At 51.9% G+C, this 44944-nt stretch carries 43 protein-coding genes and 4 pseudogenes; 27 read left to right on the forward strand and 20 right to left on the reverse strand.

From position 1 onward, the window contains the following. Window positions 1-185: 185 nt before the first annotated feature. Window positions 186-536, reverse strand: a pseudogene (locus ETC02_RS11315) (amino acid permease); the annotation flags it as partial. 145 nt (window positions 537-681) lie between these two features. Here ETC02_RS11315 and ETC02_RS11320 point away from each other — a divergent pair. From ETC02_RS11320 to ETC02_RS11345, 6 genes and pseudogenes are all read left to right on the forward strand, one after another. Next, complete coding sequence (locus ETC02_RS11320) at window positions 682-1392, forward strand: TrmH family RNA methyltransferase (RefSeq protein ID WP_033008879.1); 711 nt, start codon at window positions 682-684, stop codon at window positions 1390-1392. A gap of 530 nt (window positions 1393-1922) precedes the next feature. Continuing rightward, on the forward strand, window positions 1923-2828 hold the full coding sequence (qoxA, locus tag ETC02_RS11325; RefSeq protein WP_050368737.1) for a cytochrome aa3 quinol oxidase subunit II: 906 nt from the start codon (window positions 1923-1925) through the stop codon (window positions 2826-2828). A gap of 17 nt (window positions 2829-2845) precedes the next feature. Beyond that, entirely contained in the window at window positions 2846-4792 is a 1947-nt protein-coding gene (gene qoxB / locus ETC02_RS11330) for a cytochrome aa3 quinol oxidase subunit I (RefSeq protein WP_050368008.1), read from the forward strand. Window positions 4793-4795: 3 nt separating this feature from the next. Continuing rightward, window positions 4796-5410, forward strand: coding sequence for a cytochrome aa3 quinol oxidase subunit III (gene qoxC / locus ETC02_RS11335; protein ID WP_050368007.1), 615 nt, complete (start codon window positions 4796-4798; stop codon window positions 5408-5410). Window position 5411: 1 nt separating this feature from the next. Beyond that, on the forward strand, window positions 5412-5711 hold the full coding sequence (gene qoxD, locus ETC02_RS11340) for a cytochrome aa3 quinol oxidase subunit IV (protein ID WP_033024479.1): 300 nt from the start codon (window positions 5412-5414) through the stop codon (window positions 5709-5711). 281 nt (window positions 5712-5992) lie between these two features. Next, window positions 5993-6403, forward strand: a pseudogene (locus ETC02_RS11345) (zinc ribbon domain-containing protein); the annotation flags it as partial. A gap of 221 nt (window positions 6404-6624) precedes the next feature. On the opposite strand, the gene ETC02_RS11350 reads toward ETC02_RS11345, so the two are convergent. The 3 genes from ETC02_RS11350 to ETC02_RS11360 all read right to left on the reverse strand — a co-directional run bounded on the left by ETC02_RS11350 (window position 6625) and on the right by ETC02_RS11360 (window position 8891). Next, entirely contained in the window at window positions 6625-7347 is a 723-nt protein-coding gene (locus tag ETC02_RS11350) for an amino acid ABC transporter ATP-binding protein (RefSeq protein WP_011232919.1), read from the reverse strand. Next, window positions 7344-8000: an amino acid ABC transporter permease gene (locus ETC02_RS11355; protein ID WP_047819165.1), complete on the reverse strand. Its 657-nt coding sequence runs from the start codon at window positions 7998-8000 to the stop codon at window positions 7344-7346. Before ETC02_RS11355 ends, ETC02_RS11350 begins: the two co-directional genes overlap by 4 nt. A gap of 69 nt (window positions 8001-8069) precedes the next feature. Then, window positions 8070-8891: a basic amino acid ABC transporter substrate-binding protein gene (locus ETC02_RS11360; protein WP_011232917.1), complete on the reverse strand. Its 822-nt coding sequence runs from the start codon at window positions 8889-8891 to the stop codon at window positions 8070-8072. 407 nt (window positions 8892-9298) lie between these two features. Here ETC02_RS11360 and putP point away from each other — a divergent pair, with 407 nt between their 5' ends. Continuing rightward, window positions 9299-10756, forward strand: coding sequence for a sodium/proline symporter PutP (gene putP, locus ETC02_RS11365; protein WP_063210642.1), 1458 nt, complete (start codon window positions 9299-9301; stop codon window positions 10754-10756). Between the two features lie 318 nt (window positions 10757-11074). Here putP and ETC02_RS11370 read toward each other — a convergent pair whose 3' ends face one another. The 5 genes from ETC02_RS11370 to ETC02_RS11390 form a co-directional block, all read right to left on the reverse strand. Further along, on the reverse strand, window positions 11075-11935 hold the full coding sequence (locus ETC02_RS11370; RefSeq protein WP_011232915.1) for a carbon-nitrogen hydrolase family protein: 861 nt from the start codon (window positions 11933-11935) through the stop codon (window positions 11075-11077). A gap of 154 nt (window positions 11936-12089) precedes the next feature. Further along, window positions 12090-12905 carry a pyridoxine/pyridoxal/pyridoxamine kinase gene (gene pdxK, locus ETC02_RS11375; protein WP_050368006.1) on the reverse strand — a complete coding sequence of 272 codons (816 nt, stop codon included), beginning with the start codon at window positions 12903-12905 and terminating at the stop codon, window positions 12090-12092. Between the two features lie 45 nt (window positions 12906-12950). Next, window positions 12951-13550 (reverse strand): Uma2 family endonuclease, encoded by a 600-nt coding sequence (locus tag ETC02_RS11380; RefSeq protein ID WP_050368005.1) that lies wholly within the window; start codon window positions 13548-13550, stop codon window positions 12951-12953. Between the two features lie 208 nt (window positions 13551-13758). Continuing rightward, window positions 13759-14892 (reverse strand): alanine dehydrogenase, encoded by a 1134-nt coding sequence (gene ald, locus ETC02_RS11385; RefSeq protein WP_033009768.1) that lies wholly within the window; start codon window positions 14890-14892, stop codon window positions 13759-13761. 117 nt (window positions 14893-15009) lie between these two features. Then, window positions 15010-16245, reverse strand: a complete 1236-nt coding sequence (locus tag ETC02_RS11390) for a PucR family transcriptional regulator (RefSeq protein ID WP_050368004.1) — start codon at window positions 16243-16245, stop codon at window positions 15010-15012. Between the two features lie 494 nt (window positions 16246-16739). On the opposite strand from ETC02_RS11390, the gene ETC02_RS11395 reads away from it, so the two are divergent. From ETC02_RS11395 to ETC02_RS11425, 7 genes and pseudogenes are all read left to right on the forward strand, one after another. Next, the gene (locus ETC02_RS11395) at window positions 16740-17372 is read left to right on the forward strand and encodes a GntR family transcriptional regulator (RefSeq protein ID WP_171698281.1); all 633 of its coding nucleotides are present in this window, start codon (window positions 16740-16742) and stop codon (window positions 17370-17372) included. Then, a complete protein-coding gene (locus ETC02_RS11400) occupies window positions 17369-18430 on the forward strand; it encodes a tartrate dehydrogenase (RefSeq protein ID WP_050368002.1) in 1062 nt (353 codons plus the stop codon). Before ETC02_RS11395 ends, ETC02_RS11400 begins: the two co-directional genes overlap by 4 nt. A 91-nt stretch (window positions 18431-18521) precedes the next feature. Next, entirely contained in the window at window positions 18522-19016 is a 495-nt protein-coding gene (locus ETC02_RS11405) for a PTS sugar transporter subunit IIA (protein ID WP_015376101.1), read from the forward strand. An 18-nt stretch (window positions 19017-19034) separates the two neighbouring features. Next, window positions 19035-19865 carry a PRD domain-containing protein gene (locus ETC02_RS11410; protein WP_033015391.1) on the forward strand — a complete coding sequence of 277 codons (831 nt, stop codon included), beginning with the start codon at window positions 19035-19037 and terminating at the stop codon, window positions 19863-19865. Between the two features lie 193 nt (window positions 19866-20058). Then, the gene (locus tag ETC02_RS11415) at window positions 20059-21435 is read left to right on the forward strand and encodes a sucrose-specific PTS transporter subunit IIBC (protein WP_050368001.1); all 1377 of its coding nucleotides are present in this window, start codon (window positions 20059-20061) and stop codon (window positions 21433-21435) included. A gap of 12 nt (window positions 21436-21447) precedes the next feature. Further along, window positions 21448-22893 (forward strand): glycoside hydrolase family 32 protein, encoded by a 1446-nt coding sequence (locus tag ETC02_RS11420; RefSeq protein WP_050368000.1) that lies wholly within the window; start codon window positions 21448-21450, stop codon window positions 22891-22893. 174 nt (window positions 22894-23067) lie between these two features. Next, a pseudogene (locus ETC02_RS11425) lies at window positions 23068-23619 on the forward strand (MFS transporter); the annotation flags it as partial. A 377-nt stretch (window positions 23620-23996) separates the two neighbouring features. On the opposite strand, the gene ETC02_RS18590 reads toward ETC02_RS11425, so the two are convergent. From ETC02_RS18590 to ETC02_RS11440, 4 genes are all read right to left on the reverse strand, one after another. After that, window positions 23997-24212, reverse strand: a complete 216-nt coding sequence (locus ETC02_RS18590; protein WP_230456207.1) for a DUF7667 family protein — start codon at window positions 24210-24212, stop codon at window positions 23997-23999. Continuing rightward, window positions 24191-24508 (reverse strand): hypothetical protein, encoded by a 318-nt coding sequence (locus ETC02_RS11430; protein ID WP_013146668.1) that lies wholly within the window; start codon window positions 24506-24508, stop codon window positions 24191-24193. The genes ETC02_RS18590 and ETC02_RS11430 overlap by 22 nt, the downstream gene beginning before the upstream one ends. Before the next feature lie 15 nt (window positions 24509-24523). Beyond that, window positions 24524-25000, reverse strand: coding sequence for a hypothetical protein (locus tag ETC02_RS11435; RefSeq protein WP_013146667.1), 477 nt, complete (start codon window positions 24998-25000; stop codon window positions 24524-24526). 245 nt (window positions 25001-25245) lie between these two features. After that, window positions 25246-25800, reverse strand: coding sequence for a DUF4277 domain-containing protein (locus tag ETC02_RS11440; protein WP_080985723.1), 555 nt, complete (start codon window positions 25798-25800; stop codon window positions 25246-25248). A 379-nt stretch (window positions 25801-26179) separates the two neighbouring features. On the opposite strand from ETC02_RS11440, the gene ETC02_RS11445 reads away from it, so the two are divergent. The 5 genes and pseudogenes from ETC02_RS11445 (at window position 26180) to ETC02_RS11465 (ending at window position 33186) form a co-directional block, all read left to right on the forward strand. Beyond that, a complete protein-coding gene (locus ETC02_RS11445) occupies window positions 26180-27376 on the forward strand; it encodes an MFS transporter (protein ID WP_050367999.1) in 1197 nt (398 codons plus the stop codon). 228 nt (window positions 27377-27604) lie between these two features. After that, entirely contained in the window at window positions 27605-28435 is an 831-nt protein-coding gene (locus ETC02_RS11450) for a glycosyltransferase family 2 protein (RefSeq protein WP_050367998.1), read from the forward strand. Window positions 28436-28722: 287 nt separating this feature from the next. Further along, entirely contained in the window at window positions 28723-30105 is a 1383-nt protein-coding gene (locus tag ETC02_RS11455) for a glycine--tRNA ligase (protein WP_033004942.1), read from the forward strand. Window positions 30106-30466: 361 nt separating this feature from the next. Further along, window positions 30467-30910 (forward strand): annotated as a pseudogene (locus tag ETC02_RS11460) (RNA-guided endonuclease TnpB family protein); the annotation flags it as partial. A 365-nt stretch (window positions 30911-31275) separates the two neighbouring features. Beyond that, the gene (locus ETC02_RS11465; RefSeq protein ID WP_171698283.1) at window positions 31276-33186 is read left to right on the forward strand and encodes a SpoIIE family protein phosphatase; all 1911 of its coding nucleotides are present in this window, start codon (window positions 31276-31278) and stop codon (window positions 33184-33186) included. A 37-nt stretch (window positions 33187-33223) separates the two neighbouring features. On the opposite strand, the gene ETC02_RS11470 is transcribed toward ETC02_RS11465, so the two are convergent. Genes ETC02_RS11470 through ETC02_RS11480 form a run of 3 tightly spaced genes read right to left on the reverse strand, consistent with a single transcriptional unit; the run spans window position 33224 to window position 34792 of the window. Next, complete coding sequence (locus ETC02_RS11470) at window positions 33224-33997, reverse strand: sigma-70 family RNA polymerase sigma factor (RefSeq protein WP_033011024.1); 774 nt, start codon at window positions 33995-33997, stop codon at window positions 33224-33226. Further along, window positions 33957-34445 (reverse strand): anti-sigma B factor RsbW, encoded by a 489-nt coding sequence (gene rsbW / locus ETC02_RS11475; RefSeq protein WP_050367997.1) that lies wholly within the window; start codon window positions 34443-34445, stop codon window positions 33957-33959. Before rsbW ends, ETC02_RS11470 begins: the two co-directional genes overlap by 41 nt. Continuing rightward, window positions 34442-34792: an STAS domain-containing protein gene (locus tag ETC02_RS11480; RefSeq protein ID WP_050367996.1), complete on the reverse strand. Its 351-nt coding sequence runs from the start codon at window positions 34790-34792 to the stop codon at window positions 34442-34444. The genes rsbW and ETC02_RS11480 overlap by 4 nt, the downstream gene beginning before the upstream one ends. Window positions 34793-35180: 388 nt before the next feature. On the opposite strand from ETC02_RS11480, the gene ETC02_RS11485 reads away from it, so the two are divergent. The 3 genes from ETC02_RS11485 (at window position 35181) to ETC02_RS11495 (ending at window position 36829) form a co-directional block, all read left to right on the forward strand. Then, complete coding sequence (locus ETC02_RS11485; protein WP_011232888.1) at window positions 35181-35870, forward strand: uracil-DNA glycosylase; 690 nt, start codon at window positions 35181-35183, stop codon at window positions 35868-35870. An 18-nt stretch (window positions 35871-35888) separates the two neighbouring features. Next, the gene (locus ETC02_RS11490) at window positions 35889-36188 is read left to right on the forward strand and encodes a YwdI family protein (RefSeq protein WP_011232887.1); all 300 of its coding nucleotides are present in this window, start codon (window positions 35889-35891) and stop codon (window positions 36186-36188) included. Window positions 36189-36457: 269 nt separating this feature from the next. Beyond that, window positions 36458-36829 (forward strand): DUF423 domain-containing protein, encoded by a 372-nt coding sequence (locus ETC02_RS11495; protein ID WP_015376087.1) that lies wholly within the window; start codon window positions 36458-36460, stop codon window positions 36827-36829. Window positions 36830-37024: 195 nt separating this feature from the next. On the opposite strand, the gene gerQ is transcribed toward ETC02_RS11495, so the two are convergent. From gerQ to hemQ, 3 genes are all read right to left on the reverse strand, one after another. Next, complete coding sequence (gene gerQ / locus ETC02_RS11500) at window positions 37025-37609, reverse strand: spore coat protein GerQ (RefSeq protein ID WP_171698282.1); 585 nt, start codon at window positions 37607-37609, stop codon at window positions 37025-37027. 18 nt (window positions 37610-37627) lie between these two features. Beyond that, the gene (locus ETC02_RS11505) at window positions 37628-38074 is read right to left on the reverse strand and encodes a cell wall hydrolase (protein ID WP_011232884.1); all 447 of its coding nucleotides are present in this window, start codon (window positions 38072-38074) and stop codon (window positions 37628-37630) included. Between the two features lie 321 nt (window positions 38075-38395). Continuing rightward, window positions 38396-39142: a hydrogen peroxide-dependent heme synthase gene (gene hemQ, locus ETC02_RS11510; RefSeq protein WP_011232883.1), complete on the reverse strand. Its 747-nt coding sequence runs from the start codon at window positions 39140-39142 to the stop codon at window positions 38396-38398. Window positions 39143-39370: 228 nt separating this feature from the next. Between hemQ and pta the strand changes: the two genes are divergently transcribed. Beyond that, entirely contained in the window at window positions 39371-40351 is a 981-nt protein-coding gene (gene pta / locus ETC02_RS11515; protein ID WP_050367995.1) for a phosphate acetyltransferase, read from the forward strand. Window positions 40352-40790: 439 nt separating this feature from the next. Then, window positions 40791-41642, forward strand: a complete 852-nt coding sequence (gene lipL / locus ETC02_RS11520; RefSeq protein WP_050367994.1) for an octanoyl-[GcvH]:protein N-octanoyltransferase — start codon at window positions 40791-40793, stop codon at window positions 41640-41642. Window positions 41643-41780: 138 nt separating this feature from the next. Here the strand turns inward: lipL and ETC02_RS11525 are convergent, their stop codons facing one another. Continuing rightward, the gene (locus tag ETC02_RS11525; RefSeq protein ID WP_015376083.1) at window positions 41781-42434 is read right to left on the reverse strand and encodes an RsfA family transcriptional regulator; all 654 of its coding nucleotides are present in this window, start codon (window positions 42432-42434) and stop codon (window positions 41781-41783) included. 175 nt (window positions 42435-42609) lie between these two features. Here ETC02_RS11525 and ETC02_RS11530 point away from each other — a divergent pair, with 175 nt between their 5' ends. The 3 genes from ETC02_RS11530 to ETC02_RS11540 all read left to right on the forward strand — a co-directional run bounded on the left by ETC02_RS11530 (window position 42610) and on the right by ETC02_RS11540 (window position 44812). Then, a complete protein-coding gene (locus ETC02_RS11530) occupies window positions 42610-42837 on the forward strand; it encodes a YuzB family protein (RefSeq protein ID WP_025948348.1) in 228 nt (75 codons plus the stop codon). Between the two features lie 144 nt (window positions 42838-42981). Then, complete coding sequence (locus ETC02_RS11535; protein ID WP_050368735.1) at window positions 42982-44280, forward strand: HD domain-containing protein; 1299 nt, start codon at window positions 42982-42984, stop codon at window positions 44278-44280. Between the two features lie 13 nt (window positions 44281-44293). Further along, on the forward strand, window positions 44294-44812 hold the full coding sequence (locus ETC02_RS11540) for a YwgA family protein (protein ID WP_050367993.1): 519 nt from the start codon (window positions 44294-44296) through the stop codon (window positions 44810-44812). Window positions 44813-44944: the final 132 nt, after the last annotated feature.

A 44944-nucleotide genomic window follows, 5' to 3' on the forward strand; every position in this document is an offset into this window, starting at 1 on the left:
TAGTTTTGTGTACAATTCATCTGAAGTCCTCCTTGGTATGGTGAGTGATGTGGTTGACACCCCTGCATCATACCAAGAGGGCTTTTTTTGATCAAGTCCCCGGAAAAGCTCCTAACGGGAATGCTCCTTTCCCATGCTTTTCCTTAGGAGCAGTATAACCAGAGTGGGCACCGCTTATGCGAAGGTTAACTTTTCAATGAGCATGTATATAGGCTTAATTGCTTGCGAAACTTCAATTGTGAAAGCAAAATAATGAGCCATGTCCAAATGGCGCCAAATATCGCGATGCTCGTCACCCATTGGAACACTTTTTCCGATACGTAGTTCAAGTAAACGCCGACAAGCATGACAAGCGCGGTGGCGATCAAGGAGACACCCGGGACGCCGCGGCTGTTTAACCGTCCGAATGCGGTTGGCGCTTCTTGCTGTTCAGCGAGGTTGAACAGCATCCGGCTCGTGCTGAAAATGCCGCTGTTGCATGACGATAAAGCCGCAGTCAAGACGACGAAGTTAATGATTCCGGCAGCCGCATGAATGATAGTTTGTAAATGAACAATGTTTCCAAAACATTATTTATAGAATAGTTTGAATAGTTCAGGGAATGATCGAGATTGCCCAGCGGCATCCTATTTTGTACAATAGGAAGCACAGGCGAAGAGGAACGGAGCGAAGGTGATCGACATGGAAGAACGGGACATGAAGACGTTTCTTGCCCAGCTGCAGCAAGAAGGGCTGCTGACCGAGCAGACGCGTCCGGTTTGGGAAATGATTTTGCCGAAACGATTAAAACGAATGTATGACGTTCTTAACGAGCGCACCCGTTATATTACGGTTTTGATTGAAGCGGTCGACGACCCGCACAATCAGGCAGCGGTGCTGCGGACAGCCGAGGCGTTCGGCGTTCAAGACATCCATATCGTCACGGGAAAAGCGCCATTTTCGCCAAACCGGCTCGTGACGCGCCATGCTGACCAATGGCTGACGCTTCACCGGCAGCCTGATATCGAAACCGCCATCAACGACTTAAAACAGCAAGGGTATCAAGTGTATGCCAGCTATCTTGGCGAGGGGACGATTCCTCTTTCCGACATCGATGTATCCAAACCGACGGCGCTTTTATTTGGCAACGAACATAGCGGCGTATCCGATGAGGCGCTGAAACTCGCAGACGGGACGTTCGTCATCCCGATGTACGGCTTCGTCCAAAGCTTTAACATTTCCGTTGCCGCGGCGCTGGCGCTGTACGATGTGACTGAGCGCGCCCGCCGCCAAGCCGGAACGCGCTATTATTTATCGTCGAATGAGAAAAAAGCGCTCTACCAACAATGGATGTGGCAAACGTTGAATCCGCGCATCCGCAAACAGCTTGAGCTGCAAGGGTATACCATTTAACTTCCCTCCGAAAGAAGTCTTCTACTTCTAAACGTGAAGGTGCGCCAGCACCAGTGAAAGTGGGAGATGAATGTCGGTTGGCGTTAGCCAACGAATAGGATAGAATATGGCTAGAACGGACACCTTCGGAACGAAGGGAAGCGTAAAGGGTTCTTGTGTGTGGCTTACCGTTCAGCGAACACACACAAGTCGCTTGAAGCCCCCACCTCTAAGCGAAGCGTAGGTGGTGGGTAGTTCACATACAAGAAACGGCCGGATTTTTTGGAACGTAGGGATCCGGCCGTTTTTTTTTGATGGCCTTTCCTTCCTTCAATCCCTTTTCCCATCAATATTTCCCTGAACGAGGAAAACAAGTGGCGATTTCTTGAACAATGATTGAACAGTTTGTGACAAATGTTTTGCTGATTTATGAACTTTTGCGTGTGTTGGTTTCAAATATTTTCAATTTTGATATGGTAGAAAACAAACAAAGAAATATTGGATGGAAGACGCCCTGGATATCGGGGACGGATAAAGGGGGATACAGAGCGATGAAACAGGCGATATGGCGCGTCATGTTAGCCTTGCCGTTTTTGCTTTTGCTTGGTGGTTGCGTCGAGCGCACGGCCGTGCTCAATCCGCAAGGGCCGGTGGCGCGCATGCAGTATGATTTGATCATGTGGTCTGTCGGCTTTATGTTGTTCATTATTGTTGTTGTATTTACGTTGTTTGCCGTTTTTCTCATTCGTTATCGCGAGAAGCCGGAAAATGCCGGCTATGAGCCGCCGGATGAGGAAGGAAACACGTTGCTTGAAGTCGTCTGGACGGCCATTCCGATTTTGATTGTCGCTGCGCTCGCTGTTCCAACAGTGAAGGCGACGTTTGCGTTGGAAAAGCCGCCGACCGAGAACGTGAAACCGATTACGATTCATGTGACGGCGGCGAACTGGAAATGGATTTTCAGCTATCCGGAAGAAAACATTGAAACGGTCAACTACGTCCATATTCCGGCCGGTGTGCCGGTCAAATTCAAGCTCACGTCCGTCGGACCGATGAATTCGTTTTGGGTGCCGGAATTAGGTGGGCAAAAATATGCGATGGACGGCATGGAGACAGAGCTGATTTTACAAGCTGATAAACCAGGATCGTATATGGGGCGGAGCGCCAACTTTTCCGGGGAAAAGTTCGCACATATGGAATTTGAGGTTGTCGCCCAAACGGGAACGGACTTCCGCAAATGGGTGAATGAAGTGAAACAAACCGCCCCGAAGCTCGATGAGGAAAAATACACACAAATTTTAAAACCGGGGCTTGTTGGGCGAATGACGTTTTCGAACACCCACTTGCAATGGATTGACCATGCGAAACAGAACAGCCATCATGGAGATGGAAAGCCAATGAAAAATGACGATCAACATGATGAAACGATGACAAACGGTCACCATCATGGGGAGTAGGAAAGGAGGAACGAAGGATGAAATGGAGCGAGTTTTTCGTAACCGGAGAGCCGCTCATTTACGCGGCTGATGTCGCGATCGTTTTAACGATAATCGGCATTGTGTTCGTCTTGACGTATTTTAAAAAATGGAAATGGCTGTGGAACGAATGGCTCACTACCGTCGACCATAAAAAAATCGGCGTCATGTACATTATTTGCGCAGTTTTGATGCTCTTCCGCGGCGGCGTCGATGCGCTTTTGATGCGGGCGCAGCTGACGGCTCCGAATATGAAATTTCTTGATGCCCAGCACTACAATGAAATTTTTACGACGCACGGGACGATTATGATTTTGTTTATGGCGATGCCGTTCATCATCGGCTTGATGAACATCGTCGTTCCGCTGCAAATTGGGGCGCGCGACGTCGCGTTTCCGTATTTGAATGCGTTAAGCTTTTGGCTCTTTTTCTTCGGTGCGTTGCTGTTTAACATTTCATTCGTCATCGGCGGATCGCCGGATGCCGGTTGGACGGCGTACTTCCCGCTTGCCGGCAACGAATTCAGCCCTGGCGTCGGCAACAACTATTACGCTGTCGCTTTACAAATTTCCGGGATCGGAACATTGATGACCGGGATCAACTTCCTTGTCACGATTTTAAAAATGCGCGCGCCGGGCATGACATTGATGCGCATGCCGATGTTTACGTGGACGATTCTCATTACGTGCGTGCTCATTATTTTTGCGTTCCCGGTATTGACGGTCGCCTTGGCGCTCATGACGTTTGACCGGCTGTTTGATACGCAGTTTTTCACGATGGCCAACGGCGGCATGTCGATGCTCTGGGCGAACTTGTTCTGGATTTGGGGCCATCCGGAAGTGTATATCGTCATTTTGCCGGCGTTCGGCATTTTCTCGGAAGTGGTCAGCACGTTTGCGCAGAAACGGCTGTTCGGTTATAAGGCGATGGTCGGTTCGATCGTGGGCATTGCGTTTTTAAGCTTTATCGTCTGGGTGCACCACTTCTTTACGATGGGCGCAGGGCCGGCCGTGAACTCTGCCTTCTCGATCACGACGATGGCGATCGCGATCCCGACCGGGGTGAAAATTTTCAACTGGCTGTTTACGCTCCGAAAAGGGAAGATCCGCTTTACGACGGCGATGCTTTGGTCGCTGGCGTTCATTCCGAACTTCGTCATCGGCGGCGTGACAGGTGTGATGCTGGCAATGGCCGCGGCCGATTATCAATACCATAACAGCTATTTTCTCATCGCCCACTTCCATTACGTGTTGATCGCGGGTACGGTGTTCGCCTGCTTTGCCGGTTTGCATTACTGGTATCCGAAAATGTTCGGCCATATCTTGAATGAACGGCTTGGCAAGTGGACGTTTTGGCTGTTTATGATCGGGTTTAACGTCTGCTTCTTCCCGATGTATTTCCTCGGGTTGATGGGGATGACGCGCCGCATGTACACGTACTCGGCTGGTCTCGGCTGGACGCCGCTCAACGTCGTCGCGACGGTCGGGGCGGTGTTGATGGGCATCGGGTTTATCGTGCTTTGTTACAACATTTATTACAGCGCCCGCTACGGCGAGCGCGACATGACCGGCGACCCGTGGAACGGACGGACGCTTGAGTGGGCGACCGCGTCGCCGCCGGTGCATTACAACTTCCCGGTGACGCCGGTTGTCGAAGATGTGGACGCGTATTGGGTGATGAAGAAAAAGTATGGCGGCTTCCACGTGAAAGAAGAAGACTTGAAGCCGATCCATATGCCAAGCAACTCAGGACGCCCGTTTTGGATGTCGGTGGCGTTTTTCGTCGCCGGGTTCGGCCTTGTGTTCAAGTGGTTTGCGTTGGCTATCGTTGGTGCGTTGTTCATTGTGCTTGGATTGATTCTCCGCTCATTTGAAGACGATGATGGCTACCATATTCCGGTTGACGAAATCAAACGGATGGAACGAGCGGCGCGGAAGGGGGCGTGACGAATGGGAGACGCTGCACATCGCTATGAGGAAACGGTGCCGCTGGAGTATCGGACGCAAGAAAGTCGGTTGAACATATTGGGTTTCTGGATTTTCCTCGGGGCGGAAGTCGCGCTGTTTGCGACGCTGTTTGCGACGTATCTCGTCTTGTTCCAACGGACCGGCTCGGGGCCGACGGCAGCGGAGCTGTTTGAGGTAAAAGACGTTTTGATCGAAACGTTGTTGCTGTTGACGAGCAGTTTCACATGTGGGTTGGCCATTTTTGAAATGCGCCGCGGCCGCATGAGCGGGCTGATTGCCTGGCTGCTCGTGACGCTTCTGCTTGGGGTGGGGTTTATTACGGTTGAAATTCGCGAGTTCATCCATTACGTCCATGAAGGAGCGACGATGCAGACGAGCGCATTTTTATCAAGCTTTTTCGTGCTCGTCGGCACGCACGGCGCCCACGTCGGCTTAGGGATCGGCTGGATGATTCTCATCATCATCCAGCTTCTCCAACGCGGGTTGACGGCGAAAACGGCCCGGAAAGTGTTTATCGTCAGTTTGTACTGGCACTTTTTAGACGTTGTTTGGATTTTCATTTTTACGCTTGTCTATTTGCTAGGGATGGTGGTATAAAATGGGGGCTAACGGCCATCATGAATCATTTCCGTGGAAACATATCATTGGGTTTTTGTTGTCGCTCGTCTTGACGTTTGCGGCTCTTTGGGTGGCGCTCTCGTCTGGGCTGCCGCTTAAAGCCGTGATCGTCATCATCGTCTTGTTCGCGATCATCCAAGCGAGCTTGCAGCTGTTTCTATTCATGCACGTCAACGAAAGCGACAGCGGCAAAGTGCAAACGTTCAACATGGTATACAGCTTCTTTATTGCTGTTGTCGTTGTCGCCGGTTCGATTTGGGTGATGCAGTTTGTGTTGTAAAGCGAGGCTGGCCGGGGTTCGGCCGGCTTTTTATCTTAATTAGGCGAGAAGACTCCCACTTCAACAAAGCGAAGCGGAGTAAGTGGGAGATGAATCGCCTTAACTATATTTTGCTGAAAATAGGATAGATTCAGTAAAATATAGTATAATATAGTTAGATGGGAGGTGAAAACATGTATTTTTGTATCAAACAACAGCTAAATGGTTTGACCAAAGAAGAATACTTGACTCTTCGAGAACTGTGCCATATTGCCAAGAACATGTACAACGTCGGATTGTAAATTGGCAAACTTGTCATTGGCTATGCGGAAACATGGCAACGCAATATGAATCTAGGAAAAAAGACAAATCAAAACTTTGTCAATATTCCTCTCGGTAACATAAAAGAAAAACTAGAATATCTTTGTAAATTTTACGGCATTGAATTCTTGAAACAGGAAGAATCATATACGTCTCAAGCCAGCTTTTTTGACGGCGATGAGATTCCTGAATATAATGCCGACAATCCAAAAGAATATAAGTTCAGCGGCAAACGTATTAAGCGCGGTTTGTATCGAACAAAGTCTGGCAAACTAATTAATGCTGATGTCAATGGCGCATTAAACATCTTAAAGAAAAGTAAAGCTGTAGACCTGAGTGTCTTATGCTCTAGCGGCGAAGTGGACACGCCTCAAAGAATAAGGATTGCTTGAAGCAGTCAAACTTCTTTGGAAGCCTCCACTTCAAATTTTCGCTAGAAAATTAAGTGGGGGTAGTTCACGTTCAGAAGGGCTTTTGTGGTGTCATAGATGCCTGAAATGGGGGAGCCGTTGACGGAACATTGAAGAGATGGAGAGGCAACGTGGTTGCATTATAGGGGGCATGATATGTGCCTAAAAAAAGTCGTCTTGCCTCAAACAGGCAAGACGACGTTTTACAGCACTTTTGATAAAAACGCTTTCGTCCGCTCATGCTGCGGGTGGTCGAACAAGTCTTCCGGCTTCCCTTCCTCGACAATGTAGCCGCCGTCCATAAACAGGACGCGGTCGCCGACTTCACGGGCAAAGCCCATCTCGTGGGTGACGACGACCATCGTCATCCCTTCATTGGCCAGCTGCTTCATGACCGAGAGCACTTCCCCGACCATTTCCGGGTCAAGCGCTGACGTCGGCTCGTCAAACAGCATGATTTTCGGTTCCATGGCCAATGCCCGGGCGATGGCGACGCGCTGCGCCTGCCCACCGGAGAGGGAGTCCGGGTAGACGTGCGCTTTGTCTTGCAGCCCGACTTTGGCGAGCAGCTCCATCGCCTTCGCTTCCGCTTTTTCACGCGGCCATTTCCGCACTTTCATCGGTGCCAGCGTGATATTGTTCAGCACCGTCATATGCGGAAACAAGTTAAAGCGCTGGAACACCATTCCGACTTCTTCCCGCACTTTATTTAAGTTCGTGTCTTTCGCCTTTAAATTAATGCCGTCAATAATAATTTCACCTTCATCGAAATCCTCAAGCAAGTTTAAACAGCGTAAAAACGTCGATTTTCCCGACCCCGATGGGCCGATGACGACCACGACTTCTCCTTCGCGAATATGGACATCGATTCCTTTTAAAACTTGGAGCGAACCGAACGATTTTTTCAGCTGGCGTACGTCAATCATTGGGTCGAATACTTCCTTTCAAGATAGTGTGACAGTTTGCTTAACGAAAGCGTTAAGAGCAAATAGATGAACGCCACTGTTAAATACGGCTCCCAAACGCGGTAATACTCACCCGCGGCCGCTTTCCCCCAATACATGATTTCCGGGGCGGCGATGACCATCCCAAGCGACGAATCTTTAATTAAGACGATAAACTCGTTCGCAAACGGCGGAATCATTCGCTTTAACGCCTGCGGCAAAATAATGTAGCGCATCGCCTGCGCATGCGTCATCCCAAGCGAGCGGGCCGCTTCCATTTGCCCTTTGTCGATCGACTGGATGCCGGCGCGGAAAATCTCGGCCACATATGCGGCCGAGTTGAGCGACAGCGAGACGGCCAGGGAAGCGACGGCATTTGGCTGGGCGAAAAAGAGCGGCATGGCGCCGAAATGGACGAGCAAAATTTGCACGACAAGCGGCGTACCGCGGAAAAAGTGAATGTACCACGAAAACGGCAAACGAATAATCGGGTTGGACGACATTTTGCCAAGGCCGATGAACAGGCCGAGAATGAGGCCGAACACGATGCCGGCTAATGATACGCCGATCGTTACGAGCAGCCCTTGCCAAAAGTAAGGGGCGTATTCAACAATAATATCAAAACGAAAATCCATCGATCTCACCTTTCTCTAAGAAAAATGCGTAACTTGCTAGCAGTTACGCATTTTTCTATGTTCGTGCGCTTATTGTTGTTGTTTTAAGCCTTCCATATTCGGTTCTTTACCAAACCATTTTTTGTAAATCTCTGCATATTTGCCGCTGTCGATCACTTTTTGCAATGCTTCGTCCACTTTGGCTTTCAATTCGCTGTCTTTCGGGAAGATCATGCCGTAGTATTCCGAAGCGAAGTTTTGTGGATCTTCAATGACTTGCAATTTTTTGTCCGGATTGTTTTTCACGTATTCGTTTGCCACCGCGTTGTCCGTGATGACAGCATCAACACCGCCGTTTAGCAGTTCCATAATGGCAACAACACTCGTTTCGAATTTTTTAATATGATCGCCTTTGCCAAATAGCTTCTCCGCAGCTTCTTGACCGGTTGTCGCGTTTTGAACGCCGATCGTTTTCCCTTTTAAGTCAAGGGCGTTTTTCACCGGGCTGCCTTGTTTGACTAAGATGACTTGTGTTGCTTCAAAGTACGGAGCTGAGAAATCATAAGATTGTTTCCGCTCGTCCGTAATCGTAATGCCGGAAATGCCCATGTCGATTTCTTTGCTTTGCAGCGAAGCGAACAGCGGATCCCAGCCGATGTTTTTTAATTCATAATCCAAGCCGGCTTCTTTCATCACCGCATCCAAAAGGTCGGCGTCAAACCCAACAATTTTTCCTTTTTGCATATATTCAAATGGCGCAAACGCCGCGTCCGTCCCGACGGTGATTTTTTGCTTCCCTTCTTTTTCAGCGCCTGACGGAGAGCTTGTTTCTGTCGACTTGCCACAAGCGGCGAGCGCCATAAACAACGCAGCAACGACCGCTACGATCAAACCTTTCTTCATTTTTAACATCCTATAAAATCCCCCTTTGGAATCATTGTCGATGAACGATTATCATACTATCAATATTTTTGTTATTATGCAATAGGTTTTATAAAAATAATTGTTTGAACATTTTGGTACTGCCGTATAAATGGGGAAAAGGCGCATTTTTCAATGTTTTTCGCCACATTAACTGAAGGGCATATGGCTAATATCATTTCGTGTGCATTTTTATAAAATAATTTTTTATGTATAAAAAGACATAAACGATTGATTTTGAATTTACAGAATATTATACCAGAAAGAGGGTAGAGTTGGCAAAGGTTTTGTCAATTTGTTTATTATAGAGGTATGGAAAAATAAATACTATTGTGTAAATACTATCAATTTCGTTATGATGAAAGTGGTGACAAGACAGTAGAGGAAGGAGAGTCCATATGGTTTTATTTTCCGTCATTGTGTATTTAGTCGGCATGCTTTGGATTGGCTATTGGGCGTATAAACGGACGTCCAATTTGTCTGATTATATGCTTGGCGGCCGGACGCTCGGACCGGCGGTGACGGCGCTCAGCGCCGGGGCTTCCGACATGAGCGGCTGGCTGCTCATGGGGCTGCCGGGGGCGATGTATGTCGATGGGGTGAGCGCCGCCTGGATCGTCATCGGCTTGACGCTTGGCGCTTATGCAAACTGGTTGTTTGTCGCGCCGCGCTTGCGCGTCTATACGGAAGTAGCGAACGACTCGATTACGATTCCGGAGTTTTTGGAAAACCGTTTCGGCGATGCGTCGAAATTGTTGCGGATGGCATCTGGGATTGTCATTATGGTCTTTTTTACGTTTTATGTCTCGTCCGGCCTCGTTTCGGGGGGCGTTCTGTTTGAAAACTCATTTGGTGTTAGCTACCATACGGGATTGTGGATCGTCGGCGGTGTTGTTGTCGCCTACACGCTGTTTGGCGGCTTTTTGGCCGTCAGCTGGACGGACTTTGTCCAAGGGACGATTATGTTCATCGCGTTGATTTTAGTGCCGGTCGTGACGCTGTTCCATACAGGCGGGCCGGTGGATACGATGGAGACGATTCGCGACATCGATCCCAACTTGTTGAATATATGGAAAGGAACGAGTGTTCTTGGCATCATTTCATTATTCGCCTGGGGGCTTGGGTATTTCGGCCAGCCGCACATTATCGTCCGCTTTATGGCCATTAAGTCGGTGAAAGAAATGAAAAGCGCCCGCCGCATCGGCATGGGCTGGATGATTTTCTCCGTTGTCGGGGCGATGTTGACCGGTCTTTTTGGAATCGCTTACTTTTCGCAGCGCGGCATGAAGCTTGATGATCCGGAAACGGTGTTTATTCAACTCGGTCAAATTTTGTTCCATCCGATTATTACTGGGTTTTTGCTGGCGGCGATTTTAGCGGCGATTATGAGCACGATCTCGTCACAGTTGCTCGTCACGTCGAGCTCGCTGACCGAAGACTTGTATAAAGTCGTGTTCCGCCGCGCGGCTTCGGATAAGGAGCTTGTCTTCGTCGGGCGTTTGTCGGTGCTCCTTGTCGCCATTGTCGCGACAGCGCTGGCGTATACGAAAAACGACACCATTTTAAACTTGGTCGGCTATGCGTGGGCTGGGTTTGGCGCATCGTTTGGCCCCGTCATTTTGCTTAGCTTATGCTGGCGGCGGATGACGAAATGGGGGGCGCTCGCCGGCATGGTCGCCGGGGCGGCAACGGTCATTTTGTGGACGCAGTCGGAGTATTTGAAAGGGCTGTTGTATGAGATGATTCCGGGCTTCGCCGCGAGCCTCGCCGCTATTGTCGTCGTGAGCCTGTTGACAAAAGCGCCGGAAGGGAAAGTGGCGGAACAGTTTGATCAGTTTAAGAAGTCGCTGTCATAAGCGAAATGAACAGGGTGTTCCTCGGTGGGGACACCCTGTTGTCATGATCGGCATGTTGTCCTTCATCATATAGGCGTTGTTGCGGCCTCGCAATTCGCCCGACCGCCTTACCGTGTCGCTGCGTCGCTATGCTGTTTCGGCTGGGCGATGGCAGTGTTGAGGCGGCGTCGCCATGATCAGCTTTAAGACGAGGCAAAGGGGTGCCGCACCCTGCTTTGGTTCGGATGCCAACACATGTCGCGGCGCCGCACCCTTTTAGTCCGGCCGCAGCCCCCCCTTGGCACCTCCGCCCGGAGGCGGGGCGAAGGGCCGCCGCTGTTACGCCATCGTGTTCCAGTCTGGATACAGATCAGTGCGCCGGTCGCGCCATGTCGCGACCGATCCTTTTTCCCGCACTTTGCGAAGGAGCGACAAGTCAAGGTCAGCGGTAATGACCATGTCGCTGTTGATCTCGCCCGCCGCAAGGACGCCGCCTTGCGGGAACGGGATGTCGTTTGGCGTGATGACGGCCGCCTGGCCGAAATTGGCGCGCATAAAGTCGACCGTCGGAAGCGACCCGACCGTGCCGGTCGTGACGACATACACTTCGTTTTCGACCGCCCGCGCGTGGCAGCAATACCGTACGCGGTAAAACCCGTGCCGATCGTCGGTGCACGACGGACAGAAGATGACGTCCGCCCCTTTCGCGCGCGCCAGGCGAACGATTTCCGGAAACTCGATGTCATAGCACGTCAAAATGGCGATCGTCGCTTTGTCCGTTTCAAAGACGTGCAGTCCGTCACCCGGGGCGATGTTCCATTCGTTGGCCTCGGTCGGGGTGATGTGCAGCTTCGCTTGGCGATGGATCGTTCCGTCCGGCGCAAACAAGTGGGCGACATTGTACAGCTTGCCGTTTTCGCGGATGACATGCGTACCGCCGATCAAATACATGCCGGTGTCTTTGGCGAGCGACGTAAACAGCCCGCAATACGGCTCCGTGTAGTCCGGCAAGTCGTCGATCGCTGCTTGACGTCCGTCATCAAGTGGAATGGAAAGCAATTGGGTCGTGAAAAATTCTGGGAACAAGACAAACTCGGCGTCAAACTCTTGCGCTGTTTTGACGTAATGCGTCACTTGCGCGGCAAATTCGTCAAACGAACGGATCGTATGCAAATGATATTGGACAGCGGATACGCGCAATGGCAGCACCTTCCTTTCTATTTCCATATGGCATCTATTTTAGCACCATGCAAACCGTTTGGAGGCATTTGATTTTTCGATATGCGCAGGCCCCGCTCCCTTCCTATTTCAAGGAGGGGAGTTGCGGAAAAAGACAAGGACGAGGTCTTGTCTATTATTGTTCGCCGTAGCGTCGGTACGCACCGTGATGTGTGGGCCCGACGTATTCGTTGAGCGGGAACGAGTGGCGGATGGCGGTGGTGATGAACGCTTTTGCCGTCGCAATGGCGTCTTTCACCGGCCGGCCTTTCGCCAGTTCGGCGGCGATGGCCGCCGAGAACGTGCAGCCTGCTCCGTGCGTATACGTCGTGTCAATCCGCTCCGATTCGAGGAGTTCAAACGTTTTGCCGTCGTAAAGGACGTCAACCGCATAGTCGTGCGGAATTTTCCGTCCGCCTTTGACGATCACATATTGAGCGCCGAGCTCATGAATGCGCCCGGCCGCCTCTTTCATGTCCTCAACCGTTTCAATGCGCGGCAGGCCGGCTAGCTGCGCCGCCTCAAACAAGTTCGGCGTCACGACCGTTGCTTTTGGTACAAGCGTTTCCCGGTAGCAAACCGTATTTTCCGGGTGGAGCGGCTCATCCGCCCCTTTGCACACCATAACTGGATCGACGACCGCATTTTTCAAACCATGTTTTTCAATCGTCCGCGCGGTCAGTTCAATGATGTCCGTCGTCGGCAGCATCCCCGTTTTGAGAGCATCAACGCCAACGCCGACGATGATCGTCTCAAGCTGGGCTTCGATCGTCGCGAGGTCGACGGGAAACACTTGATGTGCCCAACGGTTGTGCGGGTCCATGGCGACGATTGTCGTGATTGCCGTCATCCCGTAGACACCGAGTTCTTGGAATGTTTTCAAATCCGCCTGCAGCCCGGCGCCGCCGCTGCTGTCCGAGCCGGCGATCGTTAACGCTTTTGGCATCGTCATCGTCATCACTCCTTTGCTTCATAACATTATATCATGAAGCCGCCCTCAAGGACGAAATAGTTGTTCCACATCAACAGAAAAGCCATCCAGCACACGTGAACAGGCCATGCCGGTTTCTTTCCAGACGCCGGCTTGTTCATATTGTCCATCGTCATTGAGCGAGTAGATTTGCACAACACGATGCATGGGGTTCACGATCCAATATTCACCGACTCCGTATTGCATATACAAATTCAATTTGAACACGAGATCGTACGCCTGGTTGGAAGGGCTTAAAATCTCGATGATCAGCGTTGGGACGCCGACAAATTTTGTATCCGTTAATCCACTTCGATCACAGATCACGGTTAAATCAGGGACGACAATTTTCTTGCCTTCGATTCGTTCGTTCTTTAGTTCGATATCAAACGGGGCATGAAACACTTCACACGGCTTTCCTTCTAAAAAATGGAACAGTTGGACGTGCAGCCGTCCCGATATGCGTTGGTGCTGGGTCGAAGGGGAGGGAGACATCAACACAGCGCCATCAATGTATTCTAAAACGCGGTCGGTTGTTTCCCGCATGCGATAAAATTCTTCAAGCGATACCGCCTGTTTTCCCGGAACGTTCACGAAATCACCTTCTTTCCAGCTTTCTATTTTCATTATACACTGGCCGCTTTGTCGAACGAAAATGATTTGGCATAACGCAACGGGTGACATACTCCCGCCGCCTACGCTCACTTGCAGAAATGGCGGCCTTGTCGGTTTAGGACGATAAAAAAAAGCCGCCCGCTATGAGCGGGCGATCATGGGAATGGACAATGATGAACAGGCGGCCGGCAGCGCGTGTTGCCGGCCGCGTCCATCATGGTTAGTTGGCAGCCAGCGTTTTGCCGAGCGCTTCGCGGGCCGGGACGTAGCGGTAACCGAGGTCGCGGGCGACCGCTTCGTACGTAATTTCGCCGTTGGCGACGTTGACGCCAAGCTCAAGCGCCGGGTTGTCCGTAATGGCTTGGATGACGCCTTTATTGGCGATTTGCAAGGCGTATGGCATGGTGACGTTCGTCAAGGCGATCGTTGAAGTGCGCGGGACGGCGCCAGGCATGTTGGCGACCGCATAATGAACGACGCCGTGTTTGACGTACGTCGGGTTGTCATGTGTTGTGACGTGGTCGCTCGTCTCGACAATGCCCCCTTGGTCGATGGCGACATCGACGATGACCGAACCCGGTTTCATCGCTTTCACCATATCCTCGGTGACGAGCTTCGGCGCCCGCGCCCCTGGGATGAGGACAGCACCGATGACAAGGTCGGCCTCTGCGACCGCCTCGGCAATGTTCATCGGGTTGGACATGAGCGTCGTAATTTGGTTGCCGAAAATGTCGTCAAGCTCGCGCAAGCGGTCAGCATTCAAGTCGATAATCGTGACATCTGCCCCGAGGCCGACGGCGACTTTCGCTGCGTTCGTGCCGACGACTCCGCCGCCGATGATGACTACTTTGCCGCGGGCGACGCCAGGGACGCCGCCAAGCAAAATGCCTTTGCCGCCGTACGGCTTTTCCAAAAATTGCGCCCCGATTTGCGCCGCCATCCGCCCGGCGACTTCGCTCATCGGCGTCAACAGCGGCAGCGTGCGGCCGACTTGCACCGTCTCATAGGCAATGGCGATGACGCCGCTTTCTTTTAAGGCGCGTGTCAACTCCGGGTCGGCGGCCAAATGCAAGTAGGTGAACAGCACAAGCCCCGGACGGAAGAAGCGGTATTCGCTTGGCAGCGGCTCTTTCACTTTCATCACCATATCTGCTTGCGCCCACACATCTTCCGCCCGCTCGATGATTTGTGCTCCGGCACGGGCGTAATCATTGTCGCTGAAACCGCTTCCAACCCCTGCCTCTTTCTCAATCAGAACCGTATGTCCTGCCTGAACGAATGACAAAACGCCAGCCGGCGTAATAGCGACACGGTTTTCGTTATTTTTGATTTCCTTTGGCACTCCAATAATCATGGATATCGTTCCTCCTCGTCAGAAGTGGCCTTACTTATAGTATAAAAGAGACGGAACGGGCCGGGCATTGTTCAAAAAAGAGAAAGAAGCGCCCGGTTTTTGTGGATTTCCACAAATTCAACCGCGCGCTTCGTATTTCGCTAATTTAATATCGATGTATAATTTGATTTTTTGATTCATGTCATTGAGATCAAGCTCGGCGATGTCGGCAATCCGCTTGAGCCGATAAGCAAGCGTGTTCGGGTGAACGTTGAGGACGTCGGCGGTTTCTTGCGCGTTTTCGTTATGGTCAAAAAACGTTTCAAACGTTTTGACCAAGTCGCTGTGATGTTTGCGGTCATAGGCTTGCAATTTCTCAAGCGCCGGGTTGGTCCAGCCTCCTTGCCGTTTTTTTTCAAGCAAAAAGTCAAAAAATTGGTAAATACCGAGTTGGGCGTAGCCGTAGACGCCGTTGATGTCATCCCCAAGCTTCTCCTTCAGCGCTAGCACGGCGAGCGCTTCGCGGTAGCTTTTTTCAATGAGGCGATAGACGCTGTACACGCCGCCAAATCCGCACTGCACATCGTGGATGTGAAATCGTTCTTTCATTTTGGCGGCGAACGATTCGATGAATGCATTCAGCTCTTTGAGCGGCTGGTCGGTTTTGGGCGCCGCCAGCAAAATCACATCGCGGCCGTCGGTCGTATAAAGAAGGAGCGGGAGTTGCTGGGTTGTTTGCAATAAGTAGGAAATTTGCCGCTCCATTTCGGCGGTCAAATCAGCGGCAAAGCGGAAGACGACAACGGCAAACTGCGGTGCGGTCGGGATTTGCATGGCAGCGAGATGGGCGCGAATCTCGTCTTCGGCCGCGATATGGCTCGTCAGCAACTTCCAAAACAGCTCCTGCACCCGCTCTTCTTTTTTGTTTTTGCGCATATACAGCTGCAACACTTTGTTTTTCGCTGCCTTGGCGGCGAGCTTGAGCCATTCCATCTCCTCAGGCGACAGCGTCCGGTTCGTTTCCAGCACCCAGATGAAACCGATCACCTCATCGTTTTTCCAGATCGACACAGCGACGCGGCTGCCGAGGCCGACGTCATGAATCGGCGGCACGCGCACCGGCTCGCGGCTTTTGAGCAGCGCCGGGATGGCGCCTTGTTTCCATAAGCTGTTGATCACTTTTTCCGGGACGCGCCGGCTGATGATCGTCGCCGTCCGCGCCGGATCAGTGTAATCGTCATGGGCGCTGTAGGCGATGAGCCGATGGTTCGCATCTTCGATCGTCACCGGGCATTTCAGCACGTCGCTGACGCGGTCGGCAAACTCTTCAAGGCTGTCAAATTCGCCGCGGAACGGGTCGGTGTACGAGGGCATATCGGTGTTTTCCCCCCAGCATAAAATTATGAGACGAAAAGCATCGCATTTAAGCAGCAGTCATTAGCCGCCTCTGGTTAAACATTTCCTCACAATTCTATGAACGGTTTCATCATAACTTATGCGCCGTCAGCTGTAAATCAACACGTATGGGTATATTTTGAGGTGACTCAATACGGTCCTGTTTAAACGAGGGCACGCGCCTGAGATTTGTATGATCTTCCTGCTTTTGTTCGCTATCCTTGTGAAATGGCGGGGACGGTGTATTATCGTTTATTTTAGGTTAAGGGAATGATCTATCCCCGAAAGACAAGAATTTATTTCCAAATATTTAATAATTTCATAATATAAAAACATTTTATTGACGAAAGAGGATACGTCAAATAAAATGGACTTAGGTTATATCTGTCGACAGTCGACAAAGTAGGTGAAGGTAAATGAGTCAGGATCAACCGGACCGATCCGCTCCTTTTTACGAGCAAATTTATCATTTATTGCGCAAGAAAATTCTTCAAGGAGAATTCAAGCCTGGACAACGTATCTACGAAGCAAAGCTGGCCAGGGAGCTAAATGTAAGCAGAAGCCCTGTTCGCGAGGCGGTAAGGGCGCTTGAGAAAGAAGGATTGCTTCGGATCGATCATAAATCGCGGATCACTGTGTACGAACCGACGATGAGGAATGTGGAGGAGATTTATCAATGCCGCATGTCCCTTGAATCATTGGCTGTTAAACTGGCCTGCGAACGGATGTCTGCCTCTCAATTGGATGAGATTGAGGAAGTGCTTTACCAAACAGAACGAAATATTATAATCGGGGATCTTGAATCCGTGATTGCATTCAACGCCCAGTTCCACGATTGTATTGTTTTGTTCAGCGGTAATAGCGAACTAGGAAAGTTGCTAGGAGGACTTAGGTCGCTAACGTATTACTATCGGACGCTGAACGTGCACGGGCCAGGGAGGGCAAACCAAATTTTAGAAGAGCACAAGCAAATTTTTTTTAAAATGAAAGAACGAAAAGCGGATGAAGCGGCGGAAGAAATGAAAGTGCATATTGAACATGACTTGCTTCACTTAAAAAACTTGTTAGCAAAGGAATGCGAACAAGCAAGGGGGAAGAAATCTTGAAACAATGGGACATCGCCGTCATTCCAGGTGACGGCATCGGCAAGGAGGTCGTGCCTGCGGCGTTGGATGTGCTGCAGGCGGTCGCGGATGTTCATGGAGGGATCTCTTTTTCCTTTACGGAATTTCCATGGAACTGCGATTACTATGTTGAACACGGCCAAATGATGCCAGATGATGGGCTTGAGACGTTGCGGAACTTTGACGCCATTTTCCTTGGAGCGGTCGGCAATCCGAAGCTTGTCCCTGACCATATTTCGTTATGGGGGCTGCTTCTGAAAATCCGCCGCGAATTTGAACAGGTGATCAACATCCGCCCGGCGAAATATTTTCGCGGATTGTCGTCGCCGCTTGCCGAACCGCGCGAGTTTGATTTCATCGTCGTCCGCGAAAACAGCGAAGGGGAATATAGCGAAGTCGGCGGGCGCATCCACCGCGGGGAAGACGAAATCGCCATTCAAAACGCTGTCTTTACCCGCAAAGGGACGGAGCGGGCGATGCGTTATGCGTTCGAGCTGGCGCGGAAGCGGAAACGGCATGTGACGAGCGCGACGAAATCGAACGGCATTTTCCATACGATGCCGTTTTGGGATGAAGTGTTCGCCGACGTCAAGCGCGACTACCCGGATGTCGCGACCGCGTCGTACCATATTGATGCATTGGCCGCCTTTTTCGTGACAAGGCCGCATACGTTTGACGTCGTTGTCGCGAGCAACTTGTTTGGCGACATTTTGACGGACCTTGGCGGCGCTATTATGGGCAGCATCGGCATCGCCCCGGCGGCGAACATCAACGTCAACGGCAAGTACCCGTCCATGTTTGAGCCGGTGCACGGCTCGGCGCCGGACATTTACGGCAAAGGCATCGCCAACCCGATCGGGCAAATTTGGACGGCGAAACTGATGCTTGACCATTTCGGCGAAGAAGAGCTCGGCGCCCTTTTGTTGCAAACGATTGAGGATGTCACCGCTGACGGCATCAAAACGCCCGATCTCGGCGGCACGGCGACGACAAAGGAAGTGACGGAAGAAATTTGCCGGCGGCTGCGCAAACGAGGCTGATGAAGACCGATTGGGGCGGCGCGGTTGGCACTGTCCTTCCGTTTTCGGTATACTGGTTGTCAGACAAACCGAATAGAAAGGATGACGCCCGTTGTTCAAAAAATGGTTTGGCAAGCAGCAGCTGAAAGAGGAGACGATCACCGCGCCGCTTGACGGAACGATTGTGCCGCTTGAAGACGTGCCGGATCCGGTGTTTGCGCAAAACATGATGGGCGATGGCATCGCCATCGACCCGGCGGATGGGGATGTCGTCGCTCCGGTGGACGGGGAAATCGTCCAACTCTTTCCGACGAAGCATGCTATCGGCTTGCGTTCGGAAGCGGGTGTGGAGCTGCTCATCCATGTCGGCATCGACACCGTGTCGATGAACGGGGAAGGGTTTACCGCCTATGTCAAAGCCGGCGACCGAGTGAAACGGGGCGATCGGCTTCTTTCTGTCGACTTGCCGCTTGTGCGCGAGAAAGCGAAAAGCGCGGTGACGCCGATCATCATCACGAATGGTGATGCGCTTGAAAGTTTGGAGAAAAAAGCAGGGACATCGGCAGCAAAAGGTGAGACGGTCTTGTTTCATGTGAAAATGAAATAAGGGCGGCAGGGAGGACATATGGCGTTTCGCATCCATAAGATTTTAAACAACAACGCCGTTGTCGTGCTCGATGAAGGCAAAGAGAAAATTGTCATGGGCCCGGGGATTGCGTTTCAAAAGCGGAAAAACGATCTCATCCCCCCGGGCCGCATTGAGAAAATTTTCGTCATGGAAGAAGAAAATGAGAAGTTCCAGCAATTGCTTCGCACGTTGCCAGAAGAACATATCGATATTGCCGAAGAAATTATCAGCTATGCGGAAGGCAAACTGCAAGCACCGCTCAACGACCATATTCATATTGCGCTGACTGACCATTTGTCGTTTGCCATCGAGCGGTTGAAGCAAGGTTACCGCATTCAAAACAAATTGCTCAATGAAATTAAAGTGCTATATAAGGCGGAGTATGAAATTGGGCTATGGGCGAAACAGTTGATCAAAGAGCGGCTTGGCATCGAGATTCCCGATGACGAGGTGGCCCATATCGCCCTTCATATTCATACGGCGAAACTCGATGCCGCCAGCATGAACAAAACGATGCGCGAGACGACGCTCATTCATGAATTCGTTGACCTTATCCAAACGGAGCTCGGCATATCGATCGATAAGGAAAGCATTTCATACCAGCGGCTGCTCACTCATTTGCGCTTTGCCTTAAGCCGCATCGAAAACGGGGAGCCGATTCATTCGATGGATGAGGAGATGCTTGCGCTCATTCAGACAAAATATGCAAGGGAATGGGCGTGTACACAAAAAGCGGCAAGCTATGCAGAGAAGGAATATGGCATCCGTTTTCCGGAGGAGGAACTCGCCTATATCGTCCTCCATATCCAACGGTTGCGAAAGCGTTGACAAAAACAGCAAGTTGCCGTATAATGCAAAACAGACAACGAAATATTGCGGGATTGTAACTGCTTCGAGCAGGCAAGACCTAAAACGTATGAAGGGAACGGCAAGTGAGTCATGCCGCTAGATCGCCCTTTGTATGTTTTAGGTCTTTTTTGTTTTTCATTTCACCATCATTCAGAAGGAGAGGAGTTCACCGATGAATTATGAACACATTGCTAAACAACTCATCCCGCTCCTTGGCGGGAAAGAAAACATCATTAGTGTAACTCATTGCGCGACACGGCTTCGCCTCGTCTTAAAAGATGACAAAAAGGCCGAGGCGAAAGACATTGAAAACATTGAAGGGGTTAAAGGGGCGTTTTCCAGCTCCGGACAGTTTCAAATTATTTTTGGCACCGGCGTGGTGAATAAAGTGTATGAAGCGTTTGTCCGGGAAGCAGGGATACAGCAAGGTGATGCTGATGCCCATCAAGAAGCCATCAAGCAAAAAATGAATCCGCTCGCCCGCTTTGCGAAGACGTTGTCAAACATTTTTGTCCCAATCATCCCAGCCATTGTCGCGAGCGGTTTGTTAATGGGTTTGCTTGGGATGATGAAGGCGTTCAAATGGGTGGCGGCAGACAGCCCGCTGTATATTTTGCTTGATATGTTTTCGAGTGCGGCGTTTATTATTTTGCCGATTTTAATCGGCTTTAGCGCGGCGAAAGAATTTGGCGGCACGCCGTTTTTAGGGGCGGTCATCGGCGGTATTATGACTCACCCGGCGCTATTAAACCCGTGGGGATTGGCCGAGGCCAAGCCAAACTATATGCATTTTCTTGGCTTTGATATCGCTATGGTCGGGTATCAAGGGACGGTCGTGCCGATTTTGCTGGCGACGTATGTGATGAGCAAAGTGGAGCGTGGATTGCGAAAAGTTGTTCCTCATGCGGTCAGTTTGCTTGTTGTTCCATTTGTGACCGTCATTTTGACGGGATTTATTACGATTTTGGCCATTGGTCCGCTCGGCAATTTGCTTGGCGATGGGATTACGACGGTGTTGAACTTTGTTTACCATTATGGCGGTGCGTTAGCTGGCCTTATCTTTGGTGGATTGTACTCGATGATCGTCATTACTGGTGTGCATCATAGCTTTCATGCCATTGAAGCGAACTTGTTGGCGAAACTTGGGGTCAACTATTTACTGCCAATTTGGTCGATGGCCAACGTCGCCCAAGGCGGCGCCGGTTTGGCTGTATTTGTCAAATCGAAGCGGACAAAAACAAAAGAGATTGCGTTACCGGCGGCCTTGTCAGCTTTTTTAGGCATTACCGAGCCAGTCATTTTCGGGGTGAACTTAAAATACCGGAAGCCGTTTATCGCTGCGGCCATTGGCGGCGCGCTCGGCGGAGCGTACGTCGTATTTACGAATGTAGTAGCTAATGCCTACGGGTTGACCGGCATCCCGATGATCGCCATCGTTGCGCCGGAAGGGCTCACGAACTTAATGCACTACTTAATCGGTTTTGCCATTGCCGTCGTTTCAGCGTTTGTGGCGACATTCCTTCTAAAGTTCCGTGAAGAAGAAGAGTGAGGGGACAAGCGGATGAAATCCGAACGGGAACAGAAACTTATTGAACAAGCATACGCTGAAGTCGAAAAATATGAGACTCTTGTCAATCGTGACCGGTATCGGCTTCGCTACCATCTCATGCCTCCTGTCGGGTTGATGAACGATCCAAACGGGCTGATCGACTGGCACGGAACGTATCACGTCTTCTACCAATGGATGCCGTTTCGCACCGGCCATGGCGCCAAGTTCTGGGGGCATTATACATCCCCAGACTTGGTTCATTGGCAAGCAGCGCCGATTGCGTTAGCGCCAAGCGAATGGTATGACAAAGATGGTTGCTATTCCGGCAGTGCGATTAGTTGCGATGGAAAACTCGTGCTGTTTTACACTGGCAATGTGAAAGATGAACAAGGAAACCGCCAAACGTACCAATGCATGGCCGTATCGGAAGATGGCATTCATTTTACAAAAAAAGGCGTCGTCATTACACTTCCGGACGGATATACGGCCCATTTCCGCGATCCGAAAGTATGGCGGTATCAGGGCCATTGGTATATGATCCTGGGGGCGCAAAGCGAAAGCGGCGATGGAAAAGCGGTGCTGTTTCGTTCCGCTGATCTTTGTCATTGGGAGCATCTTGGTCCAATTGCTGGCGGCAACATGAACGGGCTTGGTCCGTTTGGCTATATGTGGGAATGCCCAGACTTGTTTCCATTAGATGGGCAAGACGTACTCATCGTCTGCCCGCAAGGATTAAAACCGGACGGCATGCGCTACCAAAACGTCTACCAGTCAGGTTATTTTGTCGGCCGCTTCGACTACGAACGGACCGAATTCCTTCACGGGACGTTTGAGGAGCTTGATCGCGGCTTTGAATTTTACGCCCCGCAAACGATGCTTGACCGGAACGGGCGGCGCATCCTCATCGGCTGGATGGGTGTGCCGGATCAGAATGAAGACCGCCAGCCGACAGTGAGCCACCGCTGGGTGCACGCGCTCACCTTGCCGCGCGAACTTCGCCTCACTGGCGGCAAGCTGAGACAGACGCCAGTGGAAGAGCTGAAACAGTTGCGCAAACAAAAAGTAGCATATCCAAGCGCCACTGTGGTGAATGAGCTGAGGTCATGGCCGGGACTCGAGGGAGATGCGATCGAACTTCGCCTCGACAATATCGAACTGTTCGGAAGCATGATGGAAATTTACTTTCGCCATGCGGCCCGCCTTGTTTACAATAGTGACGAAGGGGTATTGACGCTTGAACGAAAAAGTTTTGTGAATGGGCTGACGGAGAAGCGGCAATGTCGATTGCCACGTCTTCGTTCGCTTCATGTTTTCCTTGATACGTCATCGATCGAACTGTTCGTCAATGATGGCGAAGAGACGTTCACTGCGCGGTTTTTTCCGTATCCGGACGACCAAACGATTTTCTTTGGTGCTCATGGGCATCTTCAGATGGACATCGAGAAATGGGAATTATAAGACGGATTGGCACGAGCAAAGCTGCCGAGAGCAATCGCTTTTCGGCGGCTTGTTTATTACTGTTGTAGTTCCTTTTGTGAGACAATGAGCAATACGGGATTGAATTTACTTCCGTCCCCCTCTATAATGAACAGTAGACGATGTCTTTACATCGATAATGACAGGGGGATACACATGAACCAAACCGCGATTTCCCAGCGCAAGCTGTTAGGCATCGCCGGTCTCGGTTGGCTGTTTGACGCCATGGACGTCGGGATGCTGTCGTTTTTGATGGCGGCCTTGCAAAAAGACTGGAATTTGACGGCCAGCCAAGTCGGCTGGATCGGCAGCGTCAACTCGATCGGCATGGCGGTCGGGGCGCTCGTGTTCGGGCTGCTCGCCGACCGGATCGGGCGGAAAAACGTTTTTATTTTCACATTGTTGCTGTTCTCGATCGGCAGCGGGCTGTCGGCGCTGACAACGACGTTGGCGGCGTTTTTGGCGCTCCGCTTTTTGATCGGCATGGGGCTTGGCGGCGAGCTGCCGGTCGCGTCAACGCTCGTTTCGGAGGCGGTGCCGGCTGCCGACCGCGGCCGGGTTGTCGTGCTGCTTGAAAGCTTTTGGGCTGGCGGTTGGCTGTTGGCGGCGCTCATCTCGTATTTCGTCATACCAGCTTACGGATGGCGGACGGCGTTATGGCTGGCGGCGATTCCAGCGCTGTATGCGATCTATTTGCGCCTCCGCCTCAGCTTTCAGTCTTCGATTCTCTTCCTCTAAACTGCACTCTTTTTTTCGGGGTCTTCCCTTGAATGGAGACTTGGATGTCCCGCGCCGTTCTTCGAGCCCTTTTCGACCATGTTCATGATAACGTTTTACCCAAAGTCTGATCGTTTTCGTGCAGGGAATCCCTATAACTCTTGGCATATCCGCTTATATCCCCATCCTTCTTCGATGTACATCTGGACAGCCCTCCATTTAAACTCCACGGAATAGGTGGTCTTCCCTTTCGGTGTTTGCTTGGTCTCGAACATAAACAAATCCCTCCAGTGTTTTTCATGACAGTATGGGCATTTTCCCAACTGTCTACACTAGAGGGATAATATCAAGCGAGAAGGGCTCCTTTTTCATCCCGACAACTTCTCCAGCCTCGCGCACAACTCATGCTGCCACTCAACGTCGCCGGTCATGCTGGCCAGTAGCGACAGGTTTTTGAGTTTCGCGATCTCCATACTCTCTTGACATTGACAGAATCGTTTGGTGAAGATTTGGATGTTTTGAAGAAAAATAAACCCGCCTCGACATGGGCGGGTTTTTTCTGTCAATCCAAATACTTCTCGCATAACGATACGAACTTTCCATCTGACTTTAGCCCTTCCAAAATGCTTCTCAACATTGCACTTCTTTTGGGAAGCTGCTTCTCGAACTCTGCCACAAATGTGTCCTTGTCCCACTGTGATTTGCCAGCGTGATAAAACAGCTTTTCCAGGCGTTCCAACTCGTCGGCAGTAAAGCCAGTGGCTAAGGCCAGAATCGCAAAGCTTTTGTGCTCCTTGTTCACCATATCTAAGAGTAACGTAATTGCGTCGGTGGCTAGACTCAATTTTGCTTCAAGATCCTTGATTCTTTCCTCGTTCATAGCACCCTCCTTGTACTATAGTAATACCCAGTCTACGAATTTTGAAATGACCCAACCAACCTGTCTCGCTGTACTCAGTGGTACTCCCAGATCATATAACGCCCCGCTAACTTGATCTTGAATGATTTGGATAGAAAGGTCTTTCCAAGAAGCTATGGTCCGCAAGGTATCAGCAATATTATCGGCATATTCCCTGATAGTATCTGCTACCTTTTTACTGCCGTAGTCCTCAACAAAGTCGAGCAATTTTTTAATGGCTTGCGATTCCAGCATGTCTGCTAACGTCAATACCGCTTTCTTGAGAGCTGCAGTTTTGATACCCTGTGTTTCTACCTTTGGCGACACTGTGTTGACCTTCGCCACAGAAGGGGTGAGTTGTGACACCGTGTTTGTCTCTGCGGCAAAAACAGAAGTAGGTACTGCTACCGCCAAAACAGACAGAGCTAAAACAGGAGATAAAATTCTTTTGAACAACTTCATAGACAGCTTCATAAATTCCCCCTCCCTTTTATCGGTTTATTTATTTCAATGAATACTATAAAAGGTTAAAAAAGTAAAAGTATGTCGCAATTTGTCGTTCACAAAAAGTTCATATAACCCATATTAGTACTCACATTTCGCACCCTAACAGGGTTGAAAGAAAGGATTTTTTATTTCGTTTTTTAGAATAACTTTCCGACCAACACAACGAGTGATGGAAATCCTTTTTTTACCATATCTGGTCGTTCCGTATCACGTTACACGTAAATGCTCTCATCCATGCCCAATCCCTGCAGAATCCTTCGCTGATCCGGGGTGAGGGAGCGATCCAGTGAGCGTTGGATGCGTCCATCCGGCAGCTTGAACAGGACGACGTTCACGTATGGAAACAGCTGAAAAATCGCCTGTCCCGTCGGACGGGTCAGCTTGCGGCCTCCAGGACCCTTCAACGGGTGTTCGGGAGTCATGAACGGACGCACCCGGCGCTGAAAGACGCGGTAAATGCCGGCCTCATACAGACGATCGAGATGACGGGTCAACGCATCGTCATTCAACTGGGAAGGATGGAGCCCGGAACGGATGAGTTTCTCCAGGTCGATCGTGTGCCCCCATTGTTCCAAGTGAACGAGGGCTTGCCGGCCGTCAAACACATTGTAGAGAATGGCTTGAACGGCATCGTTGACTCGAGTCTGGCACTGCGGATCGACGGGAACGAGATGGTCAATCGATTGGGGGAAACCCAGTTTTTTGAATAGAGCACTTATGATATTCAAATAAGAATTGCGATAGACCGATTCGACTTGCACATCCATGAGAGAAAAACTCCTTCACTTTCCTTGTGTGTCAAGGATTCATTCGACATCGGAACGAAAAAATCCTCCCGATTTTCGTCGGAAGGGTGCGAAATGTGAGGTCGAAATCAACATCATGAACGAGGGAACGAAGAAAGGATTTGATGCTTTGCCAAAAGGTTGTACTGGCGCCTATCATGAAAAGCATGGCAGCTGATTTTAGCCGAACTTTTTGTTCCAACCATGGAACGATGGCTGGATCGCGATGTTGGTGTTTGATCCTGTTATTCAAGGCTTCGAGCTGATTTTTCGCAAAAATTATCAACCGTATAGTGCACAGGCCAATGATTTTCTTTTATAATAAATATGTCTTTACATTGATAATGACAGGAGGATACACATGAACCAAACCGCGATTTCCCAGCGCAAGCTGTTAGGCATCGCCGGTCTCGGTTGGCTGTTTGACGCCATGGACGTCGGGATGCTGTCGTTTTTGATGGCCGCCTTGCAAAAAGACTGGAATTTGACGGCCAGCCAAGTCGGCTGGATCGGCAGCGTCAACTCGATCGGCATGGCGGTCGGGGCGCTCGTGTTCGGATTGCTTGCGGACCGGATCGGGCGGAAAAACGTTTTTATTTTCACATTGTTGCTGTTCTCGCTTGGCAGTGGGCTGTCGGCGCTGACGACGACGTTGGCGGCGTTTTTGGCGCTTCGCTTTTTGATCGGCATGGGGCTTGGCGGCGAGCTGCCGGTTGCGTCAACGCTCGTCTCAGAAGCGGTGCCAGCTAAGGATCGCGGCCGGGCTGTCGTGCTGCTTGAAAGCTTTTGGGCCGGCGGCTGGCTGCTGGCGGCGCTCATTTCCTATTTTGTCATTCCGGCTTACGGCTGGCGGACGGCGTTATGGCTGGCGGCGATCCCGGCGCTGTATGCGATCTATTTGCGCCTCCGCCTGCCCGATTCGCCGCGGTTTGCGGCCGCGCAAAAAGAGGAGACGGTGTGGAGCAATATCGTCAAAGTATGGTCCGCTCCCCATCGGAAAGAGACGGTTATGCTTTGGTTGCTTTGGTTTTGCGTCGTCTTTTCGTATTACGGCATGTTTTTATGGCTGCCGAGCGTCATGGTCATAAAAGGGTTCAGCTTGATTAAAAGTTTTGAGTACGTGCTTATCATGACGCTAGCGCAGCTGCCGGGTTATTTCAGCGCCGCATGGCTGATCGAGCGGGCGGGGCGGAAATTTGTCTTGGTCACGTACTTGCTTGGCACAGCATTGAGCGCTTACTTTTTCGGCACGGCCGAGTCGCTCGTTGGGCTGATGGCATCCGGCATTTTCTTGTCGTTTTTCAACCTCGGCGCCTGGGGAGCGCTGTATGCGTATACGCCGGAGCAGTATCCGACATCGATTCGTGCGACCGGCGCCGGCATGGCGGCGGCGTTTGGCCGCATCGGCGGCATTTTTGGCCCACTGTTGGTCGGCTCGCTTGTCGCCCAAGGGGTGTCGGTGACGGCCATTTTCACGCTGTTTTGTCTATCGGTCCTTGTCGCCGTTTTGGCGGTCGCGGTGTTGGGCAGCGAGACGAAGCAGCAGGAGCTTGCATGAGGAAAATCGTTGTAAGGGACATTCTCTAAGACAGATCTCTCATGAGAGTTGCGGGCTTTGGTTCGTGGCGCTCGTTAGGGGAGGCACGCCGAAATTGACAAACAAACGGCAGGGGCGGTACCTTAAGGGTAAGCCCCTTTTTTGATTGGCCAAGCTTTTGGTGGGTGTGCGCATCGACGCCCGCGGACGCCAAGGGGGAAAGCCAGTGCGAGAGGCGGTGAATCAATCTTGCGTCCGTCCGTGTCTGTCGTTATTCCGACGTACAATCGCCCGTATCCGCTTGCCGAGCTGCTCGAGTCGTTAAGCCGGCAGACGTACAAGCCGTTTGAGGTCATTATCGTCAACGACGGGGGTGTCCCGGTTCATGATGTCGTCGCCTTGTACCCGGAGCTTGACATCCGTCTCATCGACCGCCGCGACAACGAAGGACATGTCGCGGCCCGCAACGCAGGCGTCCAAGCGGCGCGCGGCGAATTCATCATGCTTTGCGACGACGACGACTTAGTGTTGCCATGCCATCTCAAGCGGATGGTCGCAGCGCTCGAGCATGCGGACTTCGCCTATGCCGATGCGGAAATTGTCCAGTATCGGGTGGAAAACGATCAGCGCGTCCCATCCGCCCGTTTTTTATTTGCCTATGAGTATGATTTGGAAGCGATGCGGACGTTTTCGACGTACGTCCCGTCTGGAAGCGTGTATCGAAAATCGCTCCATGACGAGATCGGCTGCTTTGACACGACTGTCCACCATTATTGGGACTGGGACTTCTTTTTGCGGGCCGCCTCTGTATGCCGCGTCACCCGTGTTGCGGCGGCGACCGTGTTGTACGCGTTCAGCCCGGACGGCGACAACGTGTCGCGACATATGAACGACAAGCGGCGCCAATATTTGCGGCGGCTGTGTGAGAAGCATGGGCTTGGGGACTTGCCGATGAAAAATTTTTGGCTCTTGCTTGACGAGCCGGAAGTCGCGAAGCGCCGGGCGAAAAGCGAAGTCCTCTGGGACGGGAAGCCCGTCGTGTCGCGGTTTTGGGCGCAAAAAAATGCGAGCGACCATTGACATAGGTCTTTCTGGTTTGCTATGATAGTGGACAAAATCATATATGGATCGCGATGACGGATCAATAGTAGTTAACCCTCTCTTCCGAAGCGAGCCGGGGGCGGTGGGAGCCCGGTGAAGACGGTTAATGAAACGGCAGTCCGGAGCGAATATGACGAAAGTGGGTGCGCGTTTGGCGCATCAACTAGGGTGGAACCGCGGGAGCTACGCTCTCGTCCCTAGGCACAAGGCCTAGGGGCGAGGGCGTTTTTCATGGTAACAAATGATGAATGGAGGAGGATGAACAGATGGCTGTGACAATGGAAGAAATCGTTGCCCACGCCAAGCATCGTGGCTTCGTGTTTCCGGGGTCGGAAATTTACGGCGGGCTGGCGAACACGTGGGATTACGGCCCGCTTGGCGTTGAGCTGAAAAACAACATCAAACGGGCGTGGTGGAAAAAATTCGTTCAAGAGTCGCCGTACAACGTCGGGCTTGACGCCGCCATTTTAATGAACCCGAGAACGTGGGAAGCGTCCGGTCACTTAGGCAACTTCAACGATCCGATGGTCGACTGCAAACAGTGCAAAGCGCGCCACCGCGCCGACAAGCTGATTGAGAAGGCGCTCGAGGAAAAAGGGATCGAGATGATCGTTGACGGGTTGCCGCTGGCCAAAATGGATGAACTCATCAAGGAGTACGACATCGCCTGCCCGGAATGCGGCAGCCGCGATTTCACGAACGTGCGCCAGTTCAACTTAATGTTTAAAACGTACCAAGGCGTCACCGAGTCGAGCGCCAACGAAATTTATTTGCGTCCAGAGACAGCGCAAGGCATTTTCGTCAACTTCAAAAACGTCCAGCGCACGATGCGCAAAAAATTGCCGTTTGGCATCGCGCAAATCGGCAAAAGCTTCCGCAACGAGATTACGCCGGGCAACTTCACGTTCCGCACGCGCGAATTCGAACAGATGGAGCTCGAGTTTTTCTGCAAGCCCGGTGAGGAGCTGCAATGGTTTGACTATTGGAAACAGTTTTGCAAGGACTGGCTGCTGTCGCTCGGCATGAAGGAGGATAACATCCGCCTGCGCGACCATGCGAAAGAAGAGTTGTCCCACTACAGCAACGCCACGACGGACATCGAGTACCATTTCCCGTTCGGCTGGGGCGAGCTGTGGGGCATCGCGTCGCGCACGGATTACGATTTGAAGCGGCATATGGAATACTCGGGCGAGGACTTCCATTATCTCGACCAAGAAACGAACGAGCGCTACATCCCGTACTGCATTGAGCCGTCGCTTGGCGCTGACCGCGTCACGCTGGCGTTTATGATCGACGCCTATGACGAAGAAGAGCTGGAAGACGGCACGACGAGAACGGTGATGCACTTGCATCCGGCGCTTGCGCCGTACAAAGCGGCTGTCTTGCCGCTGTCGAAAAAGCTCGCGGACGGGGCGCACCGCATTTATGAAGAGCTGGCGAAACATTTCATGGTCGACTATGACGAAACCGGCTCGATCGGCAAGCGGTACCGCCGCCAAGATGAAATCGGCACGCCGTTTTGCATCACATACGATTTCGAGTCTGAACAAGACGGCCAAGTGACCGTGCGCGACCGCGACACGATGGAACAAGTGCGGCTGCCGATTGGAGAGCTCAAAGCCTTTTTAGAGGAAAAAATCGCTTTTTGATGACGGGAACGCCGGGGCAGCGACGAAACCCCGGCGTTTTTTTAACAACCCATACGCCGCAAGTCCCCCGCCTCTAAGCGAAGCGTAGGCGGGGGATACGCGGCGTCCTTTTTTTTACTTTTGATCAAAAAAGTAAAAAAATAGGAGAATCGATGAAAAAAGAATATATATAAGTTGCAATAAAGATTTTCCGATTGTTCGATTCTGTTTTCCTTCATAACAAGTCATTTTGATAGAATGCAGCGGGCGCTCTACTGGATGTAAAACAAAGTTTCAACTTATATAGATTTTCGATTATTCATATTTTATATTATAAGTAAGGAGGTGAAAGGATGTATCGAACTATAACCGCGCGAAGCAATATATTTTATCGAAAAGCGAAGCGCAATTAAAAGACTGCTTGCATAAAACGACCAAACAATTGGTCGATTGGTGTTTGGAACAAAACGTCAAACATTTCATGATAGGCGATGTCGAAGGCGTCCAGCGCAACAAAAAGAAAAAGCGATCCAAATTGGTGAACCAAAAATTATCGAACTGGTGTTTTGGCAAACTCTACGACTATTTGAAATACAAACTAGAAGCTAAAGGCATCACTTTTGAAAAAGTGGATGAATCGTATACCACGCAAACATGTCCTGTTTGCGGGAAGAAGAAAAAACCTTCTTCTAGAAATTTTATTTGTGCTTGTGGTTATTCTCAGCATCGGGATGTCCATTCGGCATGCAATATTCTTACAAAACACTTATATGGAGAATTCCGACCGATGAAAATAACGAACCACAAGTATCTACGGATCGCGTAAGCGAGAAGTAGTAGATGGTGAGTTCCCACCCTTCATGCTTTGGCATGATGTTGCTTGCTATTTCTTTCTGTTGTGTTTCCGTGCTTGGTCACGAGATACACGGGAAACCCGGTGTATCGTGAAACACCCGGAAAGAAAAAGGCAAGAAACCCCCACTTCAACGCCTACAGGCATAAGTGGGGGAGGTTCATCGGGAGGCCGAGTATTGCGCGGGAAATGGTTGCAAACTTGGCTTGGGAGCCTCTTCATCCGGAGAGGCTCCTTTTTTATTGGACAAACCAAACGGCCGTGACGTTCATATACGCTGGCGGGGAGCCGTATGGTATAATAAGCCATATAGAATGAAGAGTGGAGGTTCCTCGTTGGTGAAGGAATACGAACGATATCGCCTGGTGCGTCTGCACAGCGCGATGGCCGTGCTGGCGGCCGGAATGTTTGGCTTGCTTCTGTTTGTGGCCGGCCGGTTGCCTGTTTCGCCTGGATTCTATCATTCTATTCATCTTGCCTTAGGGCTCGCCGTGATGGTCGTTTGCTGGCTTGTCGCCGTGCAAGGATGGTCTGTGTTTCCGCATACGTTGTCAATGGAGCGGCTGATGATGGGGGCGCTGTTTTTCTCCTCAGGCTTGTTGTTTTCGCTGCATGTTGTCTTGTCTTTTGCATCTGATGGTGTGGAAGCGTCCCCTTTCTCGCTCTCGGCCCGATTGACGCTTGCCTGGGGGCTTCTTTTTCTGTTTTCGCGCCGCGATGAGGTGATGGAGCGGAGGAGCGGGCAACGGTGGCAAGCGTTTTTCGCCGCTTTTGCTTATGCGGCGGTCGTTGGGCTATTCATCCATTGGGTAGCGCCGCTTTGGCCGGGAGACGGGACAAGCCGCTGGCCGCTCTGGTGGAAGGCCGGCGAAGGGATTGCCAGTTTGCTCGATGCGGGCGCCGCTTTGCTTGTATGGCGTCGTTGGCGGCAAGGGAGTTCCCGATCCTTCCTGTACTGGCTGCTGGCGTTATGGTGGTTTGCCCTCGGCCAATGGCTGCTTATGCTTGGCGGCGGCCATGCGCTATGGGGGCAGCTGTATGAAATGGCCGGATTTTTGTATGTCGTGCGTGCAATGTACGTCGAGACGGTCGAAAAACCGTACGTGGAGCTGAAACAGCACAAACAGCAGCTGGAAATGATGGCGAACGCCCTTGGCGAGGGATTGATGATGTTAAACCGCGACGGCCGGATCGTATGGATGAACCCGGAAGCGGGCCGTTTGCTTGGCCTTGATCCGGAGGAAGCGAAAGGGAAGCCGCTGTTTTCCTTTGTCTCGCTCGCCGGGCCGGATGGGTCCGCGTGGGACTGGAAGCGGCTGCGCCGTGTTGTCAAACAGCTGAAAAGCGGCGAGGTGATTCGCGTCGAGGAGGAGCCGTTTCGCCGCCATGACGGCGTGTGCCTGCCGGTCGGCTACACGCTGGCGCCGGTGATGGAAAACGGTGCGCTGACAGGGCTTGTCGCCGTTTTGCGCGACATGACGGAGAAAAAAGAGAAAGAGCGGCTTGAGCGTGAACGCGAACAACTCGACTTTGAACTGTCGCTTGCCGCGAATATGCAACGGGCGCTTTTGCAGACATCGTCGAAGGCGGATTTGCCTTCGTACGTCGACATCAGCGTCCTCAGCGTCCCTGCCCGAGTGTTGAGCGGCGATTTTTATCACTTTGCTGTCCATCAAACATCGGTGTCCGTCGGCATTGCCGATGTATCGGGAAAAGGCATTCCAGCGGCGATGCTCATGACGCTGATGAAATTTATTCTGGACCGGACCGTTCATTACGGAACGCAGCCGCACGTGTATCTTGACCTGCTGAACCGATTCGCCTACGACTACACCGAGCCGTCGATGTTTGTCACGATGTTTGTCGGCAATTACAACGAAAAGACGCATACGTTCTCGTACGCGTGCGCTGGGCACGAACCGGCGCTTTGGTACCGGGCGAAAACGAAACAATGCGTGCCGCTTCACGCGAAAGGGTGCGCGCTCGGGTTGTTTCCGCAATTTTCGTTTGAGACGAAGTCGGTAGTGCTCGAGCCGGGTGATTTTGTGCTGCTGTACACCGATGGGGTGACCGAAAAACGCGGCGAAGAGGCGGACGATGATTTTTCCGTCCTCGCCTCGATGGTTGCCCGCGTCAATTTGGACCAGCCGGCAGCGCAAATCGTCCGCGATTTGTACGAGCATATCAAGGCGTACCACCAATACGAACAAAAAGACGACCAGACGTTGTTGTTGCTCCGCCGCCGCTGATGCCGCCCTAGCCGGCCGGCGGCGGCGTTTTTGGCTGTTACGACGGGTAGGCAGCGGCCAGCTGCCGTTTCAGCTTTTCGATCGCCCGCTTTTGAATGCGGCTGATCGTCATTTGCGAGACGCCAAGCCGTTCAGCGAGCGACCGTTGCGTCTCGCCGCGGCGGAAGACGGCGTCGATGACGATTTGTTCTTGCTCGCTCAGTTTGCCGATCGCCTGCTCTAAATCCATTCGCTCGATCAGCGACTCGATTTCGTTCGCTTCATCCGCGACGAATTCACCGATCGTCGTCGCATCCTTTTCCCCGTCTTGCACCGGGGCGTCGAGCGAAATCGCCTGGTAATGGTCGCGGCCGGCTAAAATCTCGATCGTCTCTTCCACCGATAAGCCTAAATGGGCGGCAATTTCATCTATGTTCGGCGACCGCTCGAGCTTGACGGTCAGTTCGTCGATGGCTTGCTGCACTTTGCTTCCTTTCTCTTTCACCCGGCGCGGCACTTGGATATACCACGCTTTGTCGCGCAAATAGTTTTTCATATAGCCGATCAAGCTTTTCATCGCATACGATTCAAAGTTTGTTCCTTGGTTCGGGTCGTAATGGTCAAGAAGGCGCAAAAACGACAGCCGGCCGACTTGAAACAAGTCTTCGTAAAAATCAGGGCGGCTGCGCGCCATTTTTTTCGCTGCGGCCGCAATGAGCGGCTCAAAACGCACGAGCAACGCTGTCGCCGCTTCTTCCGTCTTCGTTTGTTGATAGGCGGAAATAAGGGCGTCAAGCTTGCTCTTGGACAGAGGAGGGGGATATACAGTCATGGGCATGCTCTCCTTCGCCGTGAAGGCGGAATTTCGTTAGGCGGACTTCCGTTCCGCCTTTGGTCGTGACGCGGACGTCATCCATGAGCGCTTCCATTAAAAAGAGGCCGAGGCCGCCGACTTTCACATCTTGGAGTGGCTTGCCGGACAGCGACGCCGCCTGTTTGGTCGCCCGTTTGTAGTCAAACCCTTTTCCCTCATCTTTAATGACGATGGAAAGCGCATCGGCGCTCATCTCAAAACGGAGGTGAATATCGCCGCTTCTTCCGTTGTAGGCGTGAAGCACGACGTTGTTGCACGCTTCGGAGACGGCGACTTTCATATCTTCGATTTCTTCATAGGAAAATCCCATTTTGGCAGCCAGCCCGTATAACGTCAAACGCACGATGTCAAGAAACTGTGCATCGGCTGGAATCGACAGCTGTACGATCGTTTCGTGCTCTTTCATGATTGGCCTCCGATCCTTTCTGACGCATCGTTCATTTCGGAAAAAAAGTAGGATACTCCAGTTAAATCGAACAGACGCCGCACTTTCGACGGCACGTTTTCAATGGCAAACGGCGCCCCGAGTTGATGCCGCGTTTTTAACAGCGCTACAAACATGCCGATCCCGGTGCTGTCAATATACGTTAAATCTTCGAGACGAAGAACGAGCGGTTTGGACGCATCGCCGGCGAGCGGTTCGACGGTGCGTTGAAATTGCTCGGCTGCCGCCAGGTCCAGTTCGCCTTTTATGTATACAACGTGCCGATCCGGCTGTTCGTCATGAACAAGACGGAATTGTTTCTGATCCATTTCTTTCACCCCACTGTGCGTTTGATGGATATCCCGGTGTTGCGTTGGCGCCGACGGCTTAGCTTGTCCGGCCTTTGGCGTTTACGCTTTCTATACCCATATTTTATACTTGTTGAAACAGGGAATGTCGAATGAAAAGGGGACATGATGATGGAAAGATGGAAACAATGGGCGAAGAGAATAAAAAAGGAGATTTTTGTCCTCTATTCCGCCTGCCGCGACCGGCGTGTTCCGGTTTGGCTGCGGCAGGGGATTGGCGCATTTCCTGTTGGGGAAACAGGTTTCGCTATGGTTGCCTCAATCTGAACATTCACTTCGCTTTGACGCTGGTGTCTTTTGGGCTACAATGATAAAAGGGAAAAAGCCGATGGCAAAGGAGTTGCTCGCAATGCCGATTCTCAAAAACGACTGGGCTCCGCTGCTTGAAGAGGAGTTTCAAAAGCCGTACTACTTAAAGCTGCGCGAGTTTTTAAAAGAGGAGTACCGGACGCGGACGATCTATCCCGATATGCACGATATTTTCAACGCCCTTCATTATACACCGTATGCAAACGTCAAAGTCGTGCTGCTCGGGCAAGATCCGTACCACGGCCCGGGACAGGCGCACGGGCTTAGTTTTTCCGTCAAGCCGGGCGTGCCGGTGCCGCCGTCCTTAGCGAACATTTTTAAAGAGCTGCATGACGACCTCGGCTGCTATATACCAGATAACGGCTATCTCGTCAAATGGGCCGAGCAAGGGGTGCTGTTGTTAAACACGGTGCTGACGGTCCGCCGCGGCCAGGCGAACTCCCATCGCGGCAAAGGGTGGGAATATTTCACCGACCGCGTCATTGAGCTCGTCAACGAAAAAGACGATCCGGTCGTCTTTTTGCTTTGGGGCCGGAACGCGCAAGAGAAAAAAGAACGGATTACGAATCCGCGCCATCTGATTATTGAAGCGCCGCACCCGAGCCCGTTTTCCGCCGCGCGCGGCTTTTTCGGCCATCGCCCGTTTTCGCGGACGAACGCGTTTTTAACCAAGCACGGACGCGAACCGATCGATTGGCAAATCGAGAACATCGGCGCCCGCGCTGAATGAAGAAAGGGGGAAGACATCATGACGATCTCTTTGGCGGCGGTTGTCGCCAAAATGGAAGACGAATTGCGCAAGGCAAAGGCGGCCCATGACCCGCAGCGGATGCGTGAACATGTCGCTGCCATTCGCGTTTTATGCGATTTGATGCTGGAAACGACAGGCCAGCCGCAGCCGTCCGTTCCGTCTGTCTCGACAGAGTCGCTTGCCGTCGGCGGGCCGATTTCGGTTGCTGGCGGGCTTTCGCTTGGGGGTGTTTCTGTCGGAGGACGTTCTCCCGACATTGACGATGAGGCGAACGGGGAGTCGTTGTTGGATTTTTGAGGGGGCAACGAAACACCGTGGAAAACGGTCTTCTCCACGGGGAATGTTGATCAACAGAACTCCGTTGAATCGCTTTCCTTTGTTTGCGCCAAAAAACAAGAAGCGGTTCACCGGCTTGGATGCGGGTCTTGCCGGTGGCGCTCCCGATTGACCGGTTCTGTCGAGTGAAGTGGCTGACATTCATTAGTAATTTGTTGTCAGGGAACATTCCCACCCATTATATTAATGAATGAGGGAAAACAATCTTTCATTAGAAAGGCGGAACAGCTATGAAAACATTCGTCCTTCTCGGCGCGCTCAATGCGTTTTTAGCCGTCGCATTGGGAGCGTTTGGCGCGCACGGGCTGGAAGGGAAGATTCCGGATCGTTATTTGGAGATTTGGAAAACGGCGGTCCAATATCAGATGTTCCACGCATTAGGGCTGCTTGTTGTCGGATTGCTCGCTGGCAAGGCGCCAAATGTCGGGCTGATCGGTGCGGCGGGCTGGGTGATGTTCGCCGGCATCGTGTTGTTTTCCGGGAGCTTGTACGTATTAAGTGTAACGCAGATTAAGCCGCTTGGCGCGATCACTCCGTTTGGCGGCGTCGCTTTTTTGGTCGCCTGGGTGATGATCGGCTATGCGGCGTTGAAATGGCTGTAAGCGAAGCGCGGGCAAGGTGTACCCCGAACAGGAAATCACGCGCCGTCCCAATCATAGAAGGCACCTTTTTTGTTTCGTTTGCCACCATGATAGACAACTGGGCGTCAGCAACTTGTGATGGACGTCGCATCGGATGAAAAAAAGCAGGCTACCCTGGGGCAGCCTGCTCATCGAACATCGGTTTTGCGCTTGCACTCAGCGCGGCGAATAGGAGGCGAGCGGCGTGGCGGAGGCACCGGCAAACGGATATTCGTAGGCGATTTCTCCTTCAAACGTGACGTAATCGAGGTAAATCATCGGGATCAAATAGCGTGTGCCTGTTTGTGGGTCGCTTAAAATGACATGGTCACGTCCAGCCGCTTCAATGACGCCGCGAAACACCTTGGCATTCCACTCACGGTTGTTTTCAAACGTCGCATAGATAGTGGCGACTTTTCCTTTGTTTAACCGTAAAATGTTTTCAATGTACGATTCTTCAATCGGCAGCATCCCTGGAATCGATGGGCCGGTGGTGGTCGGCATCGGTGTCGGGGCCGTAAACGTCGGCGCCTGCAAACCGAACGTCGGAGCGGCGGCTGTCGCCGGTGTCATCGTTGGAGCGGCAGCCGCTTGCGGATGGTAATAATACGGGTATGCCGCCGGATAGTACGGCTGCGGATACGGATAGCCGTATGGATAGGATGCATACGGTTGTTGCCGTTCTTGACCGAACGGCGAATAATAAAATGATTGTTGCTCCTCATCAAGTGGATAAAATTGATTTTCTGGATTGTTCGGCATAAAGAACCCTCCTCAATATTAAGAATAGACACGTGGGCAGTCGGATGGAGTCGGTGCAAAAAAGCAATGCGATTTGTAGCGGCCGACGTTCCACTGGCCAAACCATTGCGGTGGGCACGGTTGACCTTCAGGTGGTTTAAAAAACCAAAGGGCGTTTGTCGCTGGGTGGTAGCGCCAACCGCGGAGCACTTGGCGGGCTAGGCCGATATCCACTTCGCGCGCCCGTTGGTAAAAGTACCCTTTTTGTACCGCCTCAAAGCCGCCCGGGCTTTGAAACACCATTTGCCGGATAGAGCGGATGCCGCGGAAGTCAAGGCAGTCGGCGATGACGCGGTTGACGCCGACGTTGCCGACCATGAGCATCCCAAGCCGCCCGTCTCCTTCCGCTTCGGCTCGCATGAGCCGAGCCAACAACTTCACTTCCTCTTCTGTGTGGGCTACAATGGAGGGAGCGATCTGACCCATATCGTCACCTCAGTCGTTGTGAATTTCGACAGTAATAGGCTATTGATGGAACAGGAAAATGGTGACAGACAGACAGGCGATTTCTCGGAGGAATTTCTGATTTATATGTATGGGGCAGTTGGGCTGGATATGACAGAAACAGGGGAGGTTGACCAAAAAGAGAAACCCGTTGCGCAAGAAAGACCCGTAACATGATGTGCAAAGGGATGACGGCGGAAGAAATCGCTCGTTTGGCTGACCTTTCAGGGGGAGGAGCTCGCCGGTTGCTTGAAGAACAGGAAAATAAGTGAAGGGGCCCTGCCGCGTTTGGGCCCCTCTTTTTTATACATGGAAGAACGAAGGGACTTTTTCCACCGACAAGCGAGTGCCGACGAAAAATGAACCAAACTCGCCAAAGCGGGCGCTCACTTCATCAAAGCGCATTTCATAGACGAGCTTTTTGAACTGGAGTGCATCATCTGAAAACAAGGTGACGCCCCATTCAAAATCATCCAAGCCGACGGAGCCGGTGATGATTTGCGTCACTTTGCCGGCGTATTTTCGGCCGGTCATGCCGTGGGCGCGCATGAGTTCGCGCCGCTGTTCCATCGACAACATGTACCAGTTGTCGTTGCCTTGGCGCCGCTTGTCCATCGGATAGAAGCAAATGTAGTTCGTTTTCGGCAAAATTGGATACAAACGGCGGCGCACCTCTGGAATTTGGTACGGATCTTCGCTGCCGGACGCCAAGTAGTTGCTCAACTCCACGACTGAAACGTACGAATACGCAGGTAATAAATAGTCGGCGAGTTTCGTTTTGTTAAGCGCTGTTTCGATTTCATGCAGCTCATCCAGCGTCGGCCGCAAAATCATGAACAAAATATCGGCTTTTTGCCCGACGATCGTGTAGACGGCATGGCTTCCTTGCTTCTCGCTTTCCGTCGTCTCCCATTGGTCGACAAGCGCTAAAAACTCACTGATCGCTGCCTCGCGCTCTTCGTTTGGAAGTGTTTTCCACGCGCTCCAGTCGATCGTGCGGAAATCGTGCAAACAATACCAACCGTCCAACGTTTGGGCCGCTTCGCTCATCATCGTCACTCCTTTATTCAATCAATTGTACAGTACCACTATATCATAGTTTGGCCAAAAAAGCGGGTGTCCGTGCATAAAGCAAAAGATACTGAATTGTTCCAAAAGGTGAATTATTGATTGGAAGGGCTTACGATCGTTGCGTTTTCGTATCGAAGCGGTATGCTTAATGTAGAGAAAGGCTGATGCCTGGAGACAGGCGGGCCAACCGTGAAGGAGGCATGAATCGTGACAACCGATTTATTTACGGCATTAAAAGCGAAAGTAACCGATACGGGTCGAAAAATCGTGTTTCCGGAGGGAACCGATGACCGCATCTTAACGGCGGCGAGCCGTTTGGCGACGGAGCAAGTGCTTCAGCCGATCGTCCTTGGCGATGAGCAAGCGATAAGGGTGAAAGCAGCTGCGCTTGGCTTGCCGCTTGAAGGGGTGGAGATTGTCAACCCGCGCCGCTACGGCGGGTTTGATGAGCTAGTTTCGGCGTTTGTGGAGCGGCGCAAAGGGAAAGTGACAGAAGAAACGGCGCGCGAGTTGCTTTTCGATGAAAACTATTTCGGTACGATGCTCGTTTATACGGGAGCGGCCGACGGCCTCGTCAGCGGGGCGGCACATTCGACGGCGGATACGGTCCGACCAGCCTTGCAAATCATTAAAACGAAGCCAGGCGTTGGCAAAACGTCCGGCGTGTTCATCATGGTGCGCGGCGACGAAAAATATGTGTTTGCCGATTGCGCCATCAACATTGCTCCTAACAGTCAAGATTTGGCTGAAATCGCGGTCGAGAGCGCCCGGACGGCCAAAATGTTCGGCCTTACGCCGCGCGTAGCGCTGTTAAGTTTTTCCACGAAAGGGTCGGCCTCGTCGCCGGAGACGGAAAAAGTCGTTGAGGCGGTGCGGTTGGCGAAAGAAATGGCGCCGGATCTGATCCTTGACGGTGAGTTTCAATTTGACGCCGCGTTTGTGCCAGAGGTGGCGAAAAAGAAAGCGCCGGACTCGGTCATTCAAGGGGACGCAAATGTCTTTATTTTCCCGAGCCTTGAGGCGGGCAACATCGGTTACAAAATCGCCCAGCGCCTTGGCGGCTTTGAAGCGGTCGGCCCGATTTTGCAAGGGCTGAACAAGCCGGTGAACGACCTATCGCGCGGATGCAGCGCCGAAGACGTCTACAAGCTCGCGCTCATCACCGCGGCGCAGTCGCTTGGGGAGTAAAGAGGCGGCGAACTGAGCAAGAGGAGTCGGAACCGGTTCGTTTTGCCAAAGAATGGGCGATCTCTTGTTTCAGGCATGGATTCGTGTCAAAGAAGGCGGCTGGTTGCTGTTTAGCCGCTTTCTTTTTTAACGGATTTCCGAAAGAAGTCTTCCATCTCAAGGAACGCGAAGGGTGTAACCCAGTGAGTAGGTGGGAGATGAATGTCGGTTGGCGTTAGCCAACGAATAGGATAGAATATGGCTAGAACGGACACCTTCGGAACGAAGGGAAGCGTAAAGGGTTCTGGTGTGTGGCTTACCGTTCGGCGAACACGCACAAGTCGCTTGAAGCCTCCACCTCTAAGCGAAGCGTAGGTGGCGGGTAGTTCACTGGCCGTAATCGTTCCAATTTGATGTGGTATAATGAGAGCGGAACGTTCAACGTAAGGGGTTGCTCGCGATGAGCCATGAACTGTTGCGGCAGCCGAGGTGGCGGGTGATCGACCAGTCGCACTTCGGGCCGCTGTTTGATGCGAAACAATCGTTTGCGATCGATGATACGCTCTGCACCGCGGTTGGCGCGGGACAGTCGGATGCGGTCGTCCGCACGTGGGTGCATGAGAATACCGTCGTCTTAGGCGCCGCTGATACGAAGCTTCCGTACATCGATGAGGCCATTTCGTTTTTGCGCCAGGAAGGGTATCGCGTCGTCGTCCGTAATTCCGGCGGGTTGGCCGTTGTCCTTGACAGCGGGGTGTTGAATATTTCGCTCATTTTTCCGGAAACGAAAAACACGATTGCCATCGAGCAAGGGTATGAGGCGATGTATGCGCTCATGGCCGCCATGCTTGCCTCATACGGCGCCCGTGTTGAGGCGGGGGAAATCGTCGGTTCGTATTGCCCGGGGAGCTATGACTTGAGCATTGGCGGCAAAAAGTTTGCCGGCATTTCGCAACGGCGCGTGCGCGGCGGCGTTGCCGTGCAAATCTACCTTTGCGTCAACGGGAGCGGAGCCGCGCGGGCTGAGCTTATTCGCCGTTTTTATGAGCTCGGCCGCCAAGGAGAGAAAACGAAATTCGCCTACCCCGATGTTGTCCCAACTGTCATGGCGTCGCTGTCTGAGCTTCTCGGCTGCGAGTTGTCGATCGATGAGCTGCTTGTCGCCCTTTGGCGCACGCTGCAGTCGTTTGGCGGCGAGCTATATTCGTCTGCCCTCGAGAACGGCGAATGGAATTGGTATGAGCAGTATTGGGCGCGCATCGTCGAGCGGAATGAAACGGCGCTCAAGGGCGAGCTCCTAGCAGGAGAATAAGGGGGCGGTCCGCCCAGCAGCAAGAGCCTGCGTTCATCGCCTGACGCCGCCGGCAGGCAAAAAGGATGCTCCGTGTCTCGGCCGCACCGGAGAGAGTGCGATCAAGGCGCAGCCATGGACAGGGCATCCTTATTTTATTTACTCCGCGATTTTTTCCAAGTTGCCGTTCGGGTCCATACGGAAGGTCAGCCCCCGCTCTTCTTCCTCTTTTAACACCATTTTGCGCGCTCGGTTGATGATTTTCACGAGCGTCTCAAAATCTTCTTGGACGGTCGACGAATTTTCTTCTAATTTCGCAACCTTTTCTTCAAGTTCTTTATTTTTTTGCTTTAATTCTTCAATTTCGCGGCGCAGCCGCTCGTTTTCTTTGATCAGCGTCTCCCGTTTCCGTTCATGGGATTGGAACGTTTTCAAAAAAGCGATCACTTGATCCAGCGTCACTTGTTGCGGCGGGGAGGATGGGATGACGGCAGGCAGCTGCATCACCTCTCCCAGCTCCTCGAGTGATGGCATCGGCGGCTCGTACAGACGCCGCTTTTTCGCGCCGCCTTGTTTGGCGAGCAGCCGCAGCCGCTCTTTTCGCTGCTTTTTCGCCAGCTGCAGCGCTTCTTCGTACTGATGGCGGACGACGGCATTCCAGCGAAAGCCACAGGCGGCCGATGTCCGATTTAGCTTGTCGCCGACTTCTTCAAAGGCGTTGAGTTGGGTGCTCCCTTCACGCACATGGCGCAATACGGTCTCTGCCAACAATAAATCGTCTTCTTCCGTCCAAGCGTCTTGCCGTTGTTTCACTGTTCTCCACTCCTTTTTCCCATGCTAGTAAAAGGGTGGACCAAAAGGAAAAAAATTATACGTTGCAAGTTTATGGGATTGGCAAATTACAAGGGTGAAAGCATGCCAACTTGCAATTTTCCGGCAAAAGCGGTAGAATACACAAAGCAAACGCTGCGGAAAGGGATGACGAGTGATGGCGAATGAGTTTCGCGTTTGCGACGACTGCAAGGCGCCGAATTTAAAAACATTGATTCCGCGCTTGAAAAAGCTTGATCCGGATGCGGTCATTAAAATCGGCTGCCAGTCGTATTGCGGTCCGGGGCGGAAAAAAACGTTCGCCTTCGTCAACAACCGCCCGGTGGCAGCGCTGACGGAGGATGAGCTGATTGAAAAAGTGGCTGAAAAGCTGAAAAAACGGTGACGAATCACCTTCTTTGCCGAAAGAAGGTGATTTTTTGTTTTTTCCGTCAATAATGGAGAAAGACGGAGAAAAAAGTCAACTATTTCTTTGCCAAAAGAAACGGCGTATAATAGATGTATGTTGGAGACGGAAGAGGAGGATGCGATGTATTCCGGCGGGCAGCTTGACGAAGAAAAAGTGTTTAAAGATCCGGTGCACCGATACATACATGTTCGCGACAAAGTCATCTGGGATTTGATCGGCACAAAAGAGTTTCAGCGCCTGCGCCGCATCAAGCAGCTCGGCACGACATATTTGACGTTTCACGGCGCCGAGCACAGCCGATTCAACCATTCGCTTGGCGTATATGAGATCATTCGCCGCATCATCGACGATGTGTTCGTCGGCCGCGACCATTGGGATCATAACGAGCGCCTTCTTTGCCTATGCGCGGCGCTCTTGCACGATTTAGGGCACGGCCCGTTTTCCCATTCATTTGAAAAGGTGTTTCGCCTCGACCACGAAGATTTTACACAGGCAATCATTTTAGGCGATACAGAAGTGAACGCCGCCTTGCGCGAAGTGGGCGACGATTTTCCGCAAAAAGTGGCGGAAGTGATCGCCAAAACGTACCCGAACAAGCTTGTGGTGAGCCTCATTTCGAGCCAAATTGACGCCGACCGGATGGATTATTTGCTGCGCGATGCCTACTACACCGGCGTCAGCTACGGCTATTTTGACATGGAGCGCATTTTGCGCGTCATGCGCCCGCGCGAAGACCAAGTCGTCATCAAACGAAGCGGCATGCATGCGGTCGAGGATTACATTATGAGCCGCTACCAAATGTATTGGCAAGTGTATTTCCATCCTGTGACGCGCAGTGCGGAAGTCATTTTAACGAAAATTTTGCATCGGGCGAAAAAGCTGTACGAGGACGGGTATACGTTTGCGACGAAGCCAACCCATTTTTTATCGTTTTTTGCCGGCCATGTAACGCTCGGCGACTATTTGGCGCTCGATGAAGCGATCATCCTGTTTTACTTCCAGCAATGGCAATACGAGCGGGATCCGATTTTAAGCGACTTATGCCGGCGGTTTGTCCACCGCCGCCTGTTCAAATATACGGAGTTCCATCCGACAAACGAGCAAATGGCAAAGCTGATCGAGCTGACCGGCTTGTTCAAAAAGGCCGGGATCGATCCAGACTATTACTTGGTCGTCGATTCATCGTCCGACTTGCCGTACGATTTTTACCGGCCGGGCGAGGAAGGCGAGCGCCTGCCGATTTATTTGTTGATGCCAAACGGGGAGCTGCGCGAGCTGTCGCGCGAATCGGTGTTGGTTGACGCCATTTCCGGCAAGCGGCGCACCGACCATAAGCTCTATTTCCCCGCTGATTTCCTGGAAGACTTGTCGACGAAGCGGACAGTGAAGAAAAAGATTATGGAAATTTTAAAGGGTTAGGAGATGACGGAGAGTGCTCACAGAGCATGCGAAAGTAATGAAGGCGTTGGCGGCCGCCGGGGAAATTGCCGGCCGCAAAAAGCTGCAAAAAATGATTTACATCGCCAAAAAGCTCGACTTTCCGTTTTATGAGAAGTTCGACTTCCACTTTTACGGCCCGTATTCGGAAGAGTTGATGTGCCGCATCGAAGAGCTGTGCGCGCTCGGCTTTTTGCATGAAGTGAAAGAGAAAAAGAGCGGCTATGTGCAATACCGCTATACACTGACCGAAGCGGGCGAACAGTTTTTGCGCCATTACGACTGGGAGATGCCGGGCCTTGCCGAATGCATGCAGGCGATGAACGGACAAAATGCCCGTTTTTTGGAACTTGTGTCCACCGTACTTTATTTTGAACATTTGCCGAAAGACGAAGTGAAAGAGAAAATTGCGGTGTTAAAAAGCAAGCAGCGCTATACGGAGGACGAGATCGAAGAGGCGTATGCGTATATTGAGGCGCTGCGCAGCCGATGCAACAAGGGCGCTTGTGTGTAGGGAAGGTCAACTACCCACCACTTAAAGCCTAACGGCTTTTGAAGTGGGGGCTTGGCAAGCCCTAGTTGACTACCCTCAGCCATTCAATGGCTACGTTGGAAGGGTCATGACACTTACGGATGCTCCTCCAGT

The sequence above is a fragment of the Geobacillus sp. DSP4a genome (assembly GCF_013096875.1).
GTDB lineage: Bacteria > Bacillota > Bacilli > Bacillales > Anoxybacillaceae > Geobacillus > Geobacillus thermophilus.

What these genes read in the sequence shown, in the direction of transcription:
- ETC02_RS11320 (WP_033008879.1), top strand. Translation starts at nt 682, where the DNA reads ATGGAAGAACGGGACATGAAGACGTTTCTTGCCCAGCTGCAGCAAGAA.
- qoxA (WP_050368737.1), top strand. Translation starts at nt 1,923, where the DNA reads ATGAAACAGGCGATATGGCGCGTCATGTTAGCCTTGCCGTTTTTGCTT.
- qoxB (WP_050368008.1), top strand. Translation starts at nt 2,846, where the DNA reads ATGAAATGGAGCGAGTTTTTCGTAACCGGAGAGCCGCTCATTTACGCG.
- qoxC (WP_050368007.1), top strand. Translation starts at nt 4,796, where the DNA reads ATGGGAGACGCTGCACATCGCTATGAGGAAACGGTGCCGCTGGAGTAT.
- qoxD (WP_033024479.1), top strand. Translation starts at nt 5,412, where the DNA reads ATGGGGGCTAACGGCCATCATGAATCATTTCCGTGGAAACATATCATT.
- ETC02_RS11350 (WP_011232919.1), bottom strand. Translation starts at nt 7,347, where the DNA reads ATGATTGACGTACGCCAGCTGAAAAAATCGTTCGGTTCGCTCCAAGTT.
- ETC02_RS11355 (WP_047819165.1), bottom strand. Translation starts at nt 8,000, where the DNA reads ATGGATTTTCGTTTTGATATTATTGTTGAATACGCCCCTTACTTTTGG.
- ETC02_RS11360 (WP_011232917.1), bottom strand. Translation starts at nt 8,891, where the DNA reads ATGTTAAAAATGAAGAAAGGTTTGATCGTAGCGGTCGTTGCTGCGTTG.
- putP (WP_063210642.1), top strand. Translation starts at nt 9,299, where the DNA reads ATGGTTTTATTTTCCGTCATTGTGTATTTAGTCGGCATGCTTTGGATT.
- pdxK (WP_050368006.1), bottom strand. Translation starts at nt 12,905, where the DNA reads ATGACGATGCCAAAAGCGTTAACGATCGCCGGCTCGGACAGCAGCGGC.
- ETC02_RS11380 (WP_050368005.1), bottom strand. Translation starts at nt 13,550, where the DNA reads ATGAAAATAGAAAGCTGGAAAGAAGGTGATTTCGTGAACGTTCCGGGA.
- ald (WP_033009768.1), bottom strand. Translation starts at nt 14,892, where the DNA reads ATGATTATTGGAGTGCCAAAGGAAATCAAAAATAACGAAAACCGTGTC.
- ETC02_RS11390 (WP_050368004.1), bottom strand. Translation starts at nt 16,245, where the DNA reads ATGCCCTCGTACACCGACCCGTTCCGCGGCGAATTTGACAGCCTTGAA.
- ETC02_RS11410 (WP_033015391.1), top strand. Translation starts at nt 19,035, where the DNA reads ATGGCGTTTCGCATCCATAAGATTTTAAACAACAACGCCGTTGTCGTG.
- ETC02_RS11415 (WP_050368001.1), top strand. Translation starts at nt 20,059, where the DNA reads ATGAATTATGAACACATTGCTAAACAACTCATCCCGCTCCTTGGCGGG.
- ETC02_RS11420 (WP_050368000.1), top strand. Translation starts at nt 21,448, where the DNA reads ATGAAATCCGAACGGGAACAGAAACTTATTGAACAAGCATACGCTGAA.
- ETC02_RS18590 (WP_230456207.1), bottom strand. Translation starts at nt 24,212, where the DNA reads ATGCGAGAAGTATTTGGATTGACAGAAAAAACCCGCCCATGTCGAGGC.
- ETC02_RS11430 (WP_013146668.1), bottom strand. Translation starts at nt 24,508, where the DNA reads ATGAACGAGGAAAGAATCAAGGATCTTGAAGCAAAATTGAGTCTAGCC.
- ETC02_RS11435 (WP_013146667.1), bottom strand. Translation starts at nt 25,000, where the DNA reads ATGAAGCTGTCTATGAAGTTGTTCAAAAGAATTTTATCTCCTGTTTTA.
- ETC02_RS11440 (WP_080985723.1), bottom strand. Translation starts at nt 25,800, where the DNA reads ATGGATGTGCAAGTCGAATCGGTCTATCGCAATTCTTATTTGAATATC.
- ETC02_RS11445 (WP_050367999.1), top strand. Translation starts at nt 26,180, where the DNA reads ATGAACCAAACCGCGATTTCCCAGCGCAAGCTGTTAGGCATCGCCGGT.
- ETC02_RS11455 (WP_033004942.1), top strand. Translation starts at nt 28,723, where the DNA reads ATGGCTGTGACAATGGAAGAAATCGTTGCCCACGCCAAGCATCGTGGC.
- ETC02_RS11470 (WP_033011024.1), bottom strand. Translation starts at nt 33,997, where the DNA reads ATGACTGTATATCCCCCTCCTCTGTCCAAGAGCAAGCTTGACGCCCTT.
- rsbW (WP_050367997.1), bottom strand. Translation starts at nt 34,445, where the DNA reads ATGAAAGAGCACGAAACGATCGTACAGCTGTCGATTCCAGCCGATGCA.
- ETC02_RS11480 (WP_050367996.1), bottom strand. Translation starts at nt 34,792, where the DNA reads ATGGATCAGAAACAATTCCGTCTTGTTCATGACGAACAGCCGGATCGG.
- ETC02_RS11485 (WP_011232888.1), top strand. Translation starts at nt 35,181, where the DNA reads ATGCCGATTCTCAAAAACGACTGGGCTCCGCTGCTTGAAGAGGAGTTT.
- ETC02_RS11490 (WP_011232887.1), top strand. Translation starts at nt 35,889, where the DNA reads ATGACGATCTCTTTGGCGGCGGTTGTCGCCAAAATGGAAGACGAATTG.
- ETC02_RS11495 (WP_015376087.1), top strand. Translation starts at nt 36,458, where the DNA reads ATGAAAACATTCGTCCTTCTCGGCGCGCTCAATGCGTTTTTAGCCGTC.
- gerQ (WP_171698282.1), bottom strand. Translation starts at nt 37,609, where the DNA reads ATGCCGAACAATCCAGAAAATCAATTTTATCCACTTGATGAGGAGCAA.
- ETC02_RS11505 (WP_011232884.1), bottom strand. Translation starts at nt 38,074, where the DNA reads ATGGGTCAGATCGCTCCCTCCATTGTAGCCCACACAGAAGAGGAAGTG.
- hemQ (WP_011232883.1), bottom strand. Translation starts at nt 39,142, where the DNA reads ATGAGCGAAGCGGCCCAAACGTTGGACGGTTGGTATTGTTTGCACGAT.
- lipL (WP_050367994.1), top strand. Translation starts at nt 40,791, where the DNA reads ATGAGCCATGAACTGTTGCGGCAGCCGAGGTGGCGGGTGATCGACCAG.
- ETC02_RS11530 (WP_025948348.1), top strand. Translation starts at nt 42,610, where the DNA reads ATGGCGAATGAGTTTCGCGTTTGCGACGACTGCAAGGCGCCGAATTTA.
- ETC02_RS11535 (WP_050368735.1), top strand. Translation starts at nt 42,982, where the DNA reads ATGTATTCCGGCGGGCAGCTTGACGAAGAAAAAGTGTTTAAAGATCCG.